Source organism: Arthrobacter sp. (assembly GCF_048266065.1).
In the GTDB taxonomy this organism is placed as follows: domain Bacteria; phylum Actinomycetota; class Actinomycetes; order Actinomycetales; family Micrococcaceae; genus Arthrobacter_H.
Genome location: NZ_JBLXAH010000001.1, coordinates 113126 through 168971 on the forward strand (window position 1 = coordinate 113126; position 55846 = coordinate 168971).

The 55846-nt window shown below is 69.7% G+C and carries 52 protein-coding genes and 1 riboswitch (2 of these 53 cut by a window edge); of the genes, 29 read left to right on the top strand and 23 right to left on the bottom strand.

Annotated elements, in window-relative coordinates:
- The 4 genes in view from ACN0TP_RS00555 to glyA are tightly spaced (at most 18 nt apart) and all read right to left on the bottom strand, a layout consistent with a single transcriptional unit that may run on beyond the window.
- Window positions 1-324 carry the 5' end (the start) of a sarcosine oxidase subunit alpha family protein gene (locus ACN0TP_RS00555; RefSeq protein WP_417215373.1) on the bottom strand. It extends 2601 nt beyond the left edge of the window, so only the first 324 of its 2925 coding nucleotides appear in the window; the start codon lies at window positions 322-324; its stop codon lies off the left edge, out of view.
- Entirely contained in the window at window positions 321-650 is a 330-nt protein-coding gene (locus ACN0TP_RS00560) for a sarcosine oxidase subunit delta (RefSeq protein ID WP_417215375.1), read from the bottom strand. The genes ACN0TP_RS00555 and ACN0TP_RS00560 overlap by 4 nt, the downstream gene beginning before the upstream one ends.
- An 18-nt stretch (window positions 651-668) precedes the next feature.
- Window positions 669-1886 (bottom strand): sarcosine oxidase subunit beta family protein, encoded by a 1218-nt coding sequence (locus tag ACN0TP_RS00565; protein WP_417215376.1) that lies wholly within the window; start codon window positions 1884-1886, stop codon window positions 669-671.
- A gap of 2 nt (window positions 1887-1888) precedes the next feature.
- Window positions 1889-3232 (bottom strand): serine hydroxymethyltransferase, encoded by a 1344-nt coding sequence (glyA, locus tag ACN0TP_RS00570; RefSeq protein ID WP_417215378.1) that lies wholly within the window; start codon window positions 3230-3232, stop codon window positions 1889-1891.
- Window positions 3233-3370: 138 nt separating this feature from the next.
- On the opposite strand from glyA, the gene ACN0TP_RS00575 reads away from it, so the two are divergent.
- The gene (locus ACN0TP_RS00575) at window positions 3371-4027 is read left to right on the top strand and encodes a GntR family transcriptional regulator (protein WP_417215379.1); all 657 of its coding nucleotides are present in this window, start codon (window positions 3371-3373) and stop codon (window positions 4025-4027) included.
- Between the two features lie 48 nt (window positions 4028-4075).
- Window positions 4076-5182: a DNA glycosylase AlkZ-like family protein gene (locus ACN0TP_RS00580; RefSeq protein ID WP_417215380.1), complete on the top strand. Its 1107-nt coding sequence runs from the start codon at window positions 4076-4078 to the stop codon at window positions 5180-5182.
- Between the two features lie 25 nt (window positions 5183-5207).
- Here ACN0TP_RS00580 and ACN0TP_RS00585 read toward each other — a convergent pair whose 3' ends face one another.
- The gene (locus ACN0TP_RS00585; RefSeq protein ID WP_417215382.1) at window positions 5208-6725 is read right to left on the bottom strand and encodes a PucR family transcriptional regulator ligand-binding domain-containing protein; all 1518 of its coding nucleotides are present in this window, start codon (window positions 6723-6725) and stop codon (window positions 5208-5210) included.
- 181 nt (window positions 6726-6906) lie between these two features.
- Between ACN0TP_RS00585 and ACN0TP_RS00590 the strand changes: the two genes are divergently transcribed.
- From ACN0TP_RS00590 to ACN0TP_RS00625, 8 genes are all read left to right on the top strand, one after another.
- Window positions 6907-8586, top strand: coding sequence for a purine-cytosine permease family protein (locus ACN0TP_RS00590; protein WP_417215383.1), 1680 nt, complete (start codon window positions 6907-6909; stop codon window positions 8584-8586).
- A 77-nt stretch (window positions 8587-8663) separates the two neighbouring features.
- The gene (locus ACN0TP_RS00595) at window positions 8664-9914 is read left to right on the top strand and encodes an aminopeptidase P family protein (protein ID WP_417215385.1); all 1251 of its coding nucleotides are present in this window, start codon (window positions 8664-8666) and stop codon (window positions 9912-9914) included.
- A gap of 114 nt (window positions 9915-10028) precedes the next feature.
- Complete coding sequence (locus ACN0TP_RS00600; protein ID WP_417215386.1) at window positions 10029-10835, top strand: creatininase; 807 nt, start codon at window positions 10029-10031, stop codon at window positions 10833-10835.
- Complete coding sequence (locus ACN0TP_RS00605) at window positions 10835-11302, top strand: nucleoside deaminase (protein ID WP_417215388.1); 468 nt, start codon at window positions 10835-10837, stop codon at window positions 11300-11302. The genes ACN0TP_RS00600 and ACN0TP_RS00605 overlap by 1 nt, the downstream gene beginning before the upstream one ends.
- 67 nt (window positions 11303-11369) lie before the next feature.
- Entirely contained in the window at window positions 11370-12743 is a 1374-nt protein-coding gene (locus ACN0TP_RS00610; RefSeq protein ID WP_372698401.1) for an MFS transporter, read from the top strand.
- 53 nt (window positions 12744-12796) lie between these two features.
- Window positions 12797-13237, top strand: a complete 441-nt coding sequence (locus ACN0TP_RS00615) for a cupin domain-containing protein (protein ID WP_417215391.1) — start codon at window positions 12797-12799, stop codon at window positions 13235-13237.
- Window positions 13238-13316: 79 nt separating this feature from the next.
- Window positions 13317-13682, top strand: coding sequence for a VOC family protein (locus tag ACN0TP_RS00620; protein WP_417215393.1), 366 nt, complete (start codon window positions 13317-13319; stop codon window positions 13680-13682).
- Between the two features lie 33 nt (window positions 13683-13715).
- Window positions 13716-15380, top strand: a complete 1665-nt coding sequence (locus tag ACN0TP_RS00625) for an FAD-binding dehydrogenase (RefSeq protein ID WP_417215394.1) — start codon at window positions 13716-13718, stop codon at window positions 15378-15380.
- A 75-nt stretch (window positions 15381-15455) separates the two neighbouring features.
- On the opposite strand, the gene ACN0TP_RS00630 is transcribed toward ACN0TP_RS00625, so the two are convergent.
- Window positions 15456-15674 carry a hypothetical protein gene (locus ACN0TP_RS00630; RefSeq protein WP_417215396.1) on the bottom strand — a complete coding sequence of 73 codons (219 nt, stop codon included), beginning with the start codon at window positions 15672-15674 and terminating at the stop codon, window positions 15456-15458.
- A gap of 115 nt (window positions 15675-15789) precedes the next feature.
- Between ACN0TP_RS00630 and ACN0TP_RS00635 the strand changes: the two genes are divergently transcribed.
- A complete protein-coding gene (locus ACN0TP_RS00635; protein ID WP_417215398.1) occupies window positions 15790-16419 on the top strand; it encodes a hypothetical protein in 630 nt (209 codons plus the stop codon).
- Between the two features lie 22 nt (window positions 16420-16441).
- On the opposite strand, the gene ACN0TP_RS00640 is transcribed toward ACN0TP_RS00635, so the two are convergent.
- Together ACN0TP_RS00640 and ACN0TP_RS00645 are read right to left on the bottom strand one after the other, a co-directional pair.
- The gene (locus ACN0TP_RS00640) at window positions 16442-17305 is read right to left on the bottom strand and encodes an inositol monophosphatase family protein (protein WP_417215399.1); all 864 of its coding nucleotides are present in this window, start codon (window positions 17303-17305) and stop codon (window positions 16442-16444) included.
- Window positions 17306-17324: 19 nt separating this feature from the next.
- Window positions 17325-17765 (bottom strand): pyridoxamine 5'-phosphate oxidase family protein, encoded by a 441-nt coding sequence (locus ACN0TP_RS00645; protein WP_417215401.1) that lies wholly within the window; start codon window positions 17763-17765, stop codon window positions 17325-17327.
- A gap of 82 nt (window positions 17766-17847) precedes the next feature.
- Between ACN0TP_RS00645 and ACN0TP_RS00650 the strand changes: the two genes are divergently transcribed.
- The gene (locus tag ACN0TP_RS00650) at window positions 17848-19017 is read left to right on the top strand and encodes an App1 family protein (RefSeq protein WP_417215403.1); all 1170 of its coding nucleotides are present in this window, start codon (window positions 17848-17850) and stop codon (window positions 19015-19017) included.
- Complete coding sequence (locus ACN0TP_RS00655) at window positions 19014-19478, top strand: acyl-CoA thioesterase (protein ID WP_417215405.1); 465 nt, start codon at window positions 19014-19016, stop codon at window positions 19476-19478. The genes ACN0TP_RS00650 and ACN0TP_RS00655 overlap by 4 nt, the downstream gene beginning before the upstream one ends.
- Here ACN0TP_RS00655 and ACN0TP_RS00660 read toward each other — a convergent pair.
- A complete protein-coding gene (locus ACN0TP_RS00660; protein WP_417215407.1) occupies window positions 19453-19920 on the bottom strand; it encodes a hypothetical protein in 468 nt (155 codons plus the stop codon). The two genes, ACN0TP_RS00655 and ACN0TP_RS00660, sit on opposite strands and share 26 nt — an antisense overlap.
- A gap of 11 nt (window positions 19921-19931) precedes the next feature.
- Window positions 19932-20048: riboswitch (SAM riboswitch) on the bottom strand.
- Between the two features lie 143 nt (window positions 20049-20191).
- Here ACN0TP_RS00660 and ACN0TP_RS00665 point away from each other — a divergent pair.
- The gene (locus ACN0TP_RS00665; RefSeq protein WP_417215409.1) at window positions 20192-21058 is read left to right on the top strand and encodes a siderophore-interacting protein; all 867 of its coding nucleotides are present in this window, start codon (window positions 20192-20194) and stop codon (window positions 21056-21058) included.
- Window positions 21059-21067: 9 nt separating this feature from the next.
- On the opposite strand, the gene ACN0TP_RS00670 is transcribed toward ACN0TP_RS00665, so the two are convergent.
- A complete protein-coding gene (locus tag ACN0TP_RS00670) occupies window positions 21068-21946 on the bottom strand; it encodes a DNA-3-methyladenine glycosylase family protein (protein WP_417215411.1) in 879 nt (292 codons plus the stop codon).
- Window positions 21947-21994: 48 nt separating this feature from the next.
- On the opposite strand from ACN0TP_RS00670, the gene ACN0TP_RS00675 reads away from it, so the two are divergent.
- From ACN0TP_RS00675 to ACN0TP_RS00695, 5 genes are read left to right on the top strand one after another with little or no spacing between them, the layout of a single operon-like run.
- The gene (locus ACN0TP_RS00675) at window positions 21995-22642 is read left to right on the top strand and encodes a TOPRIM nucleotidyl transferase/hydrolase domain-containing protein (RefSeq protein ID WP_417215413.1); all 648 of its coding nucleotides are present in this window, start codon (window positions 21995-21997) and stop codon (window positions 22640-22642) included.
- A 50-nt stretch (window positions 22643-22692) separates the two neighbouring features.
- Window positions 22693-23046 (top strand): iron chaperone, encoded by a 354-nt coding sequence (locus ACN0TP_RS00680; RefSeq protein WP_417215414.1) that lies wholly within the window; start codon window positions 22693-22695, stop codon window positions 23044-23046.
- A 10-nt stretch (window positions 23047-23056) separates the two neighbouring features.
- Window positions 23057-23410 (top strand): SdpI family protein, encoded by a 354-nt coding sequence (locus tag ACN0TP_RS00685; protein WP_417215416.1) that lies wholly within the window; start codon window positions 23057-23059, stop codon window positions 23408-23410.
- 52 nt (window positions 23411-23462) lie between these two features.
- Window positions 23463-23843 carry an ArsR/SmtB family transcription factor gene (locus tag ACN0TP_RS00690; protein WP_417215418.1) on the top strand — a complete coding sequence of 127 codons (381 nt, stop codon included), beginning with the start codon at window positions 23463-23465 and terminating at the stop codon, window positions 23841-23843.
- Window positions 23840-24763: a cation diffusion facilitator family transporter gene (locus ACN0TP_RS00695; protein ID WP_417215420.1), complete on the top strand. Its 924-nt coding sequence runs from the start codon at window positions 23840-23842 to the stop codon at window positions 24761-24763. The genes ACN0TP_RS00690 and ACN0TP_RS00695 overlap by 4 nt, the downstream gene beginning before the upstream one ends.
- Window positions 24764-24778: 15 nt before the next feature.
- Here ACN0TP_RS00695 and ACN0TP_RS00700 read toward each other — a convergent pair whose 3' ends face one another.
- Genes ACN0TP_RS00700 through ACN0TP_RS00710 form a run of 3 tightly spaced genes read right to left on the bottom strand, consistent with a single transcriptional unit; the run spans window position 24779 to window position 30395 of the window.
- The gene (locus tag ACN0TP_RS00700) at window positions 24779-28126 is read right to left on the bottom strand and encodes an ATP-binding protein (RefSeq protein ID WP_417215422.1); all 3348 of its coding nucleotides are present in this window, start codon (window positions 28124-28126) and stop codon (window positions 24779-24781) included.
- Window positions 28123-28941, bottom strand: coding sequence for a DUF4194 domain-containing protein (locus tag ACN0TP_RS00705; protein WP_417215424.1), 819 nt, complete (start codon window positions 28939-28941; stop codon window positions 28123-28125). The genes ACN0TP_RS00700 and ACN0TP_RS00705 overlap by 4 nt, the downstream gene beginning before the upstream one ends.
- A complete protein-coding gene (locus ACN0TP_RS00710) occupies window positions 28938-30395 on the bottom strand; it encodes a DUF3375 domain-containing protein (RefSeq protein WP_417215426.1) in 1458 nt (485 codons plus the stop codon). The genes ACN0TP_RS00705 and ACN0TP_RS00710 overlap by 4 nt, the downstream gene beginning before the upstream one ends.
- Before the next feature lie 219 nt (window positions 30396-30614).
- Here ACN0TP_RS00710 and ACN0TP_RS00715 point away from each other — a divergent pair, with 219 nt between their 5' ends.
- From ACN0TP_RS00715 to ACN0TP_RS00730, 4 genes are all read left to right on the top strand, one after another.
- Window positions 30615-32669, top strand: coding sequence for a caspase family protein (locus tag ACN0TP_RS00715; RefSeq protein WP_417215428.1), 2055 nt, complete (start codon window positions 30615-30617; stop codon window positions 32667-32669).
- A gap of 34 nt (window positions 32670-32703) precedes the next feature.
- Window positions 32704-34353 carry a hypothetical protein gene (locus tag ACN0TP_RS00720; protein WP_417215430.1) on the top strand — a complete coding sequence of 550 codons (1650 nt, stop codon included), beginning with the start codon at window positions 32704-32706 and terminating at the stop codon, window positions 34351-34353.
- Window positions 34354-34481: 128 nt separating this feature from the next.
- Window positions 34482-35264, top strand: coding sequence for an AfsR/SARP family transcriptional regulator (locus ACN0TP_RS00725; protein WP_417215432.1), 783 nt, complete (start codon window positions 34482-34484; stop codon window positions 35262-35264).
- A 175-nt stretch (window positions 35265-35439) separates the two neighbouring features.
- Window positions 35440-36783, top strand: coding sequence for a polysaccharide deacetylase family protein (locus tag ACN0TP_RS00730; protein WP_417215433.1), 1344 nt, complete (start codon window positions 35440-35442; stop codon window positions 36781-36783).
- On the opposite strand, the gene ACN0TP_RS00735 is transcribed toward ACN0TP_RS00730, so the two are convergent.
- From ACN0TP_RS00735 to ACN0TP_RS00770, 8 genes are all read right to left on the bottom strand, one after another.
- Window positions 36784-37788: an aldo/keto reductase gene (locus tag ACN0TP_RS00735; protein WP_417215435.1), complete on the bottom strand. Its 1005-nt coding sequence runs from the start codon at window positions 37786-37788 to the stop codon at window positions 36784-36786.
- 112 nt (window positions 37789-37900) lie between these two features.
- On the bottom strand, window positions 37901-38803 hold the full coding sequence (locus tag ACN0TP_RS00740) for a dihydrodipicolinate synthase family protein (RefSeq protein ID WP_417215437.1): 903 nt from the start codon (window positions 38801-38803) through the stop codon (window positions 37901-37903).
- Window positions 38804-38864: 61 nt separating this feature from the next.
- Window positions 38865-42542, bottom strand: coding sequence for a TM0106 family RecB-like putative nuclease (locus tag ACN0TP_RS00745; protein WP_417216472.1), 3678 nt, complete (start codon window positions 42540-42542; stop codon window positions 38865-38867).
- 157 nt (window positions 42543-42699) lie between these two features.
- Window positions 42700-44490 (bottom strand): MFS transporter, encoded by a 1791-nt coding sequence (locus ACN0TP_RS00750; protein ID WP_417215439.1) that lies wholly within the window; start codon window positions 44488-44490, stop codon window positions 42700-42702.
- Window positions 44491-44521: 31 nt separating this feature from the next.
- The gene (locus ACN0TP_RS00755) at window positions 44522-45010 is read right to left on the bottom strand and encodes a MarR family winged helix-turn-helix transcriptional regulator (RefSeq protein ID WP_417215441.1); all 489 of its coding nucleotides are present in this window, start codon (window positions 45008-45010) and stop codon (window positions 44522-44524) included.
- A 149-nt stretch (window positions 45011-45159) separates the two neighbouring features.
- Complete coding sequence (locus ACN0TP_RS00760; protein ID WP_417215443.1) at window positions 45160-45633, bottom strand: DoxX family protein; 474 nt, start codon at window positions 45631-45633, stop codon at window positions 45160-45162.
- Window positions 45634-45791: 158 nt separating this feature from the next.
- Window positions 45792-47618 carry a glutaminase A gene (gene glsA, locus ACN0TP_RS00765; RefSeq protein WP_417215444.1) on the bottom strand — a complete coding sequence of 609 codons (1827 nt, stop codon included), beginning with the start codon at window positions 47616-47618 and terminating at the stop codon, window positions 45792-45794.
- A gap of 287 nt (window positions 47619-47905) precedes the next feature.
- Complete coding sequence (locus tag ACN0TP_RS00770) at window positions 47906-48904, bottom strand: iron-siderophore ABC transporter substrate-binding protein (RefSeq protein ID WP_417215446.1); 999 nt, start codon at window positions 48902-48904, stop codon at window positions 47906-47908.
- A gap of 115 nt (window positions 48905-49019) precedes the next feature.
- Between ACN0TP_RS00770 and ACN0TP_RS00775 the strand changes: the two genes are divergently transcribed.
- From ACN0TP_RS00775 to ACN0TP_RS00785, 3 genes are read left to right on the top strand one after another with little or no spacing between them, the layout of a single operon-like run.
- Complete coding sequence (locus tag ACN0TP_RS00775) at window positions 49020-50102, top strand: FecCD family ABC transporter permease (RefSeq protein ID WP_417215448.1); 1083 nt, start codon at window positions 49020-49022, stop codon at window positions 50100-50102.
- A 29-nt stretch (window positions 50103-50131) separates the two neighbouring features.
- The gene (locus ACN0TP_RS00780; protein ID WP_417215450.1) at window positions 50132-51166 is read left to right on the top strand and encodes a FecCD family ABC transporter permease; all 1035 of its coding nucleotides are present in this window, start codon (window positions 50132-50134) and stop codon (window positions 51164-51166) included.
- A complete protein-coding gene (locus ACN0TP_RS00785; RefSeq protein WP_417215452.1) occupies window positions 51163-52008 on the top strand; it encodes an ABC transporter ATP-binding protein in 846 nt (281 codons plus the stop codon). Before ACN0TP_RS00780 ends, ACN0TP_RS00785 begins: the two co-directional genes overlap by 4 nt.
- Here ACN0TP_RS00785 and ACN0TP_RS00790 read toward each other — a convergent pair.
- A complete protein-coding gene (locus ACN0TP_RS00790; RefSeq protein ID WP_417215454.1) occupies window positions 52005-52304 on the bottom strand; it encodes a hypothetical protein in 300 nt (99 codons plus the stop codon). The two genes, ACN0TP_RS00785 and ACN0TP_RS00790, sit on opposite strands and share 4 nt — an antisense overlap.
- A 78-nt stretch (window positions 52305-52382) precedes the next feature.
- Here ACN0TP_RS00790 and ACN0TP_RS00795 point away from each other — a divergent pair, with 78 nt between their 5' ends.
- Window positions 52383-53789 (top strand): sugar porter family MFS transporter, encoded by a 1407-nt coding sequence (locus tag ACN0TP_RS00795; RefSeq protein ID WP_417215456.1) that lies wholly within the window; start codon window positions 52383-52385, stop codon window positions 53787-53789.
- Between the two features lie 3 nt (window positions 53790-53792).
- On the opposite strand, the gene ACN0TP_RS00800 is transcribed toward ACN0TP_RS00795, so the two are convergent.
- Window positions 53793-54578 carry an SGNH/GDSL hydrolase family protein gene (locus ACN0TP_RS00800; protein WP_417215458.1) on the bottom strand — a complete coding sequence of 262 codons (786 nt, stop codon included), beginning with the start codon at window positions 54576-54578 and terminating at the stop codon, window positions 53793-53795.
- A 134-nt stretch (window positions 54579-54712) separates the two neighbouring features.
- Between ACN0TP_RS00800 and ACN0TP_RS00805 the strand changes: the two genes are divergently transcribed.
- Both ACN0TP_RS00805 and ACN0TP_RS00810 read left to right on the top strand, forming a co-directional pair.
- Window positions 54713-55450 carry a M50 family metallopeptidase gene (locus ACN0TP_RS00805; protein ID WP_417215460.1) on the top strand — a complete coding sequence of 246 codons (738 nt, stop codon included), beginning with the start codon at window positions 54713-54715 and terminating at the stop codon, window positions 55448-55450.
- A 74-nt stretch (window positions 55451-55524) separates the two neighbouring features.
- Window positions 55525-55846: the 5' portion of a TIGR01777 family oxidoreductase gene (locus ACN0TP_RS00810; RefSeq protein WP_417215461.1), read on the top strand. It continues 1166 nt past the right edge of the window; 322 of the gene's 1488 nt are visible here — the first part of the coding sequence; its start codon is at window positions 55525-55527; its stop codon lies beyond the right edge, outside the window.

Here is a 55846-nt window from a genome sequence, read left to right on the forward strand (position 1 = left end):
CATGCCGTCGGTGACCTGGGTGACGGTGGCCGGCAGCATCGATTCGTCGACGTGTCCGGCAAAGCGGGCCCCGACGGTCACCAGCGCGTTGGCCTCCTCCACTCCTGCGGAGAGGATGCCGCGGGGGCGGTCCAGGTACAGCGAGTTGCCGCAGGAGATGCGTCCGGCGGCCAGTGCGGCGGAGGCGATGGTGTCACCCGGGTGGGCGTTAAGGCGCTCTCCGTCGAGGGTGAAGCTGATGGTCGAGGACCGGTCGATGCCGTGGCCCGGGACCCGGTCCGCGTCGAGGCGGCCCGGCTGCGATGCGGGCTGCTGGGGGCTCATCGTGTTCCTCCTGCTGGGTCGTGGTGGGGGGTGTTGGCGAGTTCCGGGGATATCGCATCGGGGCGCGGCTCGTCGAGCTGGTAGATGGCCTGGATCTCGTAGGTGGCGGTGTCACGCAGGGCGTTGAACCACTTGCGGCAACCCGCAGCGTGGTTCCACCGCTCGGCGAAGACGCCCTTGGGGTTCTGGCGGTAGAAGAGGAACCGTGACCATTCGGTGTCCGTCAGGGCCGAGGGGTCCTGGGGGTAGGCCACATGGGCCTGTCCGCCATAGTGGTATTCGGTTTCGTCGCGGGGCCCGCAGTTCGGGCAGTCAATGAGCAGCATCAGGTGTCCTTCCGGGGCCTAGTGGGCGACGGCGGCGGCGCCGTGTTCGTCGATCAGGTGGCCGGTTTCGAAGCGGTCCAGGGCAAACGGGGCGTTGAGCGCGTGTGCCTGGCCGGTGGCGATGGTGTGGGCGAACGTGTAGCCGGCGCCGGGCGTCCCCTTGAATCCGCCGGTGCCCCAGCCACAGTTCACGAACAAGCCGTCGATGGGGGTGGGGGAGACGATGGGGGAGGCGTCCATGGTCACGTCGACGATTCCGCCCCAGGTGCGCAGCAGGTGCGCCCGGGAGAAGATCGGGAAGAGCTCGACGGCGGCGGACATCTGCTCCTCGATCACGTGGAAGGCGCCGCGCTGGCCATAGCCGTTGTAGGCGTCCACGCCGGCGCCCATGACCAGTTCGCCCTTGTGCGCCTGGGAGACGTAGACGTGGACATGGTTGGACATGACCACCGTGGGGTGCACCGGTTCGAAGAGTTCGGAGACCAGTGCCTGCAACGGGTGGGATTGGATCGGCAGGTCGAATCCGGCCAGCTCGGCCAGGACGGAGGAGTGTCCGGCACCGCACAGGCCCACCTTGTCGGTGAGGATGCGGCCCTGGCTGGTTTCGACGCCGACGACGCGGTTGCCGTCCTTGATGAAGCCGGTGACTTCGCAGTTCTGGATGATGTCCACGCCCATCTCGTCGCATTTGCGGGCGAAGGCCCAGGCGACGTGGTCGTGCTTCGCGATGCCGGCCCGTGGCTGGTAGGTCGCACCCATGACCGGGTAGCGGATGTCGTCCCCGGTGTTGATGATGGGGCACAGTTCCTTGACCTGCTGCGGGTCCAGCCATTCGGCGTCGACACCGTTCAGGACGTTGGCGTTGACGCGGCGTTTGGATTCGCGCACGTCCTGCAGGGTGTGGGCGAGGTTCATGACCCCGCGCTGGGAGAACAGGAAATCGTATTCGAGTTCCTCCGGCAGGCCCTCCCAGAGCTTCAGGGAGTGCTCGTACATGGCCGCCGACTCGTCCCAGAGGTAGTTGGAGCGGATGATGGTCGTGTTGCGGGCCATGTTGCCGCCGGCGAGCCATCCGCGTTCGAGGATGGCGATGTTGGTCATGCCGTGGTTCTTGGCCAGGTAGTAGGCGGTGGCCAGGCCGTGGCCGCCACCTCCGACGATGACCGCGTCGTAGGAGGCCTTCGGCTCCGGGTTGCGCCAGAGGAAGTCGGGGTGCTCGGGAAGTGCGTCAGCCATGATCATGCTCCAATCGTGGAAGAAACGGGGGGAAGGTCTGGGTAGAGCGGGTGGGCTGCGGCGAGGGCGGAAACCCGTTCGGTGAGCGATGCCAACACTGCCTCGTCGGTGCCGCCCTCGGCGGTTCCTGCCACCAACGTCTCGGCGATGATGTCGGCGACGTCGGCGAACGCCTCCTCGGAGAAACCACGCGTGGCCAACGCCGGGGTCCCGATCCGCAACCCCGACGTCACCATCGGAGGACGCGGATCGAAGGGAACCGCGTTGCGGTTCACCGTGATCCCCACCCGGGCCAACAGGTCCTCGCCCTGCTGGCCATCGAGGGCCGAATCACGCAGGTCCACCAGCACCAGGTGCACATCGGTGCCCCCGGTCAACACGCTGATCCCCCGCGCCGACACATCATCACCGGTCAGGCGTTCGGCCAGGATCCTGGCACCGGCCAGGGTGCGTTCCTGCCGCTCGGCGAACTCCGGCGACGCGGCGATCTTGAACGCAACGGCCTTGCCGGCGATCACATGCTCCAACGGTCCGCCCTGCTGGCCGGGGAACACCGCGGAATTGACCTTCTTGGCCACCTCGGCGTCGTTGGTCAGGATGATCCCGCCACGTGGGCCGGCCAACGTCTTATGCGTGGTGGAGGTGACCACATGGGCGTGCGGCACCGGTGAGGGGTGCAGCCCGGCGGCGACCAGGCCCGCGAAGTGGGCCATGTCCACGAACAGGTACGCGCCGACCTCATCGGCAATCTGACGGAACCGGGCGAAGTCCAGCTGCCGCGGGTATGCCGACCAGCCGGCGACGATCATCTTCGGGCGGTGCTCGCGCGCCAACGCCTGGACCTGGTCCATGTCGACCTCATGGGAGGCCTCATCGACCCCGTACGGCACGATGTTGTAGAGCCGGCCGGAGAAGTTGATCTTCATCCCGTGCGTCAGGTGGCCTCCGTGGGCCAGGTTCAGCCCCATCACGGTGTCACCGGGACGGATCAGCGCGTGCATCACCGACGCGTTCGCCTGGGCGCCGGAGTGCGGCTGGACGTTGGCGAAGCCGGCACCGAACAGGGCCTTGACCCGCTCGATCGCCAACGACTCGATCACGTCCACGTGCTCGCATCCACCGTAGTAGCGGCGGCCCGGGTAGCCCTCGGCGTACTTGTTCGTCAGCACCGAGCCCTGGGCGGCCATCACGGCCTGCGCCGTGTGGTTTTCCGACGCGATCATTTCCAGGCCGTCCTGCTGGCGGGCCAGTTCGGCATCGATCCGCTCAGCGACCTCGGGGTCGAGTTCTGCCAGCGACGCCGTGAGCGACGAAGCGGCCACTGCCTCCACTGTGGGGTTCACCATCGAAATCCTCAATTCCTTTTGTCGCAGACTGATATATCAACGTTGTGGTTATCGTATGATGGGGATCACAGCCCGTCAACGGGTTGGCCAAAAAACTTTCGGCACCAGCCACGCCGACGTCGAACCCGGAGGAAAACCATGACGCTGACCCGCGAGGCAGCCGGACAGGTGTCCTTGGCCGAACGCGCCTACCTGCAGTTGAGGGACCAGTTGATCATGTTGGACATCGCCCCGGGTGATCCCATCATCGAGGGACTGCTCGCCGCCGAGCTGGGGATCGGACGGACGCCGATCCGCGAGGCACTCAAGCGGTTGGAGACCGATCACCTGGTGGTCTCCTATCCCCGCCGGGGCACCTTCGCCACCATCGTGGACATCACCGAGCTGGCCGCCATCTCGGAGATGCGCCAGCTGCTGGAACCGCTGGCCGCCCGAAAGGCCGCATTGCATGCCCCGGACCATCTGCGCGGTCAGCTGGCGCGGACTGCGGCCGAGATCGCCGGCCTCGATGCCGACAGGGGCCGCAAGACCCTGATGGAATACGATCTCGAGGTCCACCGCTCCATCTACCGGGCCGCGGAGAACCACCATCTGGAGGAGACCCTCGTCCGGCTGGACAACCTCGCCACACGGATCTGGTGCCTGGTCCTTGACCGGTTGCCCGGCGTCGTCGAACACATCCGCGAACACGTCGAGCTCCTGGAGGCCATCGTCGACGCCGACGCGGACCGCGCCGAACGGCTGGCGGCAGAACACGTCGCCCACTTCGGGGCCTCCGTCCGCGCGATCCTCTGAGCAGTGGCCTGATCGGATCCTGGCCATCTCCGGGGTCGAAGGTGTTGCATGGAGACCATGAAGTCCACTCGTGCCCGGGCCCTGGCCTGGCGGTATGCACGGCAGTACCTGGCGGACGGTGCCGGCTCCGCGGTCGAGGCGGTACGTCGTGTCGTCGCCGTGCCCACCTGGCCCGCCGACCCGGAGCTCGCCGTCGGGCGACGCCTGGCCGGGCCCCGGCCCGGGGTCGTGGAGGCCGGTCTGGCGGAGGGCACCCTGGTGAGGACCTGGTCCTTCCGTGGGGCGGTCCACCTGATGGCCACGGACACCGCGCCGACCTATCTGGTGCTGCGTTGTGCCGCACGGCAGTGGGAACTGCCGAGCTGGAGGCGGCACTACGGGCTGGAACCCGGTGACTGGCCGGCCCTGCGGGGCGCCGTCCGCGCCGCCCTGGCCGGCGGGCCGCGGACGCCAGCTGCATTGGCCACCCACCTGGCGCGGAAGGCACAGTTCCGGCAGGTGGCCCCATTTATCGACCGGCGCGACGCGACGTTCCTCAAGCCCTTTGCCTGGCAAGGGGACCTGGTCCTCGGCCGGGGTCCCGGCGGCCAATTGCTCCTGTGCGCTCCTCCATCATCCTGGGGGGAGTGGCCGGCGCTGGAGGACGCCGGGAGGGATGCCGTGCGCGCATACCTCGACGCCTACGGCCCGGCGACGGCAGGCCACCTGCAGCGCTGGCTTGGCGAGGGACTCGGTGCCGGCCGACGAAGGATCCAACGCTGGATCGACGAGCTCTCCACCGAACTGACTGAGGTGGACATCGAGGGCGCTGCCTACCTGCACCTGGGACGGCAGGTAGACGCGCTGGCCGACACCGCCGCCGGAGAGGCCGGAACGCTGGCCCTGCTCCCCGCCTACGACCCGTGGACCTCCGGCCCGGGAACGGCCGACCCCTGGCTCATCGCCCCGGAGCGTCGTCCGGTGGCCACCGCCGGGGCGCATCTGGTCGTCCGTGGCGGCCGTGCCTGCGGAACCTGGAAGACGTCGCCGGGACGGCTCGCGGTGCGCTGGTTCCCGGAGGCGGGGGAGCCCCCGCGCGGGGACCTGGCCCGGGAGGCCACGCGCCTGGCCACGATGCTCCGGACGGAGCTCGCCGTGGAGGTGGCCGCCTGCTGAGCCGGCGCCCCGCCGGATCCGCCGCTCAGGAGGCGAGATAGCGCGCCGCCAGATGCAGTGCGAACACCCGCCCTTCCCGTCGCGGATCCCCGCCGACCAGCTCGAAGATCTTGGCCAGGCGCTTGTGCATCGACTGGCGCTCGATGTGCAGTTCCTGGGCCGCGGCCGTGGTGTTGCAGCCGCTCTCGAACCATGCCAGCAGCGTGGCGGCCAAACTGGATCCGTGCCGGTGGTCCCAGCGGACGAGGTTGCCCAGCAGGGCTTCACTGTAGGTCGCCAGCACCGCATGGTCCTCCATGGCAGTCAGCGTCCTGACCCCGAACAGGTCCAGCGCATCGCGCATGCTTCCCGGGCGGGGCGGATGCAGGCGCAGGATGGCCTCCGCCTCGGCAAAGGAGGTGTGCGCCGCCGTGGCCGACCAGACCAGGGGACCGGCCACCCCGAACACCTCGGAGCCTGCAGCGGCCCGCGCGGCGGCATGCAGGATGTGTGCACGGCTCTCCAGCGGGTCACCGAGCAGCGGGGCGACCACCACGAGCTTCCCCTCGCGCTGCTGCGCCATGATCCGCGGCTCCTGCACCCGCAGGGTACGCACCAGGCGCAGGGAGTCCGCGCCACGCTCCAACCCGGAGGCCACCAGCACCATCGCAGGCCCCTGGGGATCCAAGCCGTTCTGTTGCCAGAGGCGCTCGACGCCGCGGCCCTCGCGACCCTCCACCACCGAGGACACCAGGTGGTTCTGGGCGAGCTGTTCCAGGCTGGGCCGGTGGTGCTGGGACAGCGCCAGGGCCAGGATCCCGCGGAGCCGCTCCGCAGCCACCGCCAGGTGGTCCCGATGCGTCGTGGTCGAGGTGAGGATCAGCTCGGCGGTGGGCTGGCCATCGAGCACGACGTCGATGCTGACGCCGGCCGGGGGGACGGCCGCCGGGTCATGGCCCGCCGAGTCACCCGGCGCGGGAAGGGTGGGCCCGGTCAGTGACCCGGCAGTGTCGGCCAGGACGCTGCCGTCCGCCGACACCAGGCGTGCCTCGGCGTCCAGCTCCCCGGCGATGAGGTGCACGATGCGCGTCATGTCCGGGCCGGCCTCGGTGATGTCCTGGGCAATGAGTTGGGACAGGCGGTCGATGCCCACATGCAGGCGGGCCTGCGAGTCCACGATCAACCGGTTGGCCTCCTCGGTGACGTCCACGAACCGGGCGACCCGGTGCAGTTCGAAGACCGGCACTCCGGCCGCCTCCGCGGCGGCGCGTGCCGTGGGAGCCAGCCGGCGGCTGTTGGGCAGCGCCTCGATGCAGAGGGCGCAGACACCCCGCTCGCCCAGACGCTGCATGAAGTCGACCTGTGCTGCGGCGTTCTGCTTGAGCAGTTCCGTGCCGCCGGTAAGCAGCAACTCCCCGCCCCGCAGCAGCGAGGCGATTTCCAGGACCTCGCTGGAATGCACCCACCGCACCGTGCGCTCCAGCGCCCCGGGGACGTCGGAGACGGGGTGGGGGTCGGCTGCGGCCAAGGGAGGTGAGGCGAGTGCCTCGGCGAGGGTGATCATGCGGCTCCCATCATTGGGCGACGAAGTGTCACCCGGAATGTATTTTCAATAAGCAGAAAGTATATAGGCTGTGGCCCCGATCACTCGTAGGGTTGAACCCAAGTCTTCGGCAGGTCCCCCGCGGGGCCCGCCGTTCCCGGTGGGATCCCCCTCCCCGAACCCTTGCGAAAAGAGTCCATCCATGAGCCAGCAAGCGGCCTCACGCTCAGAAAACGCAACACATGAAGTCGAGGAAATGCTCCAGCCCGTGCCCGAATCGGCGCGGACCACCAAAGTCTCGGGCCAATTCTGGATCTGGGCAGGGGCCAACGTCGCCCCCATCAACTGGATCCTCGGCGCCCTCGGCATCCACCTCGGCCTGGGCCTGCGAGACACCCTGATCGTCCTGATCGGTGGCAACGTCATCGGCATGCTCGGCTTCGGGTTCTTCGTATTGCTCGGCCAGCGCACCGGTGCGACCGGCATGCTGCTGGCCCGCGGCGCCTTCGGACGCCGCGGTGCCTACCTCCCGGCGGCCATCCAGGCGATCATCGCCATCGGATGGTCCGCCATCAACACGTGGGTGATCCTGGATCTGATCATGGCCCTGTTCGGGATGATCGGCTGGGTCGACCCGACCGCCCACAACTACGCCTGGCGCATCGGCACCGCCGCGGTGATCATGGCGATCCAGGTGGCCATCTGCTACCGCGGCTACAAGGCCATCGCCAAGTTCGAACGCATCACGATGCCCCCGACGATCATCGTCCTGGTGGCCATGTCGATCGTGGCCTGGACCCAGCTGGACATCGACTGGGGCTACCAAGGCCCGGTCGGCGAAATCCTCACCGGCATGCCGCGCATCGCCGCGATGTCCTCGATCATGACCGCCATCGGCATCGGCTGGGGCATCGGGTGGTTCACCTACGCCCCCGACTACTCGCGCTTCGTGAGCAAGAAGATCAAACCAGCCAAGCTCTACATCGTCTCCGTGCTCGGGCAGTTCCTGCCGGTCTGCTGGCTGGGCGTCCTCGGCGCGAGCCTGGCAACGAAGAACGGCACGGCCGACCCCGGACAGCTCATCGTCGAGAGCTTCGGCGCGTTCGCCATCCCGGTGATCGCCCTGGTCATCCACGGTCCGATCGCCACGAACATCATCAACATGTACACGTTCGGCGTCGCGACGCAGGCCCTGGACATCAACGTCTCACGCAAGAAGCTCTCGATCTTCGTCGGAGTCCTCTCGATGATCGCCGTCGTCGCCTTCCTCTTCGCCCACGATTTCGCCGAGGTGCTGCATAGCTTCATCGGCACCATCGCGGCCTGGGTCGGTACCTGGGGCGGGATCATGGCGGTCCACTACTACGTGTTCGAACGCAAGCACCGCGACTTCTCCTACCTCTTCCCCTCCCCGGAGCGGACCCGGCTCAAGGCGTTCAACCCCTCGGCATTCATCGCCTTCGGCGGCGGCATCCTGATGACGTGGATGTGCATGTACGGTTCCACGCCGATCCTGCAGGGCCCGCTGGGCCGTGCGGTCGGGGGAGTGGACTTCTCCTGGCTGGCCGGCAGCATCACCTCCGCCGGACTGTACTTCGCCCTGGGCTACCCGCGCTTCAAGAGCCGCATCGCCGCGGGGGTTCCGCTCGGCCTGGCCAAAACGGAATCCGACGAGGTCTTCGTCGAGGACTTCGGCAGCGCCGAGGTGGCCCTGGACGACCACGAACTCGAATCGGCGGCCCAGGGCACGCCGATCATCGACCGGGACGAGGCCTCGTCACCGACCGCCGAGAGCGGCCGGCAACGGACCGCGATCCCCACGGAACCACCCGCACCGGTTCCCACGGGCGACGTGGACCGCAGCCCCCTGGCCGGCAGCTGAGCCGTCCGGCCCCACCAGACCACAGGCCGCTGGCCTGTATCCGCAACACCTATCAGTTACAACGAAGGAGCAACATCATGAGTGTTTCAGCCAGCACGAGCAGCGTCGCCGAACTCGAGCGCCTCAAGACCCTGCACATCGGGCAGAAGCAGCCGCTGACGTTCTCAGATGCAGAATTCGAGCGCCGCCTGGGCGGGCTGCGCCGGATCATGGGCGAACAGGGCCTAGACGCGGTCATCCTGACCAGCTACCACGGCATCAAGTACTACTCGGACTTCCTCTACACGACGTTCGGGCGCAACTATGCCTTGGTGGTCACGGCCAACAACTCCACCACTGTCACCGCGAACATCGATGCCGGGATGCCGTGGCGGACCAGCTACGGGGAGAACATCGTCTACACCGACTGGCGGCGTGACAACTTCTTCTACGGGCTGCAGGAAGCGCTGAAGCGCGACGGCGTGAAGGCCTCCCGGATCGGCGTCGAGGACGACTTCCTTCCGGGCCTGACCCGCCAGCGCATCCAGGACACCTTTGCCGACGCCGCACTGGTGGATGTCTCGCAGGATGCCATGCGCCAGCGGATGATCAAGTCCGCAGAGGAGATCGAGGTCATCAAGCACGGTGCACGCATCGGGGACCTGGGTGGCGAGGCCATCAAGGCCGCCATCCGCGAGGGCATCTCCGAATACGAGGTCGCCCTGATCGGCACCGAGGCCATGGTCCACGAGATCGCCCGGACCTTCCCCCACCGCGAGGTCCGCGATACCTGGGTGTGGTTCCAGTCGGGCATCAACACCGACGGCGCCCACAACTGGGCCACCACCCGCCAGCTGCAGCGCGGGGACATCCTCTCGCTGAACTGCTTCCCGATGACCTCCGGCTACTACACGGCCCTGGAGCGCACCCTGTTCCTCGGCCAGCCGGACGAGGAGAGCCTGCGCCTGTGGAACATCAACGTCGAGGTCCACCGCCGCGGCCTGGAACTCATCAAGCCCGGCGCGGTCTGCAAGGACATCGCGGCGGAGCTCAATGAGATCTACATCGGCCACGGCCTGCTGCCGAACCGGACCTTCGGCTACGGACACTCCTTCGGCGTCCTGTCGCACTACTACGGCCGCGAAGCGGGCCTGGAACTGCGCGAGGACATCGACACGGTGCTCGAGCCGGGGATGGTCGTCTCCATGGAGCCGATGATCACCGTCGCCGACGGCCTGCCGGGTGCCGGCGGATACCGTGAGCACGACATCCTCGTCGTCGGCGAGGACAGCGTGGAGAACATCACCAAGTTCGGCTTCGGCCCGGAGAACAACATCATCGACGCCTAGGCGTCCACCCCGGCGGGGCGGCACCAAACGGTGCCGCCCCGCCCCGGAACCGTCCCCGCCCGGAACGAACGGCCGGTCGGGGACACCCCCCCATCAGCTTCCCTGGAGGAACCCTTGCGCACGAGCGTATACATGGAAGAGCTGGACGCATTCAGCTACCGCGAAGCCATCTCCTCGGGGCGGCGTCCGGTGATCATCCCCGTCGGTTCGATCGAGCAGCACGGGCCCCACATGCCGCTGAACGTCGACGTCCTGCTCTCCCGGGCGGTCGCCGGCGAGGTCGCCAGGTCCATCGAGGGCATCGTCGCCCCGCCGATCACCTATGGCTACAAATCGCAACAGCGATCCGGCGGGGGCAACCACCTGGCCGGCACGACCAGCCTGGACGGCGGCACCCTGGTGGAGATCGCCCGCACGCTCGTCCACGAGTTCGCCCGGCACGGCGTGCGGAAGCTGGTGGTGCTCAACGGCCACTTCGAGAACTACCAGTTCCTCTACGAGGGGGTGGACCTGGCCCTGCGCGACCTCGAGCGTGCCGGGGTCGACGCCCCCACGGTCATGCTCCTCTCCTACTGGGACTTCGTGGACCAGGAAACCATCGAGACGATCTACCCGCACGGTTTCCCCGGCTGGGATGTCGAGCACGGGGGAGTGCTGGAGACCTCGCTGATGCTCCACCTCCACCCGCACCTGGTCGACATGGCCTCCGTCTCCGCGGACCCCGCGGCGGTCCTGCCGCCCTACGACGTGCTGCCCGTCAGGGCAGAGCGCACCCCGGCGTCTGGATGCCTGTCCCCGGCCGTCGACGCCACGGCCGAGAAGGGGCGCATCCTGCTCGACGCCGTCACCGCCGCCATGGCCCCGGCCATTGCCACCGAGCTCGAACTGCCCCTGGCCGCCACGATCCCGGCAGGTGCCTAATGGCCGGGCAAGGCACGACGACGACGGATCCGCACTATGCCGCGGCCCTGGCCGCGGCCGAGGAATCGCTGGCCGCAGGTGGCGTGCCCATCGGCTCGGCCCTGGTCGTCGACGGGAACCTGGTCGCCACGGGATCCAACCGCCGCGTCCAGGACGGGGACCCCACCGCGCACGCCGAAATCACCTGCCTGCGCCAGGCCGGACGCCTCACCGACTACCGCGGCGCCACGCTCTACACGACGTTGGCCCCCTGCGACTTGTGCACCGGGGCGGTCCTGCTCTTCGGCATCCCGCGCGTGGTCGTGGGCGAGGCCGTGAACTTCCCCGGAGCCGTGGAGCTGCTGCGCGCCCGGGGGGTGGAGGTCACCAGCCTGGACGACCCGCGGGCCACCGACCTCATGGCAGGCTTCATCGCCGAACGGCCCGACCTGTGGAACGAGGACATCGGCATCCCCGACTCCGCCTGACGCCCGAACGGCACGCCCCGGCACCCACTTCGTACCCGAGACACCCACTCCAGAATCGGTGGTCCCCATGAACAAGCAAACCAGCCATGGCGGCAGCCCCGCCGCCAGCCCGTCGATCCCCGAGACACCACGGACCAGTTTCAGCGGCGGGCCCGGACCTGACACCCCGGAATCCATCCGCAAGACCCGGAACAAGGTCGTCGCCGCCAGCTTCATCGGCAACTTCGTCGAATGGTTCGACTACGCGGTCTACGGCTACCTGGCCGTCACCATCACAGCCGTCTTCTTCCCCGAGGCCGACCCGCAGACCGGCCTGCTGCTGACCTTCGGGCTCTTCGCCGTCTCGTTCTTCGTCCGCCCGCTGGGCGGCTTCGTCTGGGGCCACCTGGGCGACAAGATCGGCCGGCGCACCGCGCTGTCCTGGTCCATCCTCATCATGTCGGCGGCCACCTTCTGCATCGCGCTGATCCCCGGCTACGCCACCATCGGCATCGGCGCACCGATCCTGCTCCTTCTCATCCGCGTCATCCAGGGCTTCTCCGCGTCGGGCGAATACGCCGGCGCCGCGGCCTTCCTCGTCGAATACGCCCCGCCGAAACGCCGCGGCCTCTACGCAGCGGTGGTTCCGGCCAGCACGGCCAGCGGCCTGCTGCTCGGTTCGCTGCTCGCGGCCCTGCTGACCGGGCTGCTGGACACCGGGCAGATGCACGATTGGGGCTGGCGCCTGCCGTTCCTGCTGGCAGCCCCCATGGGCCTGATCGGCCGCTACATCCGCACCCGGCTGGAGGACTCCCCGGCCTTCCGCGCGCTGGAGGCCGAGGACACCACCGAGGCGACACCGATCAAGGACCTCTTCCGCGATCATTGGCGCCAGCTCATCCAGGCCATTGGAGCGGTCCTGCTCAACGCCGTCGGCTTCTACATCCTGCTCAGCTACATGCCCACGTACCTTTCCACCGAACTGCAGCTGGAGGAGTCGGCAGCCTATCTGGCCACCACCGTGGCCCTGCTGACCTACATCGGGTTCATCTTCCTCACCGGCATGCTCTCGGACCGGCTGGGACGCAAGACGGTGCTGCTGACCGCCTCCATCCTCTTCGTGGTGCTCACGGTACCGGCGTTCATGCTGCTGGACACCGGGAACTTCCTGGTCATCGTCCTGGTGCAGATCCTGCTCGGGGCCATGCTCACCCTCAACGACGGCACGCTGCCCAGCTTCCTGGCCGAGATGTTCCCCACCCGGGTGCGCTACACCGGCTTCGCGGTCAGCTTCAACCTCTCCAATGCGCTCTTCGGCGGCACGGCACCCTTCGTGGCGACGTTCCTCATCGCCACCTCGGGCTCGCCGCTGGCCCCGGGCTGGTATCTGATGGGAGCCGCGGTCATCGCCCTGGTCGCCGTGCTGTTCGCCCGGGAGACCAGCAAGGCGGCACTGGCCTGAGCCGCAACGACACCGGGCGGGACCCACCGGCCCACGACAGGACGGGAGATCCGATGCTGGAACGCGCCGGCCACGCCACCTTCGACTACACCCTGCACGACGGCGCTGCCCCCGTGCGCATCCAACACCACTTCGTCGACGAGCTGGGTTTGGCGGTGAACATCCAGACCTGGGAGCTGCCCGTCGGCGGCTCCGAGGGCATGCACCGCCACGACGGCGGACAACCGCTGCAGGAGTTCTACCAGGTCATCAGCGGCCGGGCCCTCATGCACCTGCGGGAACAGGAATTCCGGCTGGGCCCCGGCGATTCCCTGCTGGCCCCTGCCGGGGTGGAGCACGACGTGGTCAACGACGGGGACGAACCCCTCCGGTTGATCACGGTCTGGGGTCCGCCCGGCACGATGGACACCACGGGGTATGGCAGCGTCGAGCGGGCGCGGGCGCTCGCCGCGGACCGGGCCCGGGGTGACGGCGGGCCCACACAGCCCGACTAGTTGCCGCCCACCCATTGCCAGTCGGCCATGCCTGTGTTGGGGTGGGAGCACGCCCAGCCCCCAGGAGAGGAAGACCGTCATGGCCGGGGAAATATCGTTCATGGAATTCGGAGCCGACGATGCGGGGGAATCCGCCCGCTTCTATGCTGCACTCTTCGGGTGGGGAAGCGAGCCGGGCCCCCATGGCGCCGCCAACGGCTTCAGCCTCGACATCGCCGGAACACCCGCGGGCATCCACTCCGGTGACCCGGGGGCCGCACCCTACGTGTTCTTCGCCGTCGAGCAGATGGGTCCCGCCTGCGACCGCGTGGTGGAGCTCGGCGGCGTCGTCGAACCGTTGGACCTTAACGGCAGCGACGAACAGCAGGAGCGCTACGGGCTGTTCACCCTGTGCCGGGACCAACAGGGCTCCCCGTTCGGATTGCACCAGCGTCCCACCGGATGATGCCACCGGGGACCTTCCGCGTAGGATCCCACCATGGGGCACACCACGCAGGAATTCGATGTCATCGTCGTCGGCGCCGGGCTCTCCGGACTGGTGGCGGCCACCGAGGCGACCGATGCCGGACGCCGGGTCCTGCTGATCGACCAGGAACCACAGGCCAACCTCGGCGCGCAGGCCTGGTGGAGCTTCGGCGGCCTGTTCCTGGTCAACAGCCCCGAACAACGCCGGCTGGGAATCCACGACTCGGTGGACCTGGCGCTGCGCGACTGGGCCGACACCGCCGGCTTCGACCGACCCGAGGACCACTGGCCACGCCAATGGGCCGAGGCCTACGTGAACTGGGCGGCCGGCGGAAAACGCGCCTGGCTGCACGGGCTCGGCGTTCGGCTCTTCCCGGTGGTCGGCTGGGCCGAACGCGGCGGCCACGGCGCCAGCGGTCCGGGCAATTCCGTACCGCGCTTCCACATCACCTGGGGCACCGGGCCCGGAATCGTCGAACCCTTCGCGAACAAGGCGCTCGCCGCCGTGGCGTCCGGTGCCCTGACCGTGCGGTGGCGGCACCGCCTCGACGGGCTGCTGCTCGACGCCGGTGCCGTCACCGGGGTGCGCGGTGCAGTCCTGGCCGACTCCACGGCGGCCCGGGGGGAACCCAGCAACCGTGACGAGGTGGGCGGATTCGAGTACCGTGCCCCCGCCGTCGTGCTGTGCACCGGGGGCATCGGCGGCAACCCGGAGAAGGTGCGCGCGGCGTGGCCGGCCCGGCTGGGTTCCCCGCCGGAGAAGATGGTCGCCGGGGTCCCGGCCCATGTGGACGGGCGCGGGCTGGACATCGGGGCCGCGGCCGGCGGGCACCTGGTCAACGGGGACCGGATGTGGCACTACACCGAGGGCATCATCAACCACGGTCCGGTGTGGGACAACCACGGGATCCGGATCCTGCCCGGGCCCAGCTCGTTGTGGCTGGACGCGCTCGGCCGGCGGCTGCCCACGCCGCTGTGGCCGGGCTTCGACACGCTGGGCACGCTGGAGCACCTGCGCACCACCGGGCACGACCATTCATGGTTCATCCTCAACCGGCGGATCATCGGCAAGGAATTCGCGCTGTCGGGCTCCGAACAGAACCCCGACCTGACCGGCAAGGACATCCGCGCGGTCCTGCGCCGCGCCGTGACCGCGGTGCCGGGCCCGGTGCAGGCGTTCCTGGACCGTGGCGAGGACTTCGTGCAGGCGGACACCGTGGCCGCACTGGTGGCGAAGATGAACCGGCTCGCGGGCGCCGACCTGCTCGATCCGGCGGCGATCGAGCGCGAGGTCGCCGCGCGCGACGCCGAGGCGGCGAACGGCTTCAGCAAGGATCCGCAGCAGATGGCCATCCAATCGGCACGCAGCTACGTGGGGGACAAGCTGATCCGCACGGTGGCGCCGCACCGGCTCACGGATACCCAGGCCGGACCGCTGATCGCCGTGCGGCTGCATGTGCTCACCCGCAAGTCACTCGGCGGGCTGGAGACGGACCTGGATTCGAGGGTGCTCGCGCCCGGGGGAGCGCCGGTGCCCGGCCTGTTCGCCGCCGGGGAGGCCGCAGGGTTCGGCGGCGGCGGGGTCCACGGCTACCGGGCGCTGGAGGGGACGTTTTTGGGCGGCTGCCTGTTCAGCGGACGGGCCGCAGGAAGGGCAGCCGCGGCGGACACGCGCTGAACCCCGGGTCCGCGAGGCCGTAGGGGGATCAGGTCCGGTCGCCGTGGTGGCGGCCGGTCCCCTGTCGGGACGGCGTCAGTGCCGCGCCCAGAAGGTCGTGCCCATCGCCACCCCGACCAGGCCGAAGAACACCCCGATGTACAGGGGGTTGAACACCTGGCCCGAAATGATCGACTGCAGGACGGCGAACGCCCCGAACAACAGCACGATGCCGATGCCCGCGACGATGTACTCCACCCCGTGGTGATGATGGTGGGCGTGGGCGACACCTCGTTGATTCATTGCTATACCCATGCTTCGAATGTACGCCCGGGGCAGGGGAAGATCCATAGCTACACTGGACCCGGGGAAGCGGCGCCGTCGGTGCCCACCCCGACCGCCACCGAACCGGAACGACCGAGGGACATCCATGAGCGAGCAGCACCCCAACCAACCGCCCAGCGGCTACCCGTACCCCGGCCAGCCGGGATGGAACCAGCAGCCGCCGGCGGCCACCGGGATGACGAAGGCCGCGATGATCATCGGCATCGTCGCCGTCGCGCTCTCCTTCATTCCAGTCATCGGTTTCGTCTCCTTCATCCTGGGCGCGATCGCCGTGGTGCTGGGCATCATCGCCCTGGTGAAGAAGCTCCCCCGCAAGGGATTCGCGTTGACCGGGCTCATCACCGGGGCCGTGGCGCTGATTGTCTGCGTCGTCTACATCTTCGTGCTCGTCGCCGTGGCCAACGTGGTCAAGGAAGGGGCCGGGAGCACCGCGCAGTACACGTACTCGGTCACCGGTGAGGGCGGCTACACCGTCACCTACCTCACCCAGGACATCGACCAGGTCGCGACCGAGGACATCAAGGGGGGAACGTTCACGAAGGACGTCACCGCGAGCACGCTGCTGGGGCTGGTCACGGCGACGAACGCGAAGGGCAACACCGGGGCGCTCACCTGCAAGGTCACCGACGCGCAGGACAAGGTGGTGTCGACCAACTCCTCGAAGGGGCCGGCCGCCCAGGTCACCTGCCCGGTGGTGGAGGGCATCTCCAAGTAGGGCCCTGAACGGTCGCCTTCGCCTATTTGCTGGCCTGTTTGCGGTGCCCGATGGCGCGGCGGGCCGCCAGCCGCTCCTCGACGATGCGGGTGCTGGTCGAAGCCGCGCCGCCCGGGCCCACCGCGAGGTAGACCGGTGCCTCGTGGACGGGCCGGTCCTCGTCGTCGTACCGGTAGGGGACATAGGTGCCGCCGGAGCGGCGCACCAGCAGGATCCCCGCGGCAACATCCCACGGGTTGGTGTCGAAACCGAACGTGACATCGGTCCAGCCGGCTGCCACGTGGGCCAGGGCCAGGGCCCCGCTGACGGTGCGGCGGACCGTGGCGTAGCGGGTGACCAGGGTGCCGAAGGCCTCGACGGCTGCCGGGCCGTCGATGGCGATGGCCTCGGCGCAGGGGTAGTCGGTCATCAGCGAGGACCGGGTCTCCTCGCTGCGGCCGTGCGGGGCCAACGGCTCGCCGTTGAGCCAGGCGCCCTCGGAGTTGGCCGAGAACACCAGTTCGGCCACCGGGTCGTAGACGACGCCGGCGAGCAGCTCGCCGTCCAGCGCCGCGGCAATGGACACGCAGAAGAACGCCACGCCGTGGGCGAAGTTGCTGGTCCCGTCGATCGGGTCCACGATCCACTCGATGCTCCCGGTGCCCTGGTGTCCGCCCTCCTCCCCGAGGATGCGGCTGTCCGGGCAGGCGGAGAAGAGGTGTTCGGCGAGGGCCGCCTCGCTGGCCCGGTCGTACTCGGTGACCAGGTCGTGGGCATTCTTCTTCTCGGTGGCCTCGGCTCCGGAGCGGAAGGCGCTGCGGAGCATCGGCCCGACCCCGAGGGCCGCCTCGACGGCGATGGTGCGGAGGTGTTCGGCCAGTTGGGGGGTGTTCCGGGAGGTGTCCACCCACCAACCCTAGCGCCCGCTAGTGCTCGTCGAGCTGCTCGGGTTGGCGGCCCAGGATGAAGTGGCGGCCGCTGATGGACGTCGGGGTGATCTCCACCCAGAAGTCCTTCAGCGTCTGGACCCAGGGGTCAACGCCCGAGGCGCGGGCTGCCAGGATCTCCGCGTCCGTCTCCAGCACCCGGGCGGTGCCGTGCACGATCACGGACCAGGCCTCGTCGCTGAGAATGCCGTCGGCTTCGAAGGCGACGTGCGGGTTCACCGTCAGGCCGGCCAGCTTCGATCCTGCGGCGGAGCGCAGGTACAGCTTGCCGTTCGAGACCCCGTGGTTGACCGGGGTGATCCCCGGTTGGCCGTCGAAGGCGGTGGCGATGCGTCCGTGTCGGCTGTTCCCCAACAGGGTCCAGCATTGCCCGTCGTCGAGCACCAGTACCGGTTTGTCCTCTGCGTGGTCGTACATCATGACCCAAGTATTCTACAAAGTGTAGAAAAGGTCGAGGGGTGGGCTGTCGCACCACACTGAGGTGCCGTGAAAGACTGGCGCCATGTCATCACGGAAACCATCGTCGTTGCGACAGCACCTGGGGGTCAGGCTCGAGGATTCCTGGCACGCGTTCCGCGAAGCCAACGGGCGCGGGCGCGGCATGGTCCCGACAGTGCTTCCCTTCCGCGGCTACGGACGCTCGGCCGCCGGAGGAGCCGGCTGGGTGCGCATCCTGGCCCGGATCGTTGTCGCCCGGCCGCGGACCTTCCGCAAGGGGGTGCCGCGCTCGAAGGTCGTGGCCGACAGCGTGCGCGGCTGGCGCAACTTCATCTCCCCACCGATCGCCTTCGCCGAGGTCACCGTCGCCATCGCCGGGGACCGCCACACCGTCCGCGCCGATCGCGGCGGGGTGCTCGATGCCCATATCGAGACCACGCTGGGTCCCGGATGGCACACGGTCACCCTGTCCACCGGCGACTCGGCAGAGGTCACGGCACGCGTCTTCGTGGTGGACGAATCCTGCGAATTCGGGCTGATCTCCGACGTCGACGACACGGTGGTGGTCACCGCCCTTCCACGCCCCCTGCTGGCGGCCTGGAACTCGTTTGTGCTCGACGAACACGCCCGTGTGGCCACCCCCGGGATGGCCGTGATGATGGAACGCGTGCTGCGCGGCCGTCCCGGAGCGCCGGTGCTCTACCTCTCCACCGGGGCCTGGAACGTCGCCCCGACGCTGAGCCGCTTCCTGGCCCGCAACCTCTATCCGGAGGGACCGCTGCTGCTGACCGACTGGGGACCGATCGAGACCGGATCGGCCAGCGGACGCTGGTTCCGATCCGGCTCCCAGCACAAGGTCGACCAGCTGCGCCGGCTGGCCGTCGAATTCCCGCAGATGAAGTGGCTGCTGGTCGGCGACGACGGGCAGCACGATCCCGAGATCTACGCCGGCTTCGCCCAGCGCTACCCGCAGAACGTCAAGGCGATCGTCATCCGCCAGCTGACCCCCTCCGAGGCCGTGCTGGCCGGCGGCCGCTCGCAACGGACCGTGAACTCCACGCCCGGCGTCGAATGGATCTACGCCCCCGACGGTGCCCGCATCCTGGCCGAACTCGAACGGCTCGGGATCGTCTCCGATGAGGAGCAGCACGTGGACCACCAGGAGCGCCGCCGGCTGCGCCAGCAATGGCCGGACGGGCAGCCGGGCAGCGGGGAACGGGGACTGGACGCATGAGCGGGCGCCGACTCCGGGTGGAAGTGCCCATGCGCTGGGGCGACATGGATGCCTATGGCCACATCAACAACGTGAACCTGGTGCGCATGATGGAGGAGGCCCGCATCGCCGGGTTCGGCGTGCCCGGCGGAACCGGCAAACCCGGCAACGATCCGATGGTGGAGCTGTTCTCCGCTGTCCCGGCGAACACCCAGATCCTCGTCGTCGAACACCGGGTGCGCTACGTCTCGCCGTTGGAATACCGCAACGTCCCGGCGGCGGTGGACCTCTGGCTCTCGGCGGTCAAGGCCGCCAGCTTCGATGTCTGCTACGAGTTCCACGATCCCGTGGACGGCGGGGTGTGCGTGCGCGCGTCCACGACCCTGGCCTTCTTCTCGGTGGAGAACCAGCGGTTGCTGCGCCTGCCTCCCGCCGAGCGCGCCAAGCTTGAGGAGTTCATCGGCGAACCGGTGTTCCGGTAACCGCGGCGAAGGCCGCTGCCAGGACGGGATCGTGCACCAGCCGGCACGGTTCCAGCGGGGCGGCTGACAACTCGAGGTAGGCCCGTCCGGCGCGCAGCCGCGGATCGGCCGGCAGGCCCAGCACCCCTGCGGCGGGATGCCAGTGGCACACTGCCGAGCCCACCAGCGGCAGAGTGGTGCCGGCGTCGTGCCCCGGGGCGGGCAGGTGGCAGCGCAGCGCCGCGGCCAGGGTCCCCACTCCGTGGTGGTAACCGGTCCACCGGGTGCCTGAAGGACAAGCCAGCACCAGCGCCTGGGCCGGCGGATCCACCAGCACGGTGACCGGGACCCAGCCGGCGGCATCGGCGAGCAGGCCGGGGTCGGCACCGGCGGCCGGCGGCAGGTGGCCGGGCGCGGCGGAACGACAAGCGGATTCGGTGCGGGTACTGGACGGGTGGCCCATGGGATGCCTTTCGCGTGCTCTTGCCCGGCACCGTGCGTGCCGGACCGCTTCGTCATCCGAACCACCCGTGAAGCATGGGGTTGGTGTGCGGCCGGGTCGGAGCCCGTGCGTGGCCGCAGCTCGTGAAGCTGGAACCAGCCTAGCGGATCCGAGACGCGGGGTAACTTCTTCGCCCATGGCGTACCCGGTTTGCGTTGGCCGTCCACGTGGGATGGGATGGGGAAAAGACCTTTGCCGGGTTGTGCCCGGCACCCGAAGGAGTGATCCGACAATGACCGTCCCCGCAGCCGCCCGGCCGCCGCGCCCGATGGTGGTGCTGGAGGTGGTGACCCGGCGCAAGATCGGCAAGCACATGGTCCGCCTGACCCTGGGCGGGGAGGGCTTCGCCGCCTTCCGCAACAAGGAAGCCACCGACAAGTACGTCAAGCTGCTCTTCGCAGATCCCGCCCTGGGCCTCACCCCGCCCTACGACCTGGAGGAACTGCGCGCCGTGCTGCCGCCCGAGCGGATGCCGGTGCGCCGCACCTACACCGTGCGCAGCGTCAACGAGGCCAACCAGACACTGCAGATCGACTTCGTCGTGCACGGCGAGGACGGCATCGCCGGGCCGTGGGCCAACCACGCCAAGCCAGGGGACCTGGTCTGCTTCTCCGGCCCCGGAGGGATGTACCTCCCGTCCCCGGAGGCCGACTGGCACCTGCTCGCCGGTGACGAATCGGCGCTGCCGGCCATCGCCGCGTCCCTGGAGGCCATGGACCGCTCGGCGGTGGGCGAGGTCTACGTCGAGGTCGCCGAGGAAAAGGACGAGATCAAGTTCAGGGCGCCGAAGGGCATGAACGTGCACTGGCTGCACCGCGGCGGCCCGTTCACCCCGGAGAGCACCAAGCTCGCCGCGGCCGTCATGGCCGGCACCTGGCGCGAGGGCCAGGTGCAGGTCTTCGCCCACGGGGAGCGCGAGATGGTCAAGGCGCTGCGCCGCTACCTTGCCGACGAAAAGGGAGTGGACCGCAAGGCGCTCTCGCTGTCCGCCTACTGGGCGTTCGGCCGGGCCGAGGAGACCTTCCAGGCCGAGAAGCGCGAACCGATTGGGCAGATCTTCCCCGACGAACCGGGCATCCAGGCCGCAGCGCGCGGCTGACGCCGGCGCCTATGCGGCGTAGGCCTCCTGGCTCCACAGGTGGAACAATGCCTGCGCCCGGTAGGGGCGCCACGCCTCGGCGCGGGCTTCGGCCTCCCGGGCGCTGATGCGTCCCAGGGCCCGGCGCAATACCAGGTCCCCGGCGGCGAACGCATCCGGGTCCAGCCGGGCCCTGACGTCCAGGTAGTCGGCGCTCCAGGGGCCGATGCCCGGTAGGGCCAGCAGTTGCCCCCGGGTCAGCGGCAACGCCCCGTCGGCCGCCGGGCCCGCCTCGACGAACGCCCGGGCCACGGCCAGCACCGTCCGGGTCCGTGCGCGGGTCAATCCCACGGCAGCCTGGAGCTCGTCCTCGGGGATGCGGGCGACGACGTCGGCTGGGGGGAAGGTCCGCAGCCCGGGTCCTGCGTCCCCGCCCCAACCGGCCACCAGCCGTCCGGCGAAGGTCCGCATGGCGGCCACCGACACCTGTTGGCCCAGCACTGTCGTCGCCGCCGCCTCGAAGGGATCCGGATAGCCGATCCGGCGCAGGGCAGGTCGCCGGGCCACCAACCGGGCCAGCAGCGGATCGCGGGCGAGGTGGGCATTCACCGGCTCCAGGTCCTCGTCGAGGCCGAACCACCGGCGCACCAGTGCCGCCAGTGCCGGTTCGTCGGCCACGGGGAGCGGGGCGTCGAGGCAGCGGACCAGCACCTGGCCAGGGGTGAACCGCAGGCCCAGTGGCACGACGCGTCCGTGGAGGCGGACAGGCCGGCGGTGTTCGGCCCCGACCCGTTCATCGACCCCCGGGATGGAATGGGCGGCCAACGTGGCCAGGCACAGGTCGGGATCCAACCGCCCGTGTGCCGTGACGCCCATCGACGGTCCGGGGTCCTGCTGCGTCGCGTCCATGGTCAGCGAGTCTAGTTCCCGCGGCCGGTCGCTGGGAGACTGGTCGACATGGGTGTGATGACGGGGTTCCGGGCGGCGGTGGCCGAGGCGGCACACGGCACCGGCGGCAGGGGCACCGCCGCCTGGCGGGACGGCCCCGTACTGCCGCGCAAGGTGGTCCTGGTGGAGGGGACCAGCGACCGGGTGGCCCTGGAGACACTGGCGGCCCGGCGGGGACGCGACCTCGAGGCCGACGGGGTCTGCGTGCTGCCGATGGGCGGAGCCACCGAAGCCGGAAGGTATGTCGGCCTGCTGGGGCCGGCTGGGTTGGACGTCGCCCTGGCGGGCCTCTGCGACGAGGCCGAGGAACGGTTCTTCAGGCGTCCGCTGGAGCGTTTCTGCGGGCGGGGGGAGCTGGACCGCGAGGCCCTGGAGGAGCTCGGGTTCTTCACGTGCAGCGAGGACCTGGAGGATGAGCTGATCCGAGCACTCGGCGTCGACCGGGTCCAGGAGGTGCTGGCGGTCGAGGGGGACCTGCGGGCCTTCCGGATCTTCCAGCGCCAACCGGCGCAGCGGGCCCGGACGGTGCACCGGCAACTGCTGCGTTTCCTGGGCACCATTAGCGGCCGGAAGGAACGCTATGCGCGCTCGCTCACCGCGGCGCTGGACCCGGGGCGGGTTCCGCGGCCGCTGGGCTGCCTGCTGGATCGGTGCTGATGCGGCGCCGGGGCGATGCGCCCCGCGGCTCTCCGGCGTAGGATCGCCGCATGGGTGACGTCGGGACCTATCTGGACACCGTACAGGGGCAGGACCGCCTCGCGCTCGAGCGCGTCTACGCCATCGCCCGGGACGTGGTTCCCGAGGCCGAGGAGGGAACCAGCTACGGCATGGCCGCGCTTCTGTACCGCGGCCAGGGGCTCATCGCCTCGGTGAAGGCCAAGAAGTTCCTCTCGGTCTATCCGTTCAGCGGGAAGGTGATCGCCCGGCACCGCGACCCGCTGGCCGGCGTCGAGACGACGGCGGGAAGCATCCACTATTCGGCGGAGCATCCACTACCCGAGGACCTGCTGCGCGCCATCGTGCAGGCACGCCGGGAGGAGATCGACGCCCGCGCTGGATAAGGTGGAACCCATGTTGATCTCCGTCATCGTCCTGCTGGTTGCCTACGTCGTCATCGCCGTCGTCGTGCTGGGATGTGCCTCCGGGCGCATTGCCCCGAACCAGATCGCCGGCATCCGCACGCCCACGATCACGGCCACCGAGCGGACGTGGCTCGTGGGGCACCAGGCGGCACGGGTCCCCACGCTGATCGGTGTCGCCGCGGGAGCGGCCTGCGCCGTCGTCGTGTTCTTCGTCGACGCGGAGCAGACGAAGTCGCTGTTGACCGGCGTGTCAGTGGCCGTGATGCTGGTGGGGCTGCTCGTGGGTGCCGCGGCCGGAACCAAGGCGGCCCGTACCGTGCTGGCGGAATCCGACCTGCACTGACGCCGGGCGGCCAAGGGTTGGCCGCGGGCCCAACACCGACTATCATCGTTAGATGACGATGATAGCGAAGGTGGCCGAACCAACGACCGCGGACCTGGCACCGGCCGCAGCCTTGTTCCATGGGCTGGCCGATCCCACCCGGCTGCTCATCCTGCGTCATCTGCGCTCGGGAGAGCACAAGGTCAGGGAGCTGACCGAACATCTGGGCCTCGCGCAGAGCACTGTCAGTGCCCACCTGTCCTGCCTGCGCGATTGCGGGCTCGTGGATTCGCGTCCCGTGGGACGGGCCAGCCTGTTCTCGTTGGCCGAAGCCGACGGGCTGGAAGCCATGCTGGTCGCCGCTGAAGCGCTGCTGGCGGCCACCGGCCGGGAGGTGACCCTGGGGGCCCACCATTGGCACGAGTCCCACGGCACCGTAGCGGGGACGCCATGAGCCACGGGCACTCCCACGACCACAGCGGTGGAGCCACCGCGCACCGGCCGCGGTTGGCCATCGCGTTCGGGATCACCGCAGCGATCCTCGTGGCCGAGGTCATCGGCGCCGTCATCACGGGGAGCCTGGCCCTGCTGGTCGACGCAGCCCACATGCTCACCGATGCCGCCGGCCTGCTCATGGCCCTGACCGCCGCCACCCTGATGGGCCGGCCCGCCACCGACCGGCGCACCTGGGGTTTCCGCCGGGCCGAGGTCCTCTCGGCAACCGCCCAGTCGACCCTGCTGCTGGCCGTGGGGCTCTACGCGTTGATCGACGGGATCCGCCGCCTCTTTGCGCCTCCTGAGGTGGCGGCCGGCGGGCTGCTCGTCTTCGGCATCATCGGCCTGCTGGGCAACGTCATCGCCATCGCGGTGCTCAGTTCCGGCCGCGGGGCGAACCTGAACATGCGCGCTGCGTTCCTGGAGGTCCTCAATGACGCCCTCGGGTCCGTGGCCGTCATCGTCGGGGCCATCGTGATCGCCACGACAGGATGGATGCGTGCCGACGCCCTGGCCGCCCTGTTCATCAGCGTGCTGATCCTTCCGCGCGCGTTCAGGCTGTTGCGCGAGACCACGTCGATCCTGCTCGAATCCACACCGCATGGCCTGGACCTGGAGGAGGTGCGTGGACACCTGCTTTCCCACGAACTGGTGCTCTCGGTGCACGATCTGCACGCCTCCCAGATCGCCACCGGCCTGCCGGTGCTCACCGCCCATGTGGTGGTCCGTGACGAGGCGTTCCACGACGGCCGTGCCTCCAGCGTGCTGGATTCCCTGCAGGCCTGCGTGGCCGGCCACTTCGACGTGAGCATTGAGCACTCCACGTTCCAGATCGAGGCGGAGAGCCACTCCGACCACGAGCAGCACTTCCACCCGTAGCCCGCCGGCGGGGCCTCAGCGCAGGATGAAGTCCGTCGCGACCGCGGGGGAGAGGCCGGTCTCCACAAAGCCCGAGACGTTGGACCCGGGGTGCTTGATGATGTCGGTGACCGAGCCCAGGTGCTGGGCCAGGTCGATCTTGTCCTCCGGGGCGGCCAACAGCAGCTGGAAGCCGAACTCCTGCAGCGCGTTGATGCCCGCCGCCGCGTAATCCGAGTTCGCCTGGATGAAGGCCTCGTCGATCATCACCGTCCCGTAGGTCGTGAACCCCTGCAGGGCGAAGCCCAGCTGGTAGGCCAGCGCGGCACCCATGATGAAGGAGGTGAAGCGCTGCCCCTCGCCGCCGGAGAGCGTCCCGGGTTCGAGCCCGTTCTCGACCTCCCCGCCCGGCTTGTGCTCGTTGCAGCTGATCTGCACGTGTTGGCGCACATCCAGGACGGTGTCCCGCCACGCGGCACGCGCTGGGTCGTCCAGGTCATCGACGAGCTTCTCGAGTGCCTTGTAGTTGGCGCTCAACTCGTCGGCGCCACGGGAACCGTAGGCGTTGCCCAGGGCGTCCTTGAGGGCATTGCGGAAGTCCCGCGCCTCGTCGGGGATGACCGTCTTGACCTCCAGGCGCAGGCGCGAACCATGCTCGAAGGGGACATCGGCCAGGATCTGGTTCAGGGGAAGGATGCGTTCGCCAATGCCCCGGCGTTCCTCCTCCAGCAGTTGCAGCAGGTCGGAGAACCGTTCGTAGGAGCGGTTGGAGAAGTACTCGCGGAACTCCTCCTGGCGTTGCGGCAACCCCTCGTCGACGATCGCGCGGTGCAGGGCAACATAGTGCGGGGCGCTGGCAATGCCGGTACCGAAGGAAGCAGACGTGGAGACGCCGAAATCCCGGGTGAACTGGCGGAACGTCTCGGTCAACGACGCCTCGGTGGCGAACACCAGCTCCCTCAGTTCAGCCGTGCGCTCGCCCAGCGCCAATGATGTCGCCGACACCGCGGCGTCGAGCTCGCCCAGCTCGACGACCTCGCCCGCCTCCAGCCGGCGGATCGCCTCGGCCAGCAGGGGCTCCCGGGCGAGCTCGGCCCGCGCCTCCTGGCGGGGGGCGGCCGACGCGCTGGAGCGTTGCGCTGCATCGAGTTGGGAGTTCGCCTGAGTCGCCCGCTGCTCCAGGGACCGGGTCTCGCTGCGCAACACGGCCAACTGCCCGACGGCGGATTCGAGCCCTGCGCGCGCCTCACCCAAGGCGGTGCGCAGCCCGGCCAGGTCGGTGCTGGAGTCCATGGCCTCGGCCAGGCGGGATTCCAGCTCCTGGACCGCAGCTGCCTGCACCGAGGAATCCAGCGCCGAGAAGGGCCGGTCGTCGGTGGACAGCTCGCGGAGCAGGTCCAGCTTGCGGGCCAGGGAATCCTTGGACCGGCTGCGTTCGGCCGCCAGCTCCTCGGCCTCGATCCGGTCCGCCTGGAGGCTGGCAACCTGTGCCTCCAGCTCGGCGATCTTCTCCTCGTTCGTGAAACCCAGCAGGTAATCCGAGGCGGCGATCTCCCGGGTGTCGCGTTCGAAGGCCCCGCGACCCGACTTGATCGTCCCGGCCCGGGAGATGGCCCGCGTTTCGGCGTGCAGGTCGGCATCGGTGTCGACGCACGTGAAATCGTGGTCGGCGGCGATCTTGCGTTGGAGCCACTGCCCGGCGTCGGTCTGCCGGAATTCGAGCTGGGTGACCAGAGCCCTGGGTCCGGCGGCCGCCACGGGGTCGGTGCCGCCGCCGGGGGTGTGGGCCGACATGTCGATCCACCGCAACCTGCCGTACCCTTCGAGCCGGTCGGCGGCCGCCGTCACCTTCTGGAGGTCGGCGCCGCGCACCAGCAGGGTGGTGGCCAGCGAACGCAGTGCCTTCTCGGCTGCCGGACGCCAGGCGGCTGCACCCGGAGCCATGTCCATCAGCTCGCCGGCGAAGGGCAGGTCCTCGGCGGACAGCCCGGTTTCGGAACAGATGCGTCGGCGGGCCGCTGCCGAGAGCCCGTCGATGTTCGATCCCCGGCGGGCGTAGGAGTCGATGTCCTGGCGGAGCTTCTGGGCCTTTTCGCGGGCGTCCATCGAGGCGGCCATCGCCTCGTATTCCAGGGTGCGTGCGTCCTTGGCCACGCCCTGCAGGGTTTCGGCGGTCACTGCCGCCTGGCGGCGGGCCGCCTGCAGGCTGGAGGCGGAGAAGGCCAGCTGCACCCCCGCCTCTTGCATCTGGGCCTTCAGCTTCGAGGCGATGGCCTCCCGCTCGGCGAGTCGTCCGCGGGCCGCCTCGAGTTCGCGCTCCAGGGCCTGGACGGCCTGGCCGCCATGGGAGTCATGCTGCTCCGTCAGGGAGCGGACGCGTTCCTCCAAGGCGGTCTTGGCCTCGGCTGCTGCGTCGATGGCCGCGTGGTTGCCGGTCAGCTCTGCGCTGATCCGCCGGGACTGGCTGCCGAGCAGGTCGGCGGCGAGGTGTTCGCGTAGCAACGGCAGCTGGGTCCTGGCCAGATCGGTGGTCCGGCGCAGCTGCTCGGTGAGTTCCCGGTGGCGTTTGTGCTGTTCGGGGACGAGCTCGAGGGCATCGCGTTGGGCGCGGGCCTCCTCGAGCTGGCGGTGGATCCCGCGCAGGTGCGAGAAGTCCTCCACGGCCCCGGCTGCAGCCTTCAGGGTGGAGGGGACCTCGAGGACCTCGTAGCGGAAGAACTGGTTGACGCCACGATCCAGGCCCTTGCCGTTCTGCAGGGTGCGCAGCAGCGAGAACGCCTTGTCGTTGTCGATGCCCAGCCGGCGGCGGAAGCGCTCGGCAAAGGTGCGGTGCACATCGAACGCCTCGAACCCGGGCAGCGCCTTCACCAGCGAAGTGGGGGAGAAGCGCCGGGAGCCGTGCTCCTCCAGGGCTGCGGTGTCCAGCGGGCCGTCGCCGATGACATAGTGCTTGCCGACCTGGCCCTCGAGTCCCTGGGCGGGCAGGTCGAAGAGGGCGCCGATGCAGGTCTGGGTGCCCAGCCCGTCCTCGAAGGTCAGGGCGATGGCGCTCCAGGTGGCCCCTGGCCGCTGGTACAGGGTCCCGGATTCGGTCTTGAACCGGCGCCCGCGCATGTAGGAGTAGGTGGTCCTGCGGTCCTTGCGCGTGGAGGCCTCATGGGCCGACTCGTTCAACCGGGGCGCCGCATGGAAGATGTGCCCGATCCCGTCGAACAGGGTCGACTTGCCCACGCCGGGGTGGCCGGTGAGCAGGGTGCCGTTGCGGTCCACGTAGAGCTGGTGGCGGCCATGGAAGGTGCCCCAGTTGATGACCTGGATCGAGCACAGCCGCTGCTGGCCCGGGTTGATCGCCTCACCGAAGGGAAGTGTCTGCGAGATGCTCACCGGGCGGCTCCTTCGGTGGTGGTGGTGGAGGGCTCGGCGGCGGGTTCGGCGGCTTCGCCGTCGTCGTCCTCATCTCCTGCCCCGGCGGCCGGTTCCAGGTCGAACGCCGGTTCGGGCGCCCCGTCCGCCGAACGGTCCAGGGACTCCAGGTAGGCGGGGATCTGGTCGATCGAATCGAAGGGCAGCGCCAACGCCAGCGCCCCGGACACCCGGTACTCGTCCTCCAGTTCGGTGGGCAGGATGAGCTTGAGGCTGGCCAGGCGGGCCAGTGAGGAATCGGTGAGCTCCTCGAGCCGCTTGTCGTCCACGGCGCCGGGGTGCCGGTGCTCCTCGAGGATCTCGCGGGCGCCGGCCCGGGAGATGACCGGGTCGGTTCCGGTCCCGGCATGGCGCTCGAGCAGCAGGCGCAGGCGCAGGGCCAGCAGCGTCTCCTCACGACGCAGGGGCTTGCGGGGGACGATCGCCGTGGTGTGGACCGTCTCGGTGGGGACCGGGACGAGCAGGGCGATCTTGCGTTCGGTGTCCAGCTGCAGCCTCAGGAACAGTTCGGCGCCGAAGGCGGAGATCTCCGCCCGGCGGTCCAGGACGAGCTGCCAGAGCCGGGCGTCGGCGGTGCCGTCCAGATAGGGCCCGCGCAGCAACCGGATCAGGGCCTGGCGCAGCGGCAGCGGGAACCGGCCGGTATCTCCCTCGAAGAGCTGCTCCTCGGCCCGGCGCCCCGCGGGCGCACCGGAGGCACCGTCGTCGAACCCGGTTCCGTTCTTCTCGGAGAGGTCAACGTGGGTGGGGTCGGTGTCTTCTTCGATGTGGCTCATGCGGGGTCCTTCGCGAAGGTGATCACGGGCAGGTAGGCGGTGCGGGTCGAGCCGTCGACTTGGGTGAATTCCAACGACTCGAAGGCGGTGGTGTCCACGTCCTGTCCCGACGTCCTGGCGGTTTCGACCAGGTAGCGGATCGAGTTCACGTGTAGGTGCTCCGGCTCGAGCTCGGCGAACACCGTGCCGAGGGTGGCGCGGCCGCCGGCCGTGAGGCGGGCCGCGGAGACTGCTGCGTCGAGCCGGGCCGTGTCCGCTTTCGGGGTGGCAGGGGTGCGGCGGATGTCGGCGCTGGAGACGTCCGGCGGGGCCGCCAGCTTGGGCGGGGCCAGATGTTCCTGGGGGTTGAAGATGCCCAGCCCGGCCAGGGTGGAGAACGCCGGGGCATAGAGCCTGACCGGTGCGACGGCGGTCCGGGCCGCCAGTGCGCTGGATCCTGCAACGGCCAGTTCGGCGGTGCGCACCGCCTTGCGCAGCAGGATCGAATCGCGGAATTCGTCGGACTGGACGTAGGCGTGCAGCGATTCGGAGAGCTTGCCGTAGCTGGAGTGCACCTCGCCTGCCTGGCGGCGCAGTTCGCGCAGCAGGTTGGCCAGCGTATGGCGTTCCTGGGCGCTGAGCCCGTCCACGAAATCGCGTTCGAGGACCTCGTTGACGGCATGGCGGAAGCGGCGCTGGCGTGCCGGGTCGTTGAGGAACTCGGTGAAACCCCGAAAGGTCTCGCCCTCGGCGGTGCTGCGCAGCTGGCGGTCGCCTTCGAGCACACGGCCCACGGCGACTCCCTTGGCAACGGAGGCCTCCATGATCTCCCGGCGGACCTGGTGGAGCATCTGGCGCACGCCATCGCGCATCCGCTTGAAGTCGGCCGGCAGGTTGGCCGCCAGGTCCAACACGCTGCGGGCAGCTGCCACCGCACCTTCGGTGGGCAGGACGGCGGGGCTGGTGCCGGATTCCAGGGCCTCGATGCGCTCGCGGCGTTCGGCGATCTCCGCCTCGAGCTGGCGGATGCGTGCCTGGGGATCCGGATCGGTTTCGTGGGCCAGCGACTCGATGCTGGTCAGCAAGGTGTTCAACCGCGAGGAGTTCAGGTTGGTGCCCGAACCGGAAAAGCCCTCGAGGAAGGTCAACACCCGGGCGGTGTGGGCGGTGGGCTCGTAGACGAAGGACCCGTCGATGAGCGGCCGGGCCAGGTAGCCGGCCCTGACCCAGGCGTCGGCATAGTGCTGGGCCTGCCAGGCGTCATTGAGCGGGGTCCCGACCGCCTTGAGGTGCCGCAGAAACGAATGCAGGGAGGCATGGAAGGCCTCCAGGGTGACGCGGGGCCGTGCCTGGGTGAACTCCGAGCGCAGGAACGCAACCGTCCACGGTGCTGCCGAAAGGAGCTTCCAGGCGGGGGAGGACCTGAATTCCTGCTGGTCGGCCCACGTCGCGGCTGCGGTTTCGGAGGGGTGCACTGGCTGCTCTCGGTCGGGGTGGGACGAAGTGGCGGGCCACTGGCGGGGATCGCACGCGGTGGTCCAGGCCTTCAATTCTAGGGCACCTCCGGATCCGACGACGGCGCGCCGGGGGCCGGGCTACGGGTCATGCCGCGGTAATGCCCGGGTAATTCGGGGAAGGGCAAGATGGGCCGATCACGGGTTGTGCCGAACGGCACGTCGGGGGAAGGAACTTCGATGACGCTCTTGTCCCTGGCCGCCCCGGAGGGGGCCACCGGCACTGACCGGGACCTGCCGCCCACCGCCGATGCACTGCAGGCCCTGCGCCCCCATCTGGTCAACCTCTCCGATGGCCGGTTCTCCACCGGCGGCCAGTTGACGACCGGGCCCCAGGACGTGGACCGGATCTTCGACGCATATCTGCCCGCGTTCGTGCAGGCCCAAGGCGGCCACGACGTGCCGCTGGTCATCTATGCGCACGGCGGACTGGTTTCCGAAGCCGCAGGACTCGCCGGCGCCGCCCGGCTCTGCCCCTGGTGGTTGGACAACGGGGTCTATCCGCTGTTCTTCATCTGGGAGACAGGGCTCTGGGACGCGCTGCGCTCCCTGCTCGGTGGCGGCCCCCGTGACCTGTCGGTACCGCGCGGCTGGTTGGAGGATGGAGCCAACCGGATCATCGAGGTGGCCAGCCGGCCGCTGGGGGAAAAGGTCTGGGGGCAGATGAAGATCGGTGCGGCCCACGCCGTGGCTTCCGACGGCGGTGCGGCCTACGTCGCGGCCCGCCTGGCGCGGTTCACCCGCGAGCACCCGGGAGCCGTCCGGATACACGCCGTCGGGCATTCCGCCGGGTCCATTTTCCATTCCCGGTTCCTTCCGGCCTACCTGGACGCCGGCGGCCAACACGTGGCGTCCCTGGACCTGCTCGCGCCAGCGGTGACGACCGCCGACTTCAGCGACCGCCTGCTCCCGCGCATCGGTGCGGGCCGGGAGATCGAGTCCTTCACACTGTTCGGCATGACCCGCCAGACGGAAGAAGACGACAACGTCGTGGGCATCTACCGGCGGTCGCTGCTGTGCCTGGTGCGGGCCGGGTTCGAGGACGAACCAAACACCCCGTTGCTGGGCCTGCAGGAATCCGTCCAGGCCGACCCGAAGCTGTCCGCCTTGGTGGCCGGTCACGACGGGGCGGCCATCTGGTCGCCGACCAGCGGGGCACCGCCCACCGCATCGAGCGGGGCGACGTCCCATGGCGCCTTTGACGACGACCCGTCGACCCTGGGCTCGGTGATGCGGCGCGTCCTGGGCCGGTCCACCATCATCGAGTACGGGCCATCGAGACCACTTCCACCGGACCCCTCGTCCGCGGCAGCCCTGCCCGCGGATCCGTCGCCCGTGGCCCCGGCACCGCCCGCGCACCCCGAACCGACCGGCGCTCCGGGTGCCGGAGCAAGCAGTGCCGGCCGGCTGGCCCTGTGTGTGGGGCTGAACGAATTCGCTCACCTGCCGCAGTCCAATTGGCTCAACGGCTGCGTCAACGACGCAGAGGAATTCGCCGCCCTGCTGGCCTCCGGCTTCCGTTTCGCGGACAGCGACATCACGGTGCTCGTCAATGCCGAAGCCACCCGGTCCGAGGTCATGGGGCGTCTGCAGGATGCGACGGCACGGTTGCGGTCGGGGGAGCTGGAGCAGCTGGTCTTCACGTTCTCCAGCCACGGCACCCAGGTGCCCGATGACAACCAGGACGAAGAGGACCAGATGGACGAGGCCTTCGTCACCTACGACATGAACCGGAACGGGGACCAATGGGACCCCTCGACGCTCATGGTCGACGACGACTTGCAGCACCTGTTCGACGACCTGCCTCCGGGGGCACGCGTCGACGTCGTCCTGGACACCTGCCATAGCGGTTCGGGGCTGCGCGCCATGGACCTGCTGCCGGGGAGGACCCCGCGCTTTGTGCCGCCACCGACGGCGGCCGGGCTCGAGGTGGCCACTGCCGCCCGATCACGGACCGCCGGCGATCTCTTCAAGACCTCGTCCGCCGGGCGCGGCCCCGTCCTCTTTGCCGCCTGCCGGTCCGACCAGACGGCTGCGGATGCCCACATCAATGGGCGCTACAACGGGGCCTTCAGCCGATATCTCATCGATGGCCTCACCTCCGGGGCCCACCGCAGCAGGTCGGACCTGCTGGCGGCGGTGAGATCGGACCTGCAGGCCGGACGTTTCAACCAGGAGGCCCAACTCGAAGGCTCGTCCTCGGCGCTGGGATCCGCCTGGGGTGCACCGTACTGAGCCGGCCGGCGGCCGGGAAGGGAGAGGTGCCCGCATGGACGGGAACGAGCGCCCCGACCATACCGGTGGTGAGCACCAGGCGGTCACGATCATCGCCGAGGGGCCAACGACCCGGGGCGATGACGGCCTTCCGTTGACGACGCAGGTCAGGATCCCCACCGAGCGCCTCCTCCCCGGCCCTGTCGGCGCACGGCTCGAGGTGGTGGTCCGGGGCCAGGACGGCGATCGGCTGGCACTGGACCTGACCGGTGGAACCGGGTGGCGCCTGGGGGACTGGGCGGCTGGGGGATCTGCTGCACCGTTTGTTTCGGACCCCGGGTTCCTGGCCCAGCATGTGTACGGCGTCGTCAGCGACACTCTCTCGACCTTTGAACGCACCCTCGGGCGCCGGATCAGCTGGTCAGGGGGCAGGCGGTTGGTGGTTGATGCCGATGCCGATATTCCGGCGGCGGAAACCGGGTATCGAAACGCCGACTGCCGCATCGCGCTGGGCCGGCAGGAGGGCATCCCCTTGGCCCTGTACCGTGACCTGCTGGTGCACGAGGTCACCCACGCGGTGCTGGCCGGGTACCGGCCGCGGTGGTCGGATCGCTGGGCGATGCTCGACCAGTTTTCCCTCCACGAGGCACTGGCTGACCTGATGGCCTTGTTGTCGGTCTTTTCCTCCGAGGAGGTCGTCCAACGTCTGATCGAGGTGGCGATGCGGCGGGACGACGGACCGGCAGCCGATGCGGCCGGACGGCTGGACGCCGCCCTCCTGCGCTCCGGGCTCTTCGGGTTGGCCGACGACCTCTTCGGGCGGGGGCGCGGGCTGCGCTCGCCGCTGGCAGCAGCGCCACCGGCCGGCTGGAGGACCTCCCTCGAACCCCATGCGCGGGCCGCCGGCATCGTCCATGCGGTCATGGAGACCGTCCTGCGCCTGTGGAACGACCGGCTGGATGTTCCCGGCGGGCATTCAAATGCCTACCTGGTGGCCAGTGCCGGTGCCGAAGTGGGGCTGCACCTGCGCGGGATGCTCGTCCGGGGCCTGGCCTACATGATTCCGGTGGACGCGGGACCCGAGGACCTGCTGCGCGGCATCCTGGCCGGCGACCAGACCGTCGTCCCGGATGACCCGCGCGGCTACCGCCGCACGCTGGCCGCCTGCTTCGCGGAAGTGGGCGTCCCGGCGGGAGACGACGCCACGTGGATGGGCACCGCCGACCTGGCACGGCTGGAATACGCGTTCGGCAACGGAATGCTCGACGCCGGCCCCGAGGAGATGGTGCGCTTCGTCTGGAACAACTCGGCCCTGACGTCCGCCCTGGCGCTGGACCCCTCACGGGGCCTGGCCATCGACGGCGTGCGCACCAGCACCCGCATCAGCCCCAGCGGATTCGCGGTCACCGAAACGGGGGCGTCACTGGTCCAGGAGTTCGTCGCCGATGCGCCAGAGGCCCGGGCGTTGGGAGTGGCCACCGAATCACCTGTGGCCTTCCGGGGCGGCGCCCTGCTGCGCTTTGACGACGGCGGACGGCTGGTCTTTGCCTCCATCAAGCCGGTCCTGGACATCGACCGCCAACAGGCCAGGCTCGACCAGTTGCGCAGGGAACGCCCCACCGGTGGCGGGGACCCCGGCTCCGCCGGATTCCGGGACCGGATGCTGGCACTGCACGCACGCCGATGGGCAGGCGCCCAACGTTGACCGCGCCCCCGCCGTCACCACCCGGGAGGCATCCCGGGCACGCATTGACGCACCCGTGCCGGGCGAGGAACATGAGCGGCAGATGCGGATGATATGCGGCTGCCACCAGCGGATCGGGGATACGGACCATGCTGCCCCCTGCAGAACGCCGACCCACGGGTCAGTACCGGTTGCAGGTACTCGGCGGATGGCACCTGACCGCCGGAGGGCTGCCGTGCCCCGTCCCCTTGAGATCGCAGCGGCTGATCGCGCTCCTCGCGGTGGCCGGCCCCCTGCCCCGCCCGGTCATTGGTGGCCGCCTCTGGCCCGAGGGCAGTGAAGACCGCGCCTTGGACAGCGTCCGCGTCGCCATCCACCACGTTTGCCGGGATCTGCCGGGGCTCTTGTCCCGGCACGGGGCCAGCGTTGCCCTGTCCACCGAGGTGGAGGTGGACCTGGATCTGGCCCGGGCCGCGCTCTCCGAGGACACGATGCCCGAGAGCCGGCCGGGCATTCTCGATGACCCCGAACTCCTGCCCGGGTGGTACGAGGAGTGGGTCCTGGCGGCGCAAGACAGATTGCGTACCCAGCGGCTGCGCGGCCATACGGGCCGGGCCCAACGACTGCTGGACACCGGCGACCTGCACGGTGCCGTCGAGTGGGCCAGCCGTTCACTGGACCTGGATCCGCTGGACGAGTGGTCATTGGAGGTGCTGGTGCGCGCCCATTGCCGTCTCGGATCCGTCGGCGCCGCACGGCGGGCCATCACGGTCCTGCGTGGGGGCCTCCAGCGGGAGTTCGGCCAATTCTCCTCGCCACTGCTGGAACAACTGGAGCGTTTGGCCACACACCCACCCGTGCCCCGGACCCCGGTGCAAGCCCGGGAACCCGCCGTTGGACGGGCCGACGGCATCCACCCGGGCGGAAGATGAGGCCGCTGGCGCGGAAGGGCCCTGCTGCAGCGGCGGGCACCCGGGCCATCCGAGGTGCCCAAGCGTGTCGTGCTGATCACGCGCAGTCCGGAGACTAGCGTGGAAGAGGACGGACAACCTGTCCTCGAGCGCTGAGGTCAGCAACTGCCATCTACGCATCAAAGGGGTGCCGAACATGACCTCCCAGCAGAAGACCCGATGCACACGAGCGCCGCTGGTCGCAGCGGGACTGGCCCTGGCCCTGGCCTTGGGCGGATGCTCATCGCCGACCGAATCCGGAGACCAGCAGGGTGCCCCCGGGGGCGGATCGTGGGCCGGGCAGGGCCCCTCCGGATCGGTCCAATCCCAGGAACAGGGCCCCACGCAGCAGGAACGCCACGACGCCGGCCTGGCCGCTGCGAAGACCGCCGCCGCCCAATACGACTATGCGCGCGCCTCCCGGGAGCTGAAGGGTTTGGAAGGCGACGATGTCTCCGAACTCTCAGAGACGATCCGCGCCGCGCAGAAGAAGGCGGTCACGTGGAAGGACAACTCGCAGATCTCACATCTGTTCTTCCACTCCCTCATCGTGGACCCGAAACGGGCCTTCGATCCGGGACCGAGCGCGCAGGGCTACGCGGATTACATGGTGACCGTCAAGGAGTTCAAGGCCATCCTGGACTCGCTCTACAGCAAGGGCTACGTGTTGGTGAACCCTCACGACATCGCCCGCAAGAACAAGCAAGGCGACATGGAGTACCGCCCGATCAAGCTTCCGAAGGGCAAAAAGCCGCTGGTCCTCTCCGAGGACGATGTCAGCTACTACGAATACATGAAGGGTGACGGGTTCGCCACCAACCTCGCCCTGGACAAGAACGGCCACGTCACCAACACCTACAAGAAGGCAGACGGCAAGACGGTCCACGGCGCCTACGACATGCCCACCATCGTGGACGACTTCGTCGCGGAGCACCCGGACTTCTCCTACCGGGGATCCAAGGGCATCATCGCCCTGACCGGCTACAACGGGGTCCTGGGCTACCGCACCAGCGACATCGAATACGGGGACGACAAGAAGATCGACCTTCCTGACCAGAAGAAGCAAGCCAAGAAGGTCGCTTCGGCGCTCAAGGACGAGGGATGGGTCTTCGCCTCCCACACCTGGGGCCACGCGAACATGACCGACTCATCGTTGGACCGGATCAAACGGGACTCCAGGAAATGGGACGACGAAGTGCGTCCCCTCATCGGGGACACCGACCTGCTGATCTACCCGTTCGGTGCCGACTTGTCAGGCATCGCCCCGTATTCGGGGGCCAAGTACCAGCTGATGAAGAAGGACGGTTTCGATTTCTACTTCGGCATCGATGCCTCCACCCCGGCCTGGATGCAGCTCACGGACGATTACCTGCGTCAGGCCCGCATCAACGTGGACGGCCTGAGCATGGCAGCCGCGCTGAAGGGCAAGCACCATGTGCTCGGGAAGTTCTTCAACGTCAAGAAGGTCATCGACCCGGCCCGCAAGAAATACGGGAAGTAGTCAGCCCAGCGGCGCGAATTCCTCGGTGTCGATGGTGCGCTGCTGGGCGGCGTTGTAGCGGGCGCCGTGCATGGTGGCGGAGTTGATGATCCCACCGAGCTCCGCGAGCGTGGCCTCGTCGAGCACGACCTCCCCGGCACCGAGGTTCTCGTCCACATGCGCCTGGTTCGTGGTCCCCGGGATGGCATGGACATGTTCGCCCTGGGCCAGCACCCAAGCCAGCGACAGCTGCGCACAGGTGACCCCGAGCCGAGAGGCGATGGCCTCGACCTGGGCCAGCAGCTCCAGGTTGGCCGGATAGTTCTCGGCGGAAAAGCGCGGCATCGAGTGGCGCATGTCCTTCTCGGGCAGTGCCTGGGGGTCGCGCAACGTGCCGGTGAGGAAGGCGCGGCACAGCGGGCTGAACGCCACGAAGGCAGTTCCCAGTTCACGGCAGGCTTCGAGCAGGCCGAGCTCCGAATTCCGGGTGGCCAGCGAATACTCGTTCTGCACTGCGGCGATCGGGTGCTCGGCGGCGGCCCGGCGCAGGGTGGCTGCCGACACCTCCGAGAGGCCGATCGCGCCGATCGCGCCCTCGGCCACGAGATCTCCCAGGGCCCCGACGCTCTCTTCCACGGGGACCTCGGGATCGAGCCGATGCAGGTAGTAGAGGTCGATGTAGTCGGTGCCCAGCCGGTTCAGGGAGGCCTCCGCCTGGGCCCTGAGGGTCTCCGGGCGACCGTCGATGCGCCCGCGTTCACCCGGGGCCATGATCTCCAACCCGCATTTGCTGGCCAGGAAGAACTCATCCCGGCGTTTGCCCAGGGCGGCACCGAGGAGTTCCTCGTTGCAGCCCTTGCCGTACAGGGTCGCCGTATCGAAGTGATCGACGCCGGCGTCCAGGGCGTGCCGCAGCAGCTCAGCGCCGTCCGCGTAGCTGGGGAAGTTTGAATACCCATGGCTGAGGTTCATGCACCCCAAGCCGAGCGGACGCACCATGGTGCCCGCCAAATTGCGCGTTTCCATGCCCCCTTGTCTAGCACGAGTCGCCACGGACTTCGAACCCCACGGCGGCGTGGACGCGATCCCGGGATCCGGATCACACCGACGGGCCTCGACAAGGCGGCCCGAACGGTGCCTACAACGGTTCGGGCAGCTCCCCGAGCAGGCGGGCGAGATCGCGTCGGCTGCTGCCCGGGATGGGCAGCAGCGGCCGACGCGGTTCACCGGAATCGATGCCCGCCGCCCGGGCCAGGGCGTAGAGGTTGCTGAGCTTGCGCAGTCCCGTGAATTCGTGCATCAAGGGGGCAAGCTCATCGCGCAACCGGGCCACTTCGGCGCCCTCACCGGCGACCAGGGCGGACCTCAGGGCCACATAGTGGGCCGGCAGCACGGAGGCGGGCCCCGAGTGCCAGGCGTCGGCCGCGAACCCCGCCTCGGCGATCAGCGCGTCCCCGCTCATCCCGTGGCTGAAGCCCTCGGGGACGCGCGGTGCCAGGGCCTCGTGCCGTTCGATGAAGGTCGCGATGTCGGGCGCCGATTCCTTGACAGCCGTGATGGTCGGCTCGGCGGCGAGTTCGGCGATGAGGTCCAGGGAGAAGTCGAAGTTGGTGGTCCCCGGATTGGAGTAGAGGCAGATCGGGGTCTCGGAGGCGCCGGCGACCAGACGGCATTGGGTCGCGACCTCGTCGTCGTCCAGGGGAACGTAGGAGACCGTGGAGAGCAGCAGCCCGTCAACCCCTGCCGACACGGCGGCTTCCACGTGGCCCATCAGCTCGGTGGTGGACACGGCGCTGACACCTGCGTGGACGGGAAGGGCAGGGTTGGCGGTCCGGACCGCATCGACGGCGGTGGCGATGACTGCGGCGCGTTCGGCGCCATCCAGGTAGGCGAAGCTGCCCGAGGACCCCAACACCGCGATCGCGTCGACTCCCGAGACGGCCAGGGAGGCCAGATGCCTGCGCAGTTCGGCGTGGTCGACCGCTCCGGAGTCGTCGAACGGGGTGACGGGGTAGGCGACCAGGCCGGTGAATGCGCTCATGCGCACACGCTAGCAGCCGGGGCACGGGTTGGTGGGCAGGATGGTGCCCCCTGCGTCCCGGTCAGCTGCACAGTCCCACGAACGCGCCCTGTTCGGCCAGGGCCTCGGGACGATGGGGCAGGAAGTTCGTCAGCTCGGGGGACCGGATGATGACGGCGCGCCATTGCCCGCGGGAGACGGCGACGTTGATGCGGTTGCGATTGAGCAGGAACTCCATGCCGCGCGGGGCATCCGCCGCCGCGGAGACCGCCATGCTCACCAGCACCACCGGGGCCTCCTGGCCCTGGAACCGGTCCACGGTGCCGACCCTGACCCCCGAGAGGCCCGCGGCGTCGAGGCGTTCGCGGATGAGGTTGACCTGGGCGTTGTAGGCGGCGACCACCAGGAGGTCCTCTTGGCCCAGGGGCCTGACGGGGGTCCTGCCCCCGTCGTCCCACCGTAGCCCCAGATGGCGGCGGACCTGGTCGATGACCTCGGAGGCCTCCTCGACGCTGGAGGTCACGTTGTCCCGATGCGGGACCATGACGGTCTCGACCCCCGGTTCCGCGCCGTCGAGCCGGCGCACGGCGGCTGCCGGGGCCGAGGCGAGCCGCCCGGCGTAGCTGAGGACCGAGACCTTCTCGCAGAGGGCAGGATGCATGCGCCACGAGTCGGCCAGGAAGTACCCCAGCCGGGGGTCCAGGGTGGCGCTTCCTTCGGAGAGCCAGCCGAGGGCCGACTCGTCGACCGGTTCGGGATGGGTGCCCTGGGTGACCTGCGGCAGCTGGCGAGGGTCACCAAGCAGCAGCAGGCGCCGGGCGGCCCGGGAGACGGCCAGCGTGTTGGCCAGTGAAAACTGTCCTGCCTCGTCGATGACCAGCAGGTCCAACGACCCGGCGGGGACCTGCCGGCCGGTCATCGTCCAGGCGGTCCCGCCGATGAGTGCCCCCCGGTCGGAATCGAGCAGGGCGGCGAACTTCTTGTCGTCGGTGACGGACCAGGCCACCGGGTGGGACGCGTCCTTGGGTTTCTTGCCCACCCGGTCGGGATCCACGCCGGCCTTGGTGATCGCCGCGGTGAGCATGTTCTCCACGACGGCGTGGGATTGGCCGACGACTCCGATCTTCCAGCCCCTTGCGAGCAGGGACGCGATGACGTGGGAGCCGACGTGGGTTTTCCCTGTCCCGGGAGGACCCTGGACCGCCAGGTAGGAGCTGTCCAGGTCGGCGACGGCAGCGGTGATCGCCGTGACGTAGTCGCCACGCCCGTCGGCATCCGGCTCGAGAACCGGCAGCCGGTCCAGCGTGGCCAGGCGCGGTGCCCGGCGGGCCAGGATGTCGATGCCCGGGTGGCGCGGCAGCCGTGGTGCCTGGCGCACCACCGGTGGGGTTCCGTCGTCGTGCCCCGGGCCGGTGGGGAGCACCAGTTCCGAGCCGACCTGGCGGGCCAGCTCGGCGAGGGCCTCGCGGATGGATGCCGTCATGACCGGTTTGCCCGGCGTGAGGGCCATCGGGGTCTGCGGGTAGGGGGCGATGCGGCCCGATGATTTTTCGATGACCGTCAGCACCGTGGTGTCGCCGCTGGTGTCCACCGCGGTGACCTCGGTGTCGAAGATCCCGCCGCGGGCGTGGGGCGCCGGCAGCCCCTGGGCGTCGAGCGGGACGTCGGCGCCGTCGGGGACGGGGGAATCGTACATGCGGAACCAGGTGCTCCCGGCCCGCAGGTCGGTTCCGTCGGAGGCGGTGCCGGTCAGCTCCAGGACCCGGCGTTCGGTGCGGGCGCGCGGGGGCTTGGCCCAGTCCTGGACCACCGTCGCGGTGTCGATGAGGAAGACGTTGCGGGTTTCCTCCCAGTCCTCGACCGGGGATTCGAGCCGGTCGTAGTGCCCCCACCAGAACTGCTTGTCCTCGCGCCGGTGGTAGCCGGTGGCGGCGGCCACCATGGCCACCGCCCCGTGGTCGGCCCGGGCGCGCTGGCGCTGGTCCAGCCCGAGTCCCGAGAAATCGGTGTCCAGCTCCAGATAGGCCTGCAGGGCCAGCTCGTCCCCGGTGGGCTGGTAGGCCTCCCGCGGTGGTGCCTGCGTGCCGGTGGCGACGGCGGTGGTGCCGGCGGCGACGTGGCCCGTGCCGGCCTCCCGGGCGTCCGCGGCGGCAGGATGCGCCGCGGCCAGGGACAACAACCAGTCGCGCAGGCGCAGCGTGGAGAGGCAGTCGTACTCGTTGTAGTCGGAGATGGACGCGAGGACCTCGTCGGCCTCGGTGTCCCGGCCTGCCTCGCGGGCGGCGCAGTAGTGGGCGTAGGCGACGACGGAGGCGCCGGCGTCCTTGACGTCCCCGCCGCGCAGGTGGTCGCCCATGTAGAGCGGTTCGAGCTTCTTGATCGAATACGACGCCTCGGAGATCCGCAGCGAATGCCGCACTGTGTCGAACAGGTCCGCCAGCAGGCCCTCGCGCAGCCACGCATCCACGATGTCCTCGCCGGCGGTGTGGGTGGTGGAGAGGTTGCGCAGCGCCGACTTCTCGTAGGGGGCGTAGTGGTAGACGTGCAGGTCCGGCCAGCGCCGGCGGCGGTCCTCCACGTAGGCCAGGAACTGCAGGAACGCCCGTTTCTCCCCGGCCCGCGAATGGGCCCAGAAGGGCCGGAAGACCGGGGTGCCGGTGTCGTGCTCGATGACGCCGAAGAGGTACTCGAGGCCCCAGCTGCCGGTGTCGGGGTCCTGCCACAGCGGGTCGCCCTCGAAGTCGAAGAAGATGTCCCCGTCGCTGGCCGGCGGCAGGTCATCGATGGTGTGTCCCGGCTGGACCCGGTAGGAGACGGTGTGGCCGCCGGCAGTGGCCGAGCCGTGGTACTCCAGCTGGCCGGTCTGCGCGCGCGCCTGCTCGCGCAGCTTGCCCAGGGGCGAGCCGGGGCGTTCGCCGTGCGGTACTGGCTGTTCGGCCAGCTGGTGCATGGTGGTGATGCCGGAGGCGATCAGTTGGCGGCGGCGGGTTGCGGTCATGCCGCCGACCAGCAGCAGGTCATCGTGGGCGGTGACCTGTTCGGCGCAGTAGTCGCAGCGCCCGCAGGCGCTGATGCCGGGCTGGCCCCAGGCCACCGGTGCCGCTGCGGCCCGGTGCCCGGAGGTGAGCCGGCGGAACCGGGCGCGGCGTTCGCGGTAGGCGGGCAGCAGGTCGGGCATCGGGTGCTCGCTGTGCTGCAGGTTGCCCAGCACCAGGGTGGCGACGGGGGACGGGGTGAACCCGAGGCGTTCGAGCTGGTCCCCGTAGGCTGCCAGTTGCAGCAGCGCGGTGACCTTGGCGTGGCGGGCGAGTTTGGAATCCCAGACGGCGTACCGGCCGTGCCCATCGCGGACGATGAAGTCGGCGAAACCCAGGAACTCGCCGTCGAAGAAGGTGGCCTGGAAGACGACGTCGGCGCCGAGGGTGAGTGCCTCGGTGGTCTGTGCGGCGAGGGCCTGAAGGGTGGCCCGGTCGGTGGCCGGTGCCTTCGGGATGAGCTTGACGCCGGTGCCCGACGCGCGGTCCCAGGGGCCGTGCTCCTCGAGCAGGCGGGCGAGGACGCGTTGTTCGTGCACGTCTCCGAGCCCGGCGGCACGCTCGAGCATCTCGTCCGGGGCGAAGGAGGGCCGCGGCAGCCGGCCGAGCTTGACGTCCAACCGGTACAGGGACTGGTATTCGCATTCACTGGCGATGACCAGATCCGAGGCCGAGAAGACCAGTTGTGCCGGCTCCCCGGCCTGCTCGGCGTCCAGCAGGAACATTGCCACCCCCTGTTCGGTGCCGGGCGGATCCCCGGCGTCGTCCGTGTCGAATGTAGCAGCGCGTCGGGACACTTCGGATCCGGCACCCCTGTGCAACGCACCCGGCCCGCGTCGACCGGGGCGGTCGGCGCGGGCCGGGTGGTTCGCTGCGGTGGACTCAGCCGGTCACCGGGACGGAAGCGTCGGCACTGACGATGCTCACGTCGGTGTGGGCGGTCCGCCAGATCTCCTGGCTGGCCGAGGCGTCCATCAGCGCGCTCAGCCCACCGTGGGTGGGGGCGCCGATGATCAGCGACCGGGCGTTGAGCCGGTTGGCGTAGGAGGCCACCGCATGCCCGGCGCCGGCGTGGTCGGCCGGATGGCCCGGACCCGTCAGCAGGACGAACCCGGCCGAGGGGATCCCGGCGGCCGCCAGCCGGTCCAGCTGGATGGAGACCGTGGCAGCCGCCGCTGCGGCGTCCTCGCCGTCCACCGCGGTGTCGCCGGCGACGATGTCCTCCAGGGCGTGCACCACGTGCACCTTCAGCTGCTGGGCGGAGGCGACGCGCAGCGCCTTGTCCACGACCCGGTCGGCGGTGCCGGTCGAGTCGATGGCGGCGACCACTTCGCCGGTGTAGGCGGTGTCGATCGTGGCGGACGCAGCATGCTCGACGGCGAGGATGTGGCGGCCGGTGCCCCGGGCACCCGGGGTGGCCCCGGCATCGTGCCCCGGACCCGTTGATGCCGTGGCACCGGCGGCGGCAGCGGTGTCGGCGGCCTGCGCCTCTTCGGCCTGGCGCAACAGCCGGTGTCCGGAGGCGAGGATCGCCAGGCCGATGACCAGGGCGACGGCGCCGACGATGAAGGGCACGTGCATGTTGTAGTGCTCCACCAGCTTGCCGGCGGCCAGCGGTGCCAGGCCGCCGCCGATGAACCGCACGAACCCGTAGGCCGCCGAGGCGACGGGGCGTTCGACCGGGGAGACGGTCATGACGGCCTGGGTGGTGACCGTGTTGTTCACGCCGATGAAGATGCCGGTGGCGATGACCGCGGGGATCAGCACCGAGGGCCGGTGGACCCAGATGCCGATGATGAGGATCGTGACGGTGAACAGGGCCAGGTTCAGGTACAGGGTGCCGGCGATGCCGAGCTTGCGCTGCAGCCACGGGGCCCCGAAGACGGAGAAGATCGCCACCAGCAGGCCCCAGCCGAAGAAGACCAGGCCCAGGTGGGAGGCGTCCAGGCCCATGGGGAACGGCGCGTACCCCAGCACGGTGAAGAACGCCCAGTTGTAGCACAGCGCCATCAGCGACATGGTCAGCAGGCCGCGGTGCTTCAGCGCCTTCAGCGGGTCCAGGATGCCGGTCTTCTTCGCCGGTTTCGGTGTCGGGGCGACCATGGTGATGGTGGCGATCAGGGCGATGAGCATCAGCGCCGCCACGCCCAGGAACGGGCCGCGCCAGCTGATGTTGCCCAGCACGCCGCCCAGCAGCGGGCCGGCGGCCATGCCCAGGCCCAGCGCGGCCTCGTACAGCACGATGGCCCCGACGAAGCCGCCGGAGGCGGAGGCAACGATGACGGCCAGCGAGGTGGCGATGAACATGGCGTTGCCCACGCCCCAGCCGGCGCGGAAGCCGACGATCCCGCCGATGGTGTCGGAGAACCCGGCGAGGGCGGAGAACACCACGATGATGGACAGCCCGTAGATCAGCGTGCGCTTGGCGCCGATGTGGCTGGAGATCCAGCCGGTGAACAGCATGGCGACTGCGGTGACCAGCAGGTAGCTGGTGAAGAGCATGGTGACCTGGCTGGGGGAGGCGTGCAGGTCGGAGGCGATGGCCGGCAGGATCGGGTCCACCAGGCCGATCCCCATGAAGGAGACCACGCAGGCGAAGGCCAGCGCGTAGACGGCCTTGGGTTGTTTGAAGGGGCTGGCCGGCTTGACGTCGGTCGTTGGTGCTCCGCTCATGGGTGCTCCAATCGAGGTGGAAGGTGGGTGGTTAGTGGTGGTTTCGTGGGGTCTCGGGCCGCTGTTCGGGCCGTGGCTCGGGGGCCGCGTCGACGAGTTTGCGCAGCGCGGTGGTGGCCGCGACGATGGAGCGCTGGTCGTCCCCGTCGAGGGCGGCGAGCAGGTCGGCGACGCGTTCGCTGCGGGCGGTGCGGCGTTCGGCCAGGGCCGCGCGGCCTGCCTCGGTGATGCTGATCAGCACCGCGCGCCCGTCGCTGGGGTCCGGGACCTGGACCACCAGCCCGTCGCGTTTGAGCCGCCCGACGGCCTGCGTCATCGACGGCTGGCTGACCCCCTCATGGGTGGCCAGGGCGGTGAGCCGGGCGTCGCCGTGGCGGCTGAGCGAGGCCAGCGCCGAATAGACGGTCAGCGAGTAGGTGCTCGGCGGGCTCAGCCGCCGCGAGAGGCGGAACAGCTCCTCCAGCAGGCGGGCGACGTCGGAGATCTCCTCCGGTTCGGGGGCCTGTCCCATGTTTTGCATAGGACATTTATATCAAAGTCCTATGTATTTTGTCGTGTCGTGTGACGAGGGGAACGACGGCGGTGCCCCGGCGCGCTGCTCCCGGGCACGCGACAAGGCGGCGCCGGACCGGTGGTCCGACGCCGCCGCGTCGCGGGTGGTGCTCGGTGCTAGGCCGTCGGGGAGGCGGTCCGGCGCCGGGCGAAGAGGAGGTGGTCCAACGACAGCCGGCCGCCGCCGGTCAGGGCCAGGGCCGCGGCTCCGCCGGCCAGGGCCAGCACCAGCTCATAGCCGCCGTCGGCGACGAACAGGCCGGCGCCGAGGTGGACCAGGGCCAGGGCGCCGAGCATGTCCACGGCCAGCAGCGCGGCGATCGGGCGGGTCAGCAGGCCCAGGACCAGCGCGATGCCGCCGCCGAATTCCAGGGCCGCGACGACGGGGGCGGTCAGCTCGGCCAGCGGGATGCCCATCTGGCCAAAGGCCTGCGCGGTGCCGGCGATGGTCCATTCGAAGATCTTCTGGGCGCCGTGGGCGGTGAACAGCGCGCCGAAGACCAGGCGGAGCAGGAGTGCGGCGGTCGTGGCGGTGGAGGCCGGGCGCGGGGGTGTGGCGGCGGGGGAGGGGTGGTCGGTGGTCTGCGTCATGGGTCGTCCTGGGGGTCGGCCGGGCGATGCGTCCGGGCGGCGGGTCGGGCCCGTCGCCGGTGCCGCACGAAGCGGCCTGCCTCCATCCTGTATCCTTATTGATTGTAGTTTCAACTAATGTGGTTTTTCCCACATCGGTGAACCCGGATGACGGATCCCTAGTCCTCCAGGTTCTGGTCGCGTTCGCGCACCGCCGCCTCGCGGAAGCTCTGCTCGACCCGGGTGTAGGCGTCCCGGGCGACGGCCTTCCAGAAGGCCAGCGCCAGGTCGGGATGCTCGTCCTCGAGTCCCGCGATCGCCTCCGCCGGCAGGACCTTGAGCTGGACCCTGCCCTCGGCGGTCACCCGCAGCGACTGCCCGCGGTCCCCGCCCAGGGCGATCTCGCCGAACGTCATGCCGGCGCCCAGCGTCGCGTGGCGGAACCGGTGGCCGTTCTGCGTGCTGGTGGTGGCGACCTTGCCGGAGCGGATGAAGTAGACACCGCCGAACTTCTGTCCCACCCGGCGGATGACCTGGCCGTCGTCGTAGGTCCGCTCCTCCATCAGTTTCTCCAGCGCGGCGATCTGCCCGGGCTCCAGCGGGGCCACCGCGGTGAACTGTGGGATCTCCACGAGGTCGGGGACCAGCCCCGGCCCGCCATGCACCGCGATGATCCACGCCTCGGCCCACTCGGCGGCATCGTTGCGGGTGCCGAAGACGGGGACGTCATTGCGTCCCGAGCCCACCGCGTCGGCGATGCTGCCCTCGTTCTCGATCAGCACCAGGCGGCGCTTGGCGGCGACCAGCCCGTCGCGCAGATCGCGCAGCATGGAGATGGCCACGTCGCCGACCTCGTCGACGCGGCGGACATCGAGGATGACCAGCTGGACCTCGTCGGGCAGTTCGCTGACCGCGCGGACCATCGATTCGGCCCCGGCGAAGAGCAGGTCGCCGTTGAGCTCAAGGATCTGGGCGCGGTGGCCGAACCCGGCCAGCACCGCGGTGGCCTCGTCGTTGTGCCGGACGCCGGAGGGCGCCTCGGTGAGGTCGTAGCTTTCGCGGATGACCGAACGGCCCATGCGCGCGGCCCGCACGAAGTGCAGTTCCATGTCGGCAGCCATGCGTTCGGAGGCGGCCACCCCGCGCACGGAAGAGCCGTGGTCGTTCAGCGGCGGCGAGTAGACGGCCAGGCCCAGCTGGCCCGGCAGCACGGCGAGCAGCCCGCCGCCGACCCCGGATTTGGCGGGCATGCCCACGGTGCTGGTCCACGAGCCGGCGTCGTCGTACATGCCACAGGTCATCATCACCGAGAGCACCCGCTGGATCGCGTCGATGCCCATGACCTGCTTGCCGGTCACCGGGTGGGTGCCGCCGTTGGCCAGCGTGGCGGCCATCAGGGCCAGGTCCCGGGCGTTGACCATGACCGAACATTGGCGGAAGTAGTTGCGCAGCCCCGCCTCGGGGTCCTGTTCGATGATGTTGAAGCTGCGCAACAGGTTGGCCAACGCCCGGTTGCGGTGCCCGGTGCGCACCTCGGAACGGTAGATCGATTCACGCACCGAGAGCTGGCGGCCGGCGAAGTCGGAGTAGGTGGACAGGATCCTGTCGAAGCCCTTGCGCCCGCCGGAGCCCTTGATCAGCGAGGTGGCGGCGATGGCGCCGGCGTTGATCATCGCGTTCGCCGGGCGCCCGGATCCGGCGGCGAGGGAGATCTCGTTGAAGGCATCGCCGGAGGGCTCCACGTCGATCTTCTCGTCCACCACCTCCGGCCCCAGGTCCTCCAGCGCCAGCCCGTAGGTGAACGGCTTGGAGACCGACTGGATCGCGAACTCGGTGTCGGCGTTGCCGACCTCGTAGACGTAGCCGTCCACGGTGGCCAGGCAGATGGCGAAGTCATCGGGATCGGCACCGGCCATGGCAGGAATGCCCTGGTAGGCGGTGCCCTCGCGCAGCTCGGACAGTTCGGTGTGCAGCCGGCGCAGGTAGCTCTCGATCGGGGATTGCATACTGCCACAGTAACGGGCCGGCGGCCGGGGTCCCGCCGGGGGATGGGGAGGACTATCCATGGCGCTCGCAGCTGTTATGCAATACGGTCGAATAATCGCGATGCGCCCCGCAGCTCCTCCGCTTGCATCGGCAGGCGGGCACTGCGGGATTGGACGCCGCCGCGTGCCGGGGTTCCACCACCGTTTCCCGGGCGCGAACGACGACGGGAGTGTCGCGGCCTCGGGGGGTGGCCCGGGCGGCGGCTCGTTGGGGAACGGAGCCGCCGCCCGGGGTACCACCGGCCGGGCTACTTCGCCGGCAGCGCCTTTTCCAGCAGCGGGGTCAGGTGCTTGACCGTGTAGAGGGCCGCCAGCGGCGAGTTCGCCGAGTATGCGTCGGAGATGTCCCCGTCGATCACCACCGCGTGGCCTTCCTTGACCGTCTTGAGCTTCTTGAACTGCGGGTCCTGGGTGATCGCGGTGGCCTCCAGGAAGATCGGGAAGGCCACGACGAGGTCGGCGTCCAGGACGTCGAGCTTTTCGCTGGAGATGTCCACCGAGAACCCGCCGGAGTTCACCGGCAGCTTCGCGATCGCCGGGTTCTGCGTGAATCCGTAGCGTTCCAGAGTCTCGACCCGGCCACCGCCGGCGATGTAGGCGCCCCAGCCCTCGCTGGTCTTCGTCGCCGCCGAGACCGTCTTGCCCTTCCACTGCGGATGGGCCGCTGCGGCCTTCTGGTAGGCCTCGTCGACCCGCTGGATCAGGGCGTCGCCCTTCTCCGGCACGCCCAGGGCGGTGGAGATCATCCGGGTCTGCTCCTCCATCCCGGTCAGGTAGTTCTCCCCACCCTGCGGGATCGACACCGTCGTGGCGATCTCGGCGAGCCGGTCGTGGCGGTCCTTGTCCCCGCTGCCGCGCACGTCAAGGATCAGATCCGGATGCAGGGCGGCGATCGCCTCATAGGACGGTTCCAGCGTGTCGATGAGCTGCGGTGCCTGGTCGTAGAGCCCTTTCGCCCACGGGCCCACGCCCTCGCCGCCGAAGCCGAGCCAGTCGGAGGCCCCCACCGGCTGGACGCCCAGCGCCAGCGCGGTCTCGGCATCACCCCAGCCCAGGGCGACCACGCGTTGCGGGGCCTTCTCGATCTGAACGGCGCCGAACGCGGTGTCGACGCTCTGCGGGAACGTGCCGGAGGACGGGGCGGATGATGCCGGCGTCTCGCCGGAGCCGGGGGATCCTGCAGAACATCCCGTCAGGGCCAGGGCGGCGGCCGCGATCAGGGCAAGGGACGTGCGGAACAACCTCATGGGGCGGGCCTTTCTGCGTCCGGTTTCGATCCCGGACGGGCGAGCTGTCGGTGGAAGCCGGGGTCGACCGGAAGCGGTCGCCAGGCACGAGGCAAGGATAGCCTAAACTCATTAGGTGACTGTTGAATCTGCTATCCCGGACCGGAGGCCGCCGGACGCCCCGCAGCGCCCCGGCACACCGGCAGGCCCGGCACCCGCGGGGCTGGCGTCGCGCAGGTTCTGGGGCTGCGCCGCGGCGCTCGCCGGCCTGGGCATCGTCGTCGTGCTGAGCCTGGTGGTGGGGACCCGGCAGATCTCGCTGCACACCGTCGCGGCGGCGCTGGCCGGAACCGGTGGCGGGGACGATGCCTCCGTGGTGCTGACCCTGCGCCTGCCGCGCACCGTGCTGGGCGTGCTCGTCGGTGCCGGGCTCGGCGTCGCCGGCGCCCTCATCCAGGCAGTGACCCGCAACCCGCTGGCCGACCCCGGCATCCTGGGGGTCAACGCCGGGGCCGCGTTCGCCGTCGCCCTCGGCGTCGGGGTCCTGGGCATCACGGCACCGCTGGGCTACATCTGGTTCGCCTTCGCCGGCGCCCTGGTGGCCACCGTCGTCGTCTACCTCATCGGCTCCGGGGTCCGCGGGTCGGTCAGCCCGGCACGGATCACGTTGGCCGGTGTCGCCATCGGCGCCGTCCTGGCCGGGTTCACCTCCGCACTGGTGCTGGCCAACCCCCGCGGCTACAACGCCATGCGCGCCTGGGAGGCGGGATCGCTGGCCGACCGCGGCTGGGACCCGATCACGACGGCGGGGCCCTTCCTGGCCGTCGGGCTGCTCCTGGCGCTGGGGCTGGGCCGGTCGTTGAACGCCGTCGCGCTGGGAGATGACCTGGCCCGCTCGCTCGGCGCCCGGGTGATGCGCACCCGCGTGCTCGCGCTGCTGGCCGTCACCCTGCTGGCCGGGGCCGCCACCGCCATGGCCGGACCCATCGCCTTCGTCGGGTTGATGATCCCGCACGTGGCCCGCTGGATCGTGGGGCCGGACCAGCGCTGGATCATCGCGTTCAGCGCGCTGCTGGCCCCCGTGCTGCTGCTGGCCGCCGACGTGCTGGGCCGGGTGGTGATGCGCCCCGGAGAACTGCAGGTCGGGATCGTCACCGCGGTCATCGGCGCCCCCGTGCTCGTCGTGCTGGTCCGCCGGGCCAGGGTGAGCCAGCTGTGAGGACGGCTCCCGCACCCCGGGTGCCCGCCGTGGCCCCCCGCTCCCGGTACCTGCAGCTGCCCGTCCCCGGGGGCTCCCTGCGGATCCCGCGCCGCCCCTTGCTCATCGGCGCCGTCCTGGCGGTGGCCGTGGTGCTGCTGGCACTGGTCGGGCTGGGCCTGGGGGACTACCCGTTGAACCCCGGCCAGGTTCTCAGCGCACTTTTCAGCGACCAGGGATTCGCCAGCAAGATCGTGCTCGAATGGCGGATGCCGCGGGTGGTGGCCGCCGTGGCGTTCGGCGCAGCACTGGGCGTCTCCGGTGCCTTGTTCCAGACAATGACCCGCAACCCCCTGGGTTCCCCTGACATCATCGGCTTCTCCACCGGCGCCTACACCGGGGCGATCATCTCCATCACGGTGATCGGCAGCAACCTCGTGGCCGAAACCGCCGGCGCACTCGTCGGTGGCCTGGCCACCGCCCTGGTCGTGTACCTGCTGGCCTGGCGCGGCGGGGTGCAGGGCTTCCGGCTGATCATCGTGGGGATCGCGGTGACCGCCCTGCTCAACTCGGTGAACACCTACCTGCTGCTGCGCGCCCAAACCGAGGTGGCCATGGCCGCCTCGATCTGGGGTGCCGGGTCCCTGTCGCTGGTCGGCTGGAGCGAGGCGGCCTTCGCGCTGATCCCGCTGGCGGTGCTCGGGGTGGCCACCTTCGCCGTCGTGCGCCCACTGCGCCAACTCGAGCTCGGTGATGATGCCGCCCACGCCCACGGGGTGGCCGCCGAACCGGCACGGCTGGCGATCCTGGTGGTCGGCGTCGGGCTCATCGCCACCGTCACGGCCATCACCGGCCCCATCGCATTCGTCGCGCTGGCGGCCCCGCAGATCGCCCGCCGCCTGGTCCGCGGGGCCGGCATCCCGTTGGGCGCCTCCGCCCTGACCGGGGCGCTGCTGCTGCTGGCCGCCGACCTTCTCGCCCAACACCTGATGCCGGGGTCGGTGCCGGTGGGCGTCGTCACGGTCGTCCTCGGCGGGATCTACCTCGTCGCCCTCCTGATCCACGAAGCACGGAAGCACCTATGAGCCATATGACCCCCCAGCTACCGCCGGCACCCGAGGGCACCGGCACACCCCCGCGGCTGCATGCCGAGGACCTCACCCTGGCCTACGACCGCCGGGTCATCTCGGAAAACCTCACGGTGGGAATCCCGGACCGTTCCTTCACGGTCATCGTCGGGCCCAACGCCTGCGGGAAGTCCACCCTGCTGCGCGCCCTCTCGCGGCTGCTGCGGCCGGCGGCCGGGCAGGTGTTGCTCGACGGGAAGGCCATTGCCTCCTACAAGGCCAAGGAAGCCGCACGGATCGTGGGGCTGCTGCCGCAGAGTTCGATGGCCCCCGACGCGATCACCGTGGTGGACCTGGTCGCCCGCGGCAGGTATCCCCACCAGGGACTCATCCGGCAATGGAGCGCAGCCGACGAGGCCGCCGTGCAGTCGGCGATGGAGGCCACGAACATCTCGGACCTGCGCGACCGGCAGGTCGACGAGCTCTCCGGGGGCCAGCGCCAACGCGTCTGGGCGGCCATGGCCCTGGCCCAGGAGACCCCGATCCTGCTGCTCGACGAGCCCACCACGTTCCTGGACATCGCCCACCAGATCGAGCTGCTGGACCTCTTCGCCGACCTGCACGAGACGGGCAACACGCTGATCGCCGTGCTGCACGACCTCAACCATGCTGCCCGCTATGCCACGCACCTGATCGCCATGAAGGACGGCCGAATCGTCGCCCAGGGGCCACCGGCGGACATCGTCACCGCGGAGCTGGTCCGGGAGGTCTTCGGGCTTCAGTGCCTGGTCATCGAGGACCCGGCCACCGGGACACCGATGATCGTCCCGCGGGCCAGGCGCCGTCCGGCCGGCGGCTAGCGGCGCCGGCCCAGCACCAGGGCCAGCAGGGCCGTGGCACCGGTCACCGTGTAGACGGCGGGCCAGGCGCCGATCTTCCGGGCCAGCGGGTGGGATGCGCCGAACCCCACCAAGTAGGTGGTGGTGAGCACGGCGGCACGCCCGGAGCCGGCGTCGCGCCGGCAGGAGGCGAAGGCAGCGGCCCCCGCGGCGGCCAGGACGGCACCGCCCAACGGCCGGTTTCCGGTGGACCTGGCGGTCTGGAAGCCGCCGATGAGGCCTGCTGTGGTCAATGCTGCGATGGAAATCGAGCTCATGGTTCTCCTGTGTATTGGTGCTAGTCAGCCTACTCCGCGCCTACCTTTGCGGCGGCCGTCGGGCGTACGATGGCGGGCATGAGCGCCATTATTGAACATGACTCGACACCCACCAAAGTGGTGATGGTCTCCATCGTCGCCGCCTTGGGTGGGTTCCTCTTCGGATTCGACTCCGCCGTGATCAACGGTGCCGTCGATGCCATCGCCGCGCAGTTCGGCCTCAGCGGGGTGGTCCTGGGCTTCACCGTCTCCTGCGCGCTGCTCGGTGCCATGATCGGTGCCTGGTTTGCCGGGCCCTTCGCCGACAAGCAGGGCCGCGTGCGCGCCATGCTGGTCGCCGCCGCCCTGTTCACGATCTCCGCCGCGGGATCCGGCTTCGCCTTCAGCGCGGTGGACCTGATCATCTGGCGCTTCATCGGCGGCCTCGGCGTGGGCATGGCCTCCGTGCTGGCCCCGGCCTACATCGCCGAAGTCGCCCCGGCCCACAGCCGTGGCCGGCTGGCCTCCCTGCAGCAGATGGCCATCGTCCTGGGCATCTTCGTCGCATTGCTCTCCGACGCCTTCATCGCCACCAGCTCCGGTGGAGCCACCGAACAGGGGTGGCTGGGCCTGTCCGCGTGGCGGTGGATGTTCCTCACCGGCATCGTTCCGGCAGTGATCTACGGGGTGTTGGCCTGGCAGATCCCCGAATCCCCGCGCTACCTCGTCGCCCGCGGCCAGCTGGCCAAGGCGGCGAAGGTCCTGCACGAAGTCGTCGGGCTCAAGAGCCGCGACGAGGTCGACGAGAAGATCGCCTCGATCAAGTCCACCATCAGCACCGAGAAGAACCAGGGACTGCGCAACCTCGTCGGGGGCAAGGGCTGGCTGCTGCCCATCGTCTGGGTCGGCATCCTGCTCTCGGTCTTCCAGCAATTCGTCGGCATCAACGTGATCTTCTACTACTCGACCAGCCTCTGGCTGTCAGTGGGCTTCACCGAATCCGATTCCTTCACCATCACGGTGATCACCTCGGTGACCAACATCCTGGTGACCATCATCGCCATCGCCCTGGTCGACAAGATCGGACGCAAGCCCCTGCTGCTCTGGGGTTCGGCCGGCATGACCATCGCCCTGGGCGTGATGGCCGTCGCCTTCAGCCAGGCCAACGGCAGCGGCGACCAGGTGTCCCTGCCGCAGCCGTGGGGCGTCATCGCGCTGATCGCCGCCAACGTCTTCGTGGTCGCCTTCGGCGCCACCTGGGGGCCGGTCGTCTGGGTCCTGCTGGGGGAGATGTTCTCCAACAAGATGCGCGCCGTGGCCCTGTCGGTGGCGGCGGCCGCCCAATGGCTGGCGAACTTCCTGATCACCACGACCTTCCCGACGCTCTCGGAGATCAGCCTGGTGCTGGCCTACGGGCTCTATGCCCTCTTTGCCCTGCTCTCGTTCTTCTTCGTCTTCCGCTTCGTGCAGGAGACGAAGGGCCGCGAACTCGAGTCCATGCAGTAGCGCCTACGGCAGCGCGGGCACCGTATCCTGCGCCGTTGGCTGGGTCCCCAGCGCGGCCAGGACGGCGGAGCCGAGGATCTGGGCCCCGGCCCGGGACGGGTGCGTGCCGTCGTAGGTCAGCCCAGCGGCATACCGGCTGGGATCCTCGTGGTCCCGCAGCCCGCGGGAGCCGTCGATCCACCCCCACCCCTGGGTGGTGACGAAGTGCTTGAGCCAGGCGTTGTACTGCAGGGTCCGCTCGCGGAATTCGTTGCGCGGCGGGACCGAGGAGACGATGACCCGGGGGACGTCGGCGAGGTCGACGATGGCGCGCAGGTTCTGCCCGATCTGCTCGAACGGGACGCCGGCCCGGATGTCGTTGGTGCCGGCGATCACCACCAGCACGTCGGCGGGAACGGGCGTGAAGCCGGCGAGCATCTGCCCCGTGGTGGCCCCACCGCGGGCCCACCCGCCGGCGAACGCCGTTCCGGGCTGCTGCGCAAAGGCCACCCAGGAGCGTTCGCCGACAATGCGGCGTGCCACCTGGTCCGGATAGGCATGGTCTGCAGTGATCGAATCGCCCACCACGGCGAACCGCAGGGCGTGCGAGCCGGCGGCGATGGCCATCGGCTGTGCCATCGGGAACCCGTCAGAGGTCAGGGGCGCCTGCTGGTTCTGCCCTCCGAGGTAGACGGCTCCTGCCACCAGGGCCAGCGCGACGATCCCCGCGGCCAGCACGCGGCGCGGACGGGCGGCCCATCGCCTGATGAGCGAGGGGCGGTGTGGGGTGCAAGTGGCGGAATCGGGCACGGGTTACTCCTGGAAAAAGCGGTGTCTACTCCAGCGTAGGGATCCACTGGCCCGGAGGGAGCACCACAACATGACAATCGTGTGACAATTGCCGGCCGGGCCCATTCACAGGCCGGTGCCCTAGCCTCGAAGCCATGTTCAAGCAGATTTCCATCGATTCCTGGTGGCAGGCCCTCCTGATCGGTTTCAGCCGAGGACCGTCGTTGCACGCCGAGGCCCTGACGCTGGTGCTGATCATCGCAGCGGCCATCGCCGTGTCCGTCCCCTGGGCCACTTGGCGCTGGTTCGGCCTCTACGTGACCTTCGTGCACGAACTCGGACACGCCCTGGCGGCCCTGATGACCGGGCGGGTGGTCAGCGGCATCCGGCTGAACCTGAACCACTCGGGCGAAACGGTGAGCATCGGGCGCGGCCGCGGGGGAGCGGCCTGGTCGGGCTTCTGGGGCTACCCCGCCCCGGCGGTCGCCGGTGCCGCCATGATCTGGGCCGCCTGCTCGGGGTGGGCCGGTGCCGCACTGTCGCTGGGGGCATTGTTGCTGCTCGTGGCCCTGTTGTTCATCCGCAACCTCATCGGCATCCTGATCGCCGTCGGCTGTGCCGTGCTGGCCCAGTTGCTGGTGTTGTTCACCGACCGCGAGGTCGCCGCCTACGTGGTGGTCTGCCTGGGCATCGGACTCGTGGTCGGTTCCGTCAAGGACTGGTTCAAGGTCACTGCAGTGCACACCCGGCGTCGCGGGCTGGAGAGCTCGGATGCCTACATCCTCGCCCGCGCCACCGGAGTCCCAGCGGTCCTCTGGCTGGCCGGATTCGCCGTGGTCATCGGCGGGTGCGCGTACTGGTCGCTGGCCTCCCTCGGCGGGGCGGTCCTGTAACGGCCGAACCCACCCGGTTCCGGAGGCTTGGCGCACGCCAGCGGCCTCGCGTAGCCTCGTCAACGGAGGTATCCATGGCCCAGTTCGAATTCACCACCAGCCTGCCCTTTCCCCGCGAAGACGTCTTCCGGTGGTTTTCCCGCCCCGGCGCGCTGGTGCGGCTGAATCCCCCCTTTTCCGGCAGCGTCCGCCGGGAACCGGACCACGGGCTGCAGATCGGTTCGACGGCCGAACTGGGCATCGGTGCCCCCGGCGGCCTGGGGCTGGGCGTGGGACCGGCCCTCGGTTCCGTCGCCGGGACGCTGCACCTGCCCGGTTGGGTGCGCGCCGAGGTTCCGTGGAGGGCCCGCCATGTCGGCCTCGTGCCGGGGCGGGGGTTCACCGATGTCATGGATT

Excerpts from the sequence above, each read along its gene's own strand:
- ACN0TP_RS00670 (WP_417215411.1), bottom strand. The coding sequence starts at position 21,946 with ATGGACGCGACGCAGCAGGACCCCGGACCGTCGATGGGCGTCACGGCA.
- ACN0TP_RS00690 (WP_417215418.1), top strand. The coding sequence starts at position 23,463 with ATGACGATGATAGCGAAGGTGGCCGAACCAACGACCGCGGACCTGGCA.
- ACN0TP_RS00745 (WP_417216472.1), bottom strand. The coding sequence starts at position 42,542 with ATGTTCCTGCTGGACGCCGAGCAGGCCGGGGAGCCGGCACAACTGGTC.
- ACN0TP_RS00575 (WP_417215379.1), top strand. The coding sequence starts at position 3,371 with ATGACGCTGACCCGCGAGGCAGCCGGACAGGTGTCCTTGGCCGAACGC.
- ACN0TP_RS00695 (WP_417215420.1), top strand. The coding sequence starts at position 23,840 with ATGAGCCACGGGCACTCCCACGACCACAGCGGTGGAGCCACCGCGCAC.
- ACN0TP_RS00605 (WP_417215388.1), top strand. The coding sequence starts at position 10,835 with ATGGCCGGGCAAGGCACGACGACGACGGATCCGCACTATGCCGCGGCC.
- ACN0TP_RS00705 (WP_417215424.1), bottom strand. The coding sequence starts at position 28,941 with ATGAGCCACATCGAAGAAGACACCGACCCCACCCACGTTGACCTCTCC.
- ACN0TP_RS00665 (WP_417215409.1), top strand. The coding sequence starts at position 20,192 with ATGACCGTCCCCGCAGCCGCCCGGCCGCCGCGCCCGATGGTGGTGCTG.
- ACN0TP_RS00750 (WP_417215439.1), bottom strand. The coding sequence starts at position 44,490 with ATGAGCGGAGCACCAACGACCGACGTCAAGCCGGCCAGCCCCTTCAAA.
- ACN0TP_RS00795 (WP_417215456.1), top strand. The coding sequence starts at position 52,383 with ATGAGCGCCATTATTGAACATGACTCGACACCCACCAAAGTGGTGATG.
- ACN0TP_RS00610 (WP_372698401.1), top strand. The coding sequence starts at position 11,370 with ATGAACAAGCAAACCAGCCATGGCGGCAGCCCCGCCGCCAGCCCGTCG.
- ACN0TP_RS00805 (WP_417215460.1), top strand. The coding sequence starts at position 54,713 with ATGTTCAAGCAGATTTCCATCGATTCCTGGTGGCAGGCCCTCCTGATC.
- ACN0TP_RS00715 (WP_417215428.1), top strand. The coding sequence starts at position 30,615 with ATGACGCTCTTGTCCCTGGCCGCCCCGGAGGGGGCCACCGGCACTGAC.
- ACN0TP_RS00660 (WP_417215407.1), bottom strand. The coding sequence starts at position 19,920 with ATGGGCCACCCGTCCAGTACCCGCACCGAATCCGCTTGTCGTTCCGCC.
- ACN0TP_RS00675 (WP_417215413.1), top strand. The coding sequence starts at position 21,995 with ATGGGTGTGATGACGGGGTTCCGGGCGGCGGTGGCCGAGGCGGCACAC.
- ACN0TP_RS00585 (WP_417215382.1), bottom strand. The coding sequence starts at position 6,725 with ATGATCACCCTCGCCGAGGCACTCGCCTCACCTCCCTTGGCCGCAGCC.
- ACN0TP_RS00565 (WP_417215376.1), bottom strand. The coding sequence starts at position 1,886 with ATGGCTGACGCACTTCCCGAGCACCCCGACTTCCTCTGGCGCAACCCG.
- ACN0TP_RS00720 (WP_417215430.1), top strand. The coding sequence starts at position 32,704 with ATGGACGGGAACGAGCGCCCCGACCATACCGGTGGTGAGCACCAGGCG.
- ACN0TP_RS00580 (WP_417215380.1), top strand. The coding sequence starts at position 4,076 with ATGGAGACCATGAAGTCCACTCGTGCCCGGGCCCTGGCCTGGCGGTAT.
- ACN0TP_RS00625 (WP_417215394.1), top strand. The coding sequence starts at position 13,716 with ATGGGGCACACCACGCAGGAATTCGATGTCATCGTCGTCGGCGCCGGG.
- ACN0TP_RS00560 (WP_417215375.1), bottom strand. The coding sequence starts at position 650 with ATGCTGCTCATTGACTGCCCGAACTGCGGGCCCCGCGACGAAACCGAA.
- ACN0TP_RS00590 (WP_417215383.1), top strand. The coding sequence starts at position 6,907 with ATGAGCCAGCAAGCGGCCTCACGCTCAGAAAACGCAACACATGAAGTC.
- ACN0TP_RS00790 (WP_417215454.1), bottom strand. The coding sequence starts at position 52,304 with ATGAGCTCGATTTCCATCGCAGCATTGACCACAGCAGGCCTCATCGGC.
- ACN0TP_RS00740 (WP_417215437.1), bottom strand. The coding sequence starts at position 38,803 with ATGAGCGCATTCACCGGCCTGGTCGCCTACCCCGTCACCCCGTTCGAC.
- ACN0TP_RS00755 (WP_417215441.1), bottom strand. The coding sequence starts at position 45,010 with ATGCAAAACATGGGACAGGCCCCCGAACCGGAGGAGATCTCCGACGTC.
- ACN0TP_RS00650 (WP_417215403.1), top strand. The coding sequence starts at position 17,848 with ATGTCATCACGGAAACCATCGTCGTTGCGACAGCACCTGGGGGTCAGG.
- ACN0TP_RS00635 (WP_417215398.1), top strand. The coding sequence starts at position 15,790 with ATGAGCGAGCAGCACCCCAACCAACCGCCCAGCGGCTACCCGTACCCC.
- ACN0TP_RS00730 (WP_417215433.1), top strand. The coding sequence starts at position 35,440 with ATGACCTCCCAGCAGAAGACCCGATGCACACGAGCGCCGCTGGTCGCA.
- ACN0TP_RS00760 (WP_417215443.1), bottom strand. The coding sequence starts at position 45,633 with ATGACGCAGACCACCGACCACCCCTCCCCCGCCGCCACACCCCCGCGC.
- ACN0TP_RS00785 (WP_417215452.1), top strand. The coding sequence starts at position 51,163 with ATGAGCCATATGACCCCCCAGCTACCGCCGGCACCCGAGGGCACCGGC.
- ACN0TP_RS00615 (WP_417215391.1), top strand. The coding sequence starts at position 12,797 with ATGCTGGAACGCGCCGGCCACGCCACCTTCGACTACACCCTGCACGAC.
- glyA (WP_417215378.1), bottom strand. The coding sequence starts at position 3,232 with ATGGTGAACCCCACAGTGGAGGCAGTGGCCGCTTCGTCGCTCACGGCG.
- ACN0TP_RS00685 (WP_417215416.1), top strand. The coding sequence starts at position 23,057 with ATGTTGATCTCCGTCATCGTCCTGCTGGTTGCCTACGTCGTCATCGCC.
- glsA (WP_417215444.1), bottom strand. The coding sequence starts at position 47,618 with ATGCAATCCCCGATCGAGAGCTACCTGCGCCGGCTGCACACCGAACTG.
- ACN0TP_RS00680 (WP_417215414.1), top strand. The coding sequence starts at position 22,693 with ATGGGTGACGTCGGGACCTATCTGGACACCGTACAGGGGCAGGACCGC.
- ACN0TP_RS00735 (WP_417215435.1), bottom strand. The coding sequence starts at position 37,788 with ATGGAAACGCGCAATTTGGCGGGCACCATGGTGCGTCCGCTCGGCTTG.
- ACN0TP_RS00645 (WP_417215401.1), bottom strand. The coding sequence starts at position 17,765 with ATGATGTACGACCACGCAGAGGACAAACCGGTACTGGTGCTCGACGAC.
- ACN0TP_RS00630 (WP_417215396.1), bottom strand. The coding sequence starts at position 15,674 with ATGGGTATAGCAATGAATCAACGAGGTGTCGCCCACGCCCACCATCAT.
- ACN0TP_RS00725 (WP_417215432.1), top strand. The coding sequence starts at position 34,482 with ATGCTGCCCCCTGCAGAACGCCGACCCACGGGTCAGTACCGGTTGCAG.
- ACN0TP_RS00655 (WP_417215405.1), top strand. The coding sequence starts at position 19,014 with ATGAGCGGGCGCCGACTCCGGGTGGAAGTGCCCATGCGCTGGGGCGAC.
- ACN0TP_RS00770 (WP_417215446.1), bottom strand. The coding sequence starts at position 48,904 with ATGAGGTTGTTCCGCACGTCCCTTGCCCTGATCGCGGCCGCCGCCCTG.
- ACN0TP_RS00620 (WP_417215393.1), top strand. The coding sequence starts at position 13,317 with ATGGCCGGGGAAATATCGTTCATGGAATTCGGAGCCGACGATGCGGGG.
- ACN0TP_RS00595 (WP_417215385.1), top strand. The coding sequence starts at position 8,664 with ATGAGTGTTTCAGCCAGCACGAGCAGCGTCGCCGAACTCGAGCGCCTC.